General features: G+C 57.8%; 31 protein-coding genes. 24 read left to right on the forward strand and 7 right to left on the reverse strand.

Going from position 1 to position 43,034, the window contains the following annotated elements:
* Positions 1 to 376: 376 nt before the first annotated feature.
* The gene (locus U9R25_19940; GenBank protein MEA3338165.1) at positions 377 to 907 is read left to right on the forward strand and encodes a hypothetical protein; all 531 of its coding nucleotides are present in this window, start codon (positions 377 to 379) and stop codon (positions 905 to 907) included.
* Between the two features lie 345 nt (positions 908 to 1,252).
* Here U9R25_19940 and U9R25_19945 read toward each other — a convergent pair whose 3' ends face one another.
* The 6 genes from U9R25_19945 to U9R25_19970 form a co-directional block, all read right to left on the reverse strand.
* Positions 1,253 to 2,089: a carbohydrate ABC transporter permease gene (locus U9R25_19945; GenBank protein MEA3338166.1), complete on the reverse strand. Its 837-nt coding sequence runs from the start codon at positions 2,087 to 2,089 to the stop codon at positions 1,253 to 1,255.
* Positions 2,086 to 3,024, reverse strand: a complete 939-nt coding sequence (locus tag U9R25_19950; GenBank protein ID MEA3338167.1) for a sugar ABC transporter permease — start codon at positions 3,022 to 3,024, stop codon at positions 2,086 to 2,088. Before U9R25_19950 ends, U9R25_19945 begins: the two co-directional genes overlap by 4 nt.
* 28 nt (positions 3,025 to 3,052) lie before the next feature.
* A complete protein-coding gene (locus U9R25_19955) occupies positions 3,053 to 4,222 on the reverse strand; it encodes a uroporphyrinogen decarboxylase family protein (GenBank protein MEA3338168.1) in 1,170 nt (389 codons plus the stop codon).
* Positions 4,223 to 4,367: 145 nt separating this feature from the next.
* Complete coding sequence (locus U9R25_19960; protein ID MEA3338169.1) at positions 4,368 to 6,857, reverse strand: sugar ABC transporter substrate-binding protein; 2,490 nt, start codon at positions 6,855 to 6,857, stop codon at positions 4,368 to 4,370.
* A 59-nt stretch (positions 6,858 to 6,916) separates the two neighbouring features.
* On the reverse strand, positions 6,917 to 8,644 hold the full coding sequence (locus U9R25_19965; protein ID MEA3338170.1) for a substrate-binding domain-containing protein: 1,728 nt from the start codon (positions 8,642 to 8,644) through the stop codon (positions 6,917 to 6,919).
* Between the two features lie 320 nt (positions 8,645 to 8,964).
* The gene (locus U9R25_19970) at positions 8,965 to 9,612 is read right to left on the reverse strand and encodes a cytidylate kinase-like family protein (GenBank protein ID MEA3338171.1); all 648 of its coding nucleotides are present in this window, start codon (positions 9,610 to 9,612) and stop codon (positions 8,965 to 8,967) included.
* A 236-nt stretch (positions 9,613 to 9,848) separates the two neighbouring features.
* Between U9R25_19970 and U9R25_19975 the strand changes: the two genes are divergently transcribed.
* Both U9R25_19975 and U9R25_19980 read left to right on the forward strand, forming a co-directional pair.
* Positions 9,849 to 11,594 (forward strand): universal stress protein, encoded by a 1,746-nt coding sequence (locus tag U9R25_19975; protein MEA3338172.1) that lies wholly within the window; start codon positions 9,849 to 9,851, stop codon positions 11,592 to 11,594.
* A gap of 73 nt (positions 11,595 to 11,667) precedes the next feature.
* Positions 11,668 to 13,101 (forward strand): PQQ-dependent sugar dehydrogenase, encoded by a 1,434-nt coding sequence (locus U9R25_19980; protein MEA3338173.1) that lies wholly within the window; start codon positions 11,668 to 11,670, stop codon positions 13,099 to 13,101.
* 184 nt (positions 13,102 to 13,285) lie between these two features.
* On the opposite strand, the gene U9R25_19985 is transcribed toward U9R25_19980, so the two are convergent.
* A complete protein-coding gene (locus U9R25_19985; protein ID MEA3338174.1) occupies positions 13,286 to 14,491 on the reverse strand; it encodes a site-2 protease family protein in 1,206 nt (401 codons plus the stop codon).
* Between the two features lie 274 nt (positions 14,492 to 14,765).
* On the opposite strand from U9R25_19985, the gene sucC reads away from it, so the two are divergent.
* The 21 genes from sucC to U9R25_20090 form a co-directional block, all read left to right on the forward strand.
* Positions 14,766 to 15,902 carry an ADP-forming succinate--CoA ligase subunit beta gene (gene sucC / locus U9R25_19990; GenBank protein ID MEA3338175.1) on the forward strand — a complete coding sequence of 379 codons (1,137 nt, stop codon included), beginning with the start codon at positions 14,766 to 14,768 and terminating at the stop codon, positions 15,900 to 15,902.
* Positions 15,903 to 15,996: 94 nt separating this feature from the next.
* The gene (gene sucD, locus U9R25_19995) at positions 15,997 to 16,863 is read left to right on the forward strand and encodes a succinate--CoA ligase subunit alpha (GenBank protein MEA3338176.1); all 867 of its coding nucleotides are present in this window, start codon (positions 15,997 to 15,999) and stop codon (positions 16,861 to 16,863) included.
* An 8-nt stretch (positions 16,864 to 16,871) separates the two neighbouring features.
* A complete protein-coding gene (locus U9R25_20000) occupies positions 16,872 to 18,446 on the forward strand; it encodes an HD domain-containing protein (protein MEA3338177.1) in 1,575 nt (524 codons plus the stop codon).
* Complete coding sequence (locus U9R25_20005) at positions 18,406 to 20,016, forward strand: hypothetical protein (protein MEA3338178.1); 1,611 nt, start codon at positions 18,406 to 18,408, stop codon at positions 20,014 to 20,016. Before U9R25_20000 ends, U9R25_20005 begins: the two co-directional genes overlap by 41 nt.
* Positions 20,017 to 20,035: 19 nt before the next feature.
* Complete coding sequence (locus tag U9R25_20010; protein ID MEA3338179.1) at positions 20,036 to 20,785, forward strand: SpoIIE family protein phosphatase; 750 nt, start codon at positions 20,036 to 20,038, stop codon at positions 20,783 to 20,785.
* 15 nt (positions 20,786 to 20,800) lie between these two features.
* Entirely contained in the window at positions 20,801 to 21,184 is a 384-nt protein-coding gene (locus tag U9R25_20015; GenBank protein ID MEA3338180.1) for a hypothetical protein, read from the forward strand.
* Between the two features lie 319 nt (positions 21,185 to 21,503).
* Positions 21,504 to 22,901, forward strand: coding sequence for a protein translocase subunit SecD (gene secD / locus U9R25_20020; protein ID MEA3338181.1), 1,398 nt, complete (start codon positions 21,504 to 21,506; stop codon positions 22,899 to 22,901).
* Between the two features lie 2 nt (positions 22,902 to 22,903).
* A complete protein-coding gene (gene secF / locus U9R25_20025; GenBank protein MEA3338182.1) occupies positions 22,904 to 23,848 on the forward strand; it encodes a protein translocase subunit SecF in 945 nt (314 codons plus the stop codon).
* A gap of 115 nt (positions 23,849 to 23,963) precedes the next feature.
* Complete coding sequence (locus tag U9R25_20030; protein MEA3338183.1) at positions 23,964 to 24,272, forward strand: hypothetical protein; 309 nt, start codon at positions 23,964 to 23,966, stop codon at positions 24,270 to 24,272.
* A gap of 101 nt (positions 24,273 to 24,373) precedes the next feature.
* Positions 24,374 to 25,525: a D-alanyl-D-alanine carboxypeptidase family protein gene (locus tag U9R25_20035; protein MEA3338184.1), complete on the forward strand. Its 1,152-nt coding sequence runs from the start codon at positions 24,374 to 24,376 to the stop codon at positions 25,523 to 25,525.
* 8 nt (positions 25,526 to 25,533) lie between these two features.
* Positions 25,534 to 26,370, forward strand: coding sequence for a pseudouridine synthase (locus U9R25_20040; GenBank protein ID MEA3338185.1), 837 nt, complete (start codon positions 25,534 to 25,536; stop codon positions 26,368 to 26,370).
* Positions 26,371 to 26,403: 33 nt separating this feature from the next.
* Entirely contained in the window at positions 26,404 to 27,132 is a 729-nt protein-coding gene (gene cmk, locus U9R25_20045) for a (d)CMP kinase (protein MEA3338186.1), read from the forward strand.
* Positions 27,133 to 27,138: 6 nt separating this feature from the next.
* Positions 27,139 to 28,368: a zinc-binding dehydrogenase gene (locus tag U9R25_20050; GenBank protein MEA3338187.1), complete on the forward strand. Its 1,230-nt coding sequence runs from the start codon at positions 27,139 to 27,141 to the stop codon at positions 28,366 to 28,368.
* Between the two features lie 70 nt (positions 28,369 to 28,438).
* Entirely contained in the window at positions 28,439 to 29,941 is a 1,503-nt protein-coding gene (locus U9R25_20055; GenBank protein MEA3338188.1) for a hypothetical protein, read from the forward strand.
* 205 nt (positions 29,942 to 30,146) lie between these two features.
* Positions 30,147 to 38,225: a pullulanase-type alpha-1,6-glucosidase gene (pulA, locus tag U9R25_20060; GenBank protein ID MEA3338189.1), complete on the forward strand. Its 8,079-nt coding sequence runs from the start codon at positions 30,147 to 30,149 to the stop codon at positions 38,223 to 38,225.
* Positions 38,226 to 38,451: 226 nt separating this feature from the next.
* Positions 38,452 to 39,675 carry a glutamine--fructose-6-phosphate transaminase (isomerizing) gene (gene glmS, locus U9R25_20065; GenBank protein MEA3338190.1) on the forward strand — a complete coding sequence of 408 codons (1,224 nt, stop codon included), beginning with the start codon at positions 38,452 to 38,454 and terminating at the stop codon, positions 39,673 to 39,675.
* Complete coding sequence (locus U9R25_20070; protein ID MEA3338191.1) at positions 39,630 to 39,872, forward strand: SIS domain-containing protein; 243 nt, start codon at positions 39,630 to 39,632, stop codon at positions 39,870 to 39,872. The genes glmS and U9R25_20070 overlap by 46 nt, the downstream gene beginning before the upstream one ends.
* 24 nt (positions 39,873 to 39,896) lie before the next feature.
* The gene (locus tag U9R25_20075; GenBank protein ID MEA3338192.1) at positions 39,897 to 41,036 is read left to right on the forward strand and encodes an ABC transporter ATP-binding protein; all 1,140 of its coding nucleotides are present in this window, start codon (positions 39,897 to 39,899) and stop codon (positions 41,034 to 41,036) included.
* A 21-nt stretch (positions 41,037 to 41,057) separates the two neighbouring features.
* Positions 41,058 to 42,269 (forward strand): glycosyltransferase family 4 protein, encoded by a 1,212-nt coding sequence (locus U9R25_20080; protein ID MEA3338193.1) that lies wholly within the window; start codon positions 41,058 to 41,060, stop codon positions 42,267 to 42,269.
* 44 nt (positions 42,270 to 42,313) lie between these two features.
* Positions 42,314 to 42,775 (forward strand): VanZ family protein, encoded by a 462-nt coding sequence (locus U9R25_20085; GenBank protein ID MEA3338194.1) that lies wholly within the window; start codon positions 42,314 to 42,316, stop codon positions 42,773 to 42,775.
* Positions 42,776 to 42,925: 150 nt separating this feature from the next.
* A partial coding sequence (locus U9R25_20090) for a hypothetical protein (GenBank protein ID MEA3338195.1) occupies positions 42,926 to 43,034 on the forward strand: 109 nt, incomplete at its 3' end.

Raw genomic sequence — 43,034 nt, forward strand, 5'->3', positions numbered from 1 at the left:
ATCACGGTTTTTGCGTCGGTACGCAGTCGGTAGAACAGGGTGTCCTTGGTGGCACTGAAAGTGCGATCGCATTCATGACAAAGGATTGCCCGGAGAATCGGGATTACAATTTTGGAGTGAATACCATATGTCGTCTTTCCCTCTGCCAATGGAACCAGATGGCTTTACTTTCAACTTGATTTGTCCTAACCGATGATGCCTCCATTTGTCATGACGCATCTCGCAAGTCCTTGCATCACGTAACGGCATGAAACCGGACTCTTCCGGGAACTTTTGGCGCCAGATATGTTATAGACTTCGAAACACCTGACAGCAGATCGAAACAGTTGTAGCGCAGAAATGGACTGGCTTGTTTTCGGACCTCGACCAGCGCGCTTTGACCTGTATCAACGACGGTACCTATGGTTTCGACTATGCGAGCGGGGAGTTGCGACTCTCACTCCTACGCTCAGCGGCATACTCCGGCCTTCCCGTTTTCGATAGGCCAATCCTGCCCCAGGACCGCTTCTCGCCCAGGATCGACCAGGGAGAACGCCTGTTCACCTTCTGGATCAACGGCGGTTCCAGCACTGAGCGCCGGGAGCGTATCGACAGAGAAGCGCTTTCGCACAACGAAAAACCCTTCACACTGTCATTTTTTCCTTCTGGTAGAGGTACGCCCCACCCACCTGCCGTAAACCTTTCCGACGCGGTCGTGCTGATGTCCGCTTTCAAGAAGGCGGAGCAGTCTGACGACTACATCATTCGCTTGTTCGAGCCCACCGGTCTGGCCCGCAGCACGGTGCTGGAGTTTCCTTCCCTTGGTATGAGCCAAACGATCGATCTGGCAGGATTCGAAATAAGAACCTTACGGATCGATCCCCACAACAGGACTATCCAGGCGTACGATTTGCTGGAACAGAATTGAGTTGTCCAGCAAGTGCAAGTAGACCAAATCTCCGGGTCGATTGTTAGCTGAAACCCTCGTGTCCAGTCTCTTGTCTGTGAGTGCTATAACAGAACTCAACCATGATATTGAAACTTGTTGTGAGGTAATGGAAAGATTGCTGGAAGGCCATCACTGCGATAATCCCGAGCAGCACCAATACACCGCCCGAAACCGATATCGGCAGCAGGCGCGCACCGTGTTAAAACTCTGTCAGTGACTTCGTTGTTGAACCAACCCGTAGGTATAAATTGACCATTCAATAAACTGCAATCCTGGCGGGTGACAGAAGTAGCCAGGACGGGCCCGATAGATGGGACCGCAGGTTTAGCCCTTCGTCGCGCCTGCGGTCAGCCCTGCCACAAACTGGCGTTGCAGGATGAAGAACACGACGACGATGGGAATCGAGAACATGACCGAGCTGGCCATGAGTTCCCCATAGCGAATGCCATATTGACCAATATAATCATTCATGCCCACAGACACAGTCCGCATCTCCCTGGTTTGGGTGAACGCCAGGGCAAACATGAATTCCTGCCAGGTCACGACGACGATCCACACTGCCGTGGCCACGATGCCGGGACGGGCCAGTGGCACGACCACTTTCCAGAATGCCTGGAACCTACTGGCGCCGTCGATCATGGCCGATTCTTCAAGATCAGGGGGAATATTGCCGATGAATCCGAGCAGCATCCAGATGGAAACGGGTAATGTGATGGTAATGTAGGCGATTATCAGGCCAAAGTAGGTGTTGAGCAATCCTGCCTCTCGTACCATCTTGAAGATAGGGATGATGATTGTCGCGACCGGGAACATTTGAGCGAGGATGATGGCGACAAGCAAGAAGCCAAAACCCCTGATTTGAAACCGGCTGAAGCTATAGGCAGCCAACAGCCCGACGCTGATCGAGATAACAATGGTCGCCAAAGAAATGATGGCGCTGTTCAGGAAGTAGCGCCGGAACTCTGGCTGAAAAGCAGTCTTGTAGTTCTCGATGGTCGGGTTATCGGGCCAAAGGCGGGCCGGGATAGCGAACGGTTCGTTGGCAGGCTTGAGCGACACACTGAACATCCAGAAGAAGGGGATGAGAACGATGATCAGGACCAACATCTGCAGCGCTATCAGCACAACCCGTCGCAGGCGCTGCCGGGACCTGGGCTTCATATCCGATCATCTCCGGTCCGCAGCTGGAGAATATAAAGCACGGCAAGACCCGCCAAAAGCAAGACAGCCACGACGCCATAGGCTGCTGCCTCACCAAAACGAAATTCTCCGAATCCGATCTGGAAAATGGTAGTTGGGAAGATATGGGTGCGGTTTATGGGCCCACCCTTGGTTGTCACCCAGATCATGTCAAAATAATTGAAGGTGAAAATGGTCGTTAGCAGCAAATTCAGGAAGATGATATGTACCATGGCCGGAATCGACACGTACCTGAAACGCTGCACGGCATTGGCCCCGTCGATCTGGGCGGCCTCCAACTGCTCTTCATCCACGATCTGAAGGGCGGCGAGATAGATAACGGTCGAGAATGGAAAGCCTTTCCAGACGGCGGCGATGATCACTGCCAACATCGCGGTCGAAGGCTGCGCTAGCCACGGGATGCTCTTATCAACCAAACCCAGACTAATCAGTATGGAGTTGATCAGGCCCAGTTGAGGATCGTACATAAATCGCCATAGAATCGCAGCGACGATGCCGGGGAGCACCCACGGTAAGAGCACCAGGGTCCGCGACAGACCTCGAAACGGCAGATCCTGATTGAACAGAATGGCCACGGCCATACCGATCACGTTCTGGAACAGAACGACTCCGATGGTCCAGAAAAGGGAATTCCTCACGACCTGCCAGAAGCCGCCGTCCTGGAGCATATCCCGGTAATTCTGCAGGCCGATGAATTCAGGCTCCGGGTTGAGAAAAGAGGTCTCATACAGGCTCTCGACGAACGCGAGGATCATTGGGTAATACATGAGCAGGCCGACAAGAATGACCGCCGGCACCAGAAAGGCCAATGCCAGCAGGGCCTCCCGGCCTGAGTATGCGCCGCGGCCCCAATGCCTTCTATCAGATCGTGTGGATTTCGCAGGTTGTGCAGTCATCGTGCTTCGCTATTGAACAGGTCAAACACTATACGTGCACTTGATACGTGCACTTGCGTGCCTCATCGGCAAAAGCGGCAATCAACTTGGGATCGGCGCTGAAGAAATGATCGGAAGGACTGAGTATGAACCCGCCGCCTTCGCCGGCAGCCTCAAAGTTTCGACGAACAGCAGCACGGGTCGCTTCTTCCGAGCAATCCTCGAAATAGTGGTACTGATCGAAACTGCCGATCATACAGACTTTGTCACCGATACGAACTTTCGCCTCCGCCAGACGGACATCACCGCCTATCTCAGGCGGTGTCAGGGTCTCCATAGCGTTGGGATTCATAGCCGCAATGGTTTCGAGAATTGGCATCATGCCGCCACACGTATGGTAGGCTATGCGCTGCCCTGCCTCGTGAGCGGCTTCGATCAGGTCAGCATCGTAGGGAGCGACGAAGTCCTCGAAGATACTGGGAGAGATGACTGTGGTAGAGGCATCGCCACCGCCCAGTTCGAGGATATCGTATCTTGCGCCTTTGAGTGACTCGACAAACGTTCTTTTGCGGCGATGCAATATTTTCAACAAGTCCTGAACCCAGCCAGGATCGTCGAAGGTCTCCATGATCATCTGCTGCGTGCCGACCAGACAGCATGCGTCCTGCCACGTGCCCGGCTGCCCGAAGAGATCGAAGCAGCAGATATGGCCTCTCACCAGCCCCCGTTCACCGAAAGCCTTCGCGGTCGCATTAACGGCATCAACGTCGCATTTCGGTGCCGTCACATACTCGCCGATAAGGTCGATATCACTTTTCTCTTTGATCAGGTGTTCAGTCACCCATGTAGTATGCTCGTTGGATTGCAGAACGGTGGTGAGTTCTCCTTTTGGGGTGACGATACGAAATCTTGTGGTGGCGTAACGGGGATGGGGCAACCCTTCAGATTCGATCCGCCAGTCATCAGTGGCTATACGCCTGCTTTCCAGGAAACCCGGTTCTCCCTGCGAGGGGTCGTAGTATTCGCCAGCATCGGGATCAGGGCGGTGGGGCACCGTCCAGACGATGGCGTCCATTTCAAAGTAGTCGAAAAACTCCTGATTGGATATCCCTCCCATAATGTTGTCGAGAAAATCGGTCATCAGGTGATGCGTTGTCACGGGAAGGCGGTCAGGGATACCTCGATCCAACGCGGTGAGCATTCTTTGTTTTGATGTCATACCCATTGGGCATACTCCTCGGCAATGGTGGCAGAGACCACAACATGGCTCCGATAGATCGAATCCGTGTTTTGAAACAGCGCCGGACTATCAAGAGATGGTCGTCATGACGATCCGGCGCCGCACGATAGGTTGCCTGTCTTCGTTACTTCAAACCGTCGATCTCGGCACAAGCGAGGTCCACAGCATCCTGCACGGGCGTGCCACTGAATATCGCTTGCATCATTTCTTGCTCGATAGTCGCGACCTGCAGGTAGTTCGGTGAGAGCGGTCGGGGCCGGGCGTTATCGAGGTGCTCCATAATGCGATCGGGGCCCTTGCGATTCGCCTCCAGGAAGTTCTGAGCCGCCACTTTGTTGGCCGGGATCAGGTCAACGACACGGCCGTTAACCTCAGGGTCGGTCATGAATTCGATGAACTTCCAGGCCGCTTCCTGGTTGGGCGAATTCGCGTACACGACCAGGTTCCAGCCGCCATAGGTGCCGACCGGGGTCTTACCTTCAGGCGCCGTACCATTTACGAATTCCCAGTTCAGATCGCTACCCTGCAAGGTGGGCTGCTCCAAGGCTGGCCACCATTCAGTGGCCAGGGTACCATTGAGGAACAATTCGCGCATGTCACCACTGGACGCGTTTAGAATGCCCTCGGGGGCATAAGCTTGCAATCCAAGCAGATACTCCAGGGCTTCGATGGCTTCAGGGTCACCTAACGCGCAACTGCCATCCCCGTTCAAGACGGAGCCACCGTTGGAGTAGATGAAACTGTTCATTACGACGACCGTATCCTCGCCCATTTGGCTGAACAGGCCCACGCCGTACTGGCCGTCGGTTGTCAACGCCTCGCCCGCAGCTTGGAGACCTTCCCAGGTGGCCAGGCTCTCAGGATCAACGCCGGCTGCACTCAGCATATCGGCGTTGTAAAACGTGAATTGCCAGACATCGACGTTGAAGGGAATACCCCAAACCTGTCCATCCCAGGTGGCGGAATCCCAGGCGCCGGGGAAGAAGTTCTCCTGGACGATGCTGTCCGAGTCGGCGACGAAATCATCCAAGGGAATGATCGCATTGGCCACCGCAAAGCCGGAGTTCCAGATCTGATCGACGGTCGAGACATCGGGCGGGTTACCGCTCTGTACTGCCAGCAACAGCTTCTGCTGGTATTCGGTATAGGGCACGGTCACGACTTCCACCTCGATGTTGGGATTGGCAGCCTCGAATTCGTCTACAGCGATCTGCTGGAACTGGCTCAATCCCGATTCAGTCTGCTGATTATCCCAGAAGACCAATTTGATCGGTTCACCGGCCGGCTCTTCCTCCTTGGCTAGCTCCATCGCCACCTCACCCACGCCAAGCGCATTGATCTCGTCACAGGCAGCCGCAGTGGCATCAGCCACCGGCGTTCCGCTGAATATCGCCTGCATCATTTCTTGCTCGATAGTCGCGACCTGCAGGTAGTTCGGTGAGAGCGGTCGGGGCCGGGCGTTATCGAGGTGCTCCATAATGCGATCGGGGCCCTTGCGATTCGCCTCCAGGAAGTTCTGAGCCGCCACTTTGTTGGCCGGGATCAGGTCAACGACACGGCCGTTAACCTCGGGGTCGGTCATGAATTCGATGAATTTCCAGACCGCTTCCTGGTTGGGGGAGTCCTTGTACATGACCAGGTTCCAGCCGCCGTAGGTGCCGACAGGGGTCTTGCCCTCGGGTGCCGTGCCGTTCACAAAGTCCCAGTTCAAGTCACTACCTTGAAGGGTGGGCTGCTCCAAGGCTGGCCACCATTCAGTGGCCAGGGTACCATTGAGGAACAATTCGCGCATGTCACCACTGGACGCGTTTAGAATGCCCTCGGGAGCATAAGCCTGCAATCCAAGCAGATACTCCAATGCTTCGACCGCCTCGGGGTCAGTCAGTGCGCAGGAACCATCTTCGTTGAGCACGGAGCCATCGTTGGAGTAGATGAAACTGTTCATGACGACAACCGTATCCTCGCCCATTTGGCTGAACAGGCCCACGCCGTACTGGCCGTCGGTTGTCAACGCCTCGCCCGCGGCTTGGAGACCTTCCCAGGTGGCCAGGCTCTCAGGATCGACGCCGGCTGCACTCAGCATATCGGCGTTGTAAAACGTGAATTGCCAGACATCCACATTGAAGGGCACACCCCAGACGCCCCCATCCCAGGTCGCTGATTCCCAGGCGCCGGGGAAGAAGTTTTCCTGAGCGATGCTATCGGATGCAGCAACATAGGAGTCGAGCGGTTCAATGGCTCCCGCAACGGCAAAGCCGGAATTCCAGATCTGATCGACGGTGGAGACATCCGGGGGATCGTCGCTTTGCACAGCAAGCAGGAGTTTTTGCTGATATTCCGTATATGGCACGGTTACAACTTCGACCTTGATATTGGGGTTTGCTGCCTCGAACTCATCCACGGCAATTTGTTGGAACTCACTGAGACCTGATTCTGTCTGCTGGTTGTCCCAAAAAGTGATGGTGACGACCTCATCCTCTGCCGGCTCAGACGCTTCCGGTGCTGTGGTTTCTGGTTCAGATGGTGCAGGGGCTGCGGGTTGGCTGCATGCTGCCAACACCATCAGGGTTATCAGAAGCAAGCCCAAAATCATGAAAGAACGTTTGTGGTTCACCTTTTCCTCCTTTGCTGGAAATGGTCTTGGTTACAATAGGCGAGCAACAGGAATTTGGGTCAGATCTCGGCGATCACGACATCGACACCTCCTTGAGTAAATGTCTTGCGATCATGGGCGCTTATTGCAGCATCTGTAACTAACGTGTGAATACTGCTCAGTGGTGCGATGTTCACCAGCGATTCCACGCCGATCTTCGTGTGATCTGCCAACATGATTACTTGCCGTGCGGCCTTGATCATTGCCTGCTTCACAGCTGCCTCGGTGATGTTTGAATTGGAGACCCCAAAGTCGAGACTGACTCCGGCACCGCTGATAAATGCTTTGTCTACCCGCAGTTCAGCCAATACGGACTGCGTGCCTGGCCCAACCATCGAATGGCTTTCATGCCTGTACATGCCTCCTGCCACAAACAACTCAATGCCAGACTCCCCATCAAGTTCAGTCAGCACGGGGAGTGAGTTGGTCATCACCTGTATCTGTTGCCTGCCCCGCAATGCCAGAGCGAGGTACGCCGTTGTGGTCCCGGCATCAAGGATGATTCTATCACCTGTATTCACAAAACGAGCGGCGGTAAAACCTATCGCCTTCTTGAGATCGTCCACCTCGGATGCCATATCCTGGCTGGCATCCACGACCTCCAATGTGATACCCAACTCACGTGCCCGTGATAGCATGGCGTGTTCGATGTGCCGGTACCATGCATGGGAACTGAAAATCTGTACATAGCCAATGCGAGCGGGCATCGTCGTCAAGGCACAGCGACTGATCGTCGAAAGGGACGGGCTGGCGCTCAACATCTGGTCTGAGCGCGCCATGTTGATATGCCAAGTCCCGTTCTCTTCGGCACTGCGCGTGTAATACTGGTCAAGGTTTTCATCAGTAATCAGTACATGAGGCGTGTAGACACGATCGGGCAAGATATTGCCCTGATAGGCGCAGATCGACGTGTCCACGCAGAAACGTCCCACCAATTCTGGAAACATGGCGATACCGGCCTTGTAGGGACCCCCGGAGACCATCAGGTCCTTGACGGTGCTGCCCTCAAAGCCAATGGAAACGACGATGACGCGACTCTCATCGAGACCGGCAGATCGATAAGCTTCCAGTGCGCCGAGTGCTGTGTCGTCATTGATGCCAAAGATGACGTTGATATCTGGGTGAACAGAGAATGCGTCCTGAGCAATCCGGAAAGAAGTATCCCGTAACCCTTCGCCGTTCACTCGATGGATGATGTGATCACCTGCCGGAAGATGACGCAGGCTATCGGCAAATCCTCTGCTGCGAGCGCGGGTATTGGCAAAGGGAGCCGATACATCCAGGACCCGCACGTTGCCGTTCAAATTGGCGCGTGCATAATTGGCAACCCAATGCCCTAACTCAACACCGGCACTGTAATCGTCAATCGTAATGACCGTTGTGGCCCCATGATAATTGTGAGATTCGGCGACAACAGGCACACTCATTCGAAGCGCCCGATCTACCAACAAACGGGTTGTTGCTGTTTCTGCCGGCGTTACGATCAGAACATCGGCGCGGTCCACCAGCGCAGTCCTCGCCTCTATCAACCCAAGGTTTACCGAGCGCAGAGAGGTGTCGTGTCGACTGGAAACCCGCAACGCACCGCCATAGGTGCGATCGAGCAGCCCCTTCTCCTCTAGTCGCCTCAAATCGCGACGAGCAGTTTCGGCTGAACAGTTGCAACGCGCGCAGATCTCTGCAACCGTTACCATACTCTGCTGCTGCAGTAGATTGAGTATCACAACCTGGCGCTGGCCTGGAAGCATCTGGGGCACACCATACCCTGACTGAGCGTGACCATTCCTGGGGTATTCTTGTAGCTGCCACTATTATAACAGCTAAAACCATCGATTTCAACCCAGAAAACGCCCACTATTGACCGATCATTCACGTACCGGTCAATAGTGGGCGGCGCCAGGCGTGCTGAGCGGACTGCTTCACTCGCGCGTCCTCTCCTTCCTTACGTACAAAAACCTGCATCCACCCTCGTTTGCGAAGATTTCGGATGATACTACCGGCAACCAGGCAAGCTCAGTACGTTCTCGGCAGTCAATTGGCGTGAGATGAGGTTTTTACACGGTACGGGCTATTGCCTTTCGACAGCACACACAATGATCTGGGCTGCCTCGTCCAGGTCAAGCTTTTCGGTGTTGATCACCAGGTGATACAATAAGGGGTCATCCCAGTCGATTTCGAAGACTTCCTCCAGGTAGTTTCCTGTCCGCCGGTCGTGTCGCTGGGCCTTGCGATAGGCGCTTTCCAGGTCAAGGTGGTCCTGTTCCTGGATAGTCAGCAACCGGGCAGGAAGCGGTGCGATGATGCGCACGTGAAATACTCCTGGCATGTCCTGAAGAACCCCCTGCCCCCCTCGTCCAAGAATGACGGTATTGCCCTCACTGTACACGGCATGGATCGCGCCTCGTATAAGCGCCTGGCACTCCGTTTTGTCCAACTCCTCGACGGTAATCGTCGTTCGCCCCTCTTCATCTTTCCCGTGAACTGCTACCTGAGCCACCGTGGGCGGTCCCGGAAAGAGCAACCGCTCCAAAAAACTGCGGACATCGGAGCCCTGCTCCCGGAACTCGACCTCACCCTCGATGCAGAGCCCCGATTCTGTTGCAGCGGCGGCGATGATCTCTTTGTCGACAAAACGATAGCCCAGCAGTTCACTCACTCTTATCGCGATCTCAGTGCCGCCACTTCCGTATTGGCGGGATATGGTGATGACTGTCATTGTCTACCTCCCGTGGAATGTGACCCAGCGACCGGTATTGCGAGCGCGGCGGTTGGGCGCCGTCGATGCTCCATCTGATTCCAGTATACCAAGAATCTCTCAGATTTTCAACCACTTCAACTTGACCTGTTGCTTCAGGTCTGGGATAATGGCGGTTGTAGCTCGAAAAGCGCAGCGGCAATCCTGCATGCATTTGTTCTCAGTGGTATGGACATCCGACGATCACTGGTGATGACATGACCCAACAGGCGAACGGGTTGATCTACACGGCGGCCATCCGGGACTTCCGCGAGGCCCGCCGTCAGGCTGTTCTGGAGGATTTGAAGGCGCGGGTAACCGGAAAGTCGGACGACCTTCTCTCGTATGAGGAGATCCGCCAGTTGCTGAGAGCTGAACCGGCGGCTCAGCGGAACCTGGAAGATATTCCCATCGATTCCATAGTCGGCAGCGTTGGGCGCTATTCCGATTTTACCCGGCGATTCATGCCCCGTCGCGACAGTGACGAGGAGCGATGGGCACGGGTAAAGCTAAAAATGCTCTACGGAGGTGGTTTGCCGCCGATCGAGGTCTTCAAGGTGGGCGATGTCTACTTTGTCCTGGACGGCAATCACCGGGTCTCGGTGGCTCGCCAACAGGGCGCAACCACCATCGAGGCCTATGTCACCGAGGTGGATGTTCGCGTTCCCCTGGCCCCCAACGACAAGCCCGACAACCTGATAATTAAAGCCTCCTACGCCCATTTTCTGGAGACCACAGGTCTGGACGAGACTCGGCCTGCCGCGCAGCTCACAGTTACTGCGGCCGGTCAGTACCGGGTACTGATAGGACAGATCAACCTGTACCGCCAACTGCTGTCATTGCAGGCAGGGCATGATGTGGATGGCAAGCGAGCGTCCGCCGAATGGTACGATAACGTCTACTTTCCTGTGATCGGGATCATCCGTGAGTTGGGCATACTCGACGACTTTCCAGGACGAACCGAAACCGATCTTTATGTCTGGGTCTCGGAACGGCAGCAGAGGTTGGAGGATACTCTTGGATGGCAGGTGGGTGCGGAGGCGGCCGCTGTTGACCTGGCAAGTGGCCACAGTCCCCGCTTGACGCGGATCATCCATCGCCTTGGTGAGCGATTGGCGGAGGCTGTTACTCCCACCGAACTGGATGCCGGTCCAGTCACCGGGCAGTGGCGTAAAACCCAGGTTGCGGTGCGGCGCGAGAACCGTCTGTTTCCAAGAATCCTGGTGTCTGTGAGCGGAACGGAACGGGGGTGGCAAGCCCTGGATCAGGCGCTGGTCGTCGCAGCAAAGGAAGGTTCGGCGCTCCAGGGGCTGCACGTGATTCGCTCATCATCCCAGACCAGTGCCCGTGACGAGGAACATGTACTGAAGACATTTCAAGACCGTTGCCATGCCGCCGGTGTGCCAGGGAACCTGCGGATAGAGACAGGGCAACGGATCGCTCGCAATATCTGTAGCCGGGCTCGCTGGACCGATCTGGTGGTAGCAAACCTGGCCTTTCCACCTGGACAAGGTCCGGTAGGCAAGCTTGGCTCCGGCTTTCATACCTTGATTGGCAGCTGTCCCCGTCCCGTCCTGGCGGTGCCGCAGGTCTCGAGGCTTTCCCGGGCGGTGCTTGCCTATGATGGCAGCCCCAAGTCGCGGGAAGCGCTGTATGTTGCCGCTTATCTTTCAGGCCATTGGCAGATGCCCTTGATCGTGTTGACCGTGATCGAGAAAGACCGGACCTCCCGCGCCACGCTTCGGGAAGCTCAGGCATACCTGGAATCCCGTGGTGTCCAGGCGACTCCGGTGGCAGCCGAGGGACCGGTTGGCGATTCCATTTTGCAAACGGTCGAGGCGCAGGCTGCTGACCTGGTCATCATCGGCGGGTACGGGCACTCGCCACTGTTGGAGGTTGTTCTCGGCAGCGCCGTCGACCAGCTATTGCAGCGTTGCCGGCAGCCGATGTTGGTCTGCCGCTGATCCCCGATTCTATCGTGCTTCTGAAACGACGCGTGAATCCGTGAGTTTTGAGTTTAACGAAGGAGATTGTGACATGACGAGGAAGAATGCCTGGCCTGGAATCGCAACCCTGGTTCCGCTTCTGTTTCTTTTTGCTGTTATCGGGCTGGCTCTTGTACTGCCGGCGCCTGTGTTGGCCCAGGGTGAGCCGGGGAAACTCCAGCTCGGACCCACCGACACCATTTCCTTGACCCTGGTGGCAGACAACCTCAGCCGGCCCGTGGACATCACAGCCGCTCCGGGAGACCGCTCGCGGCTCTTTGTCGTAGAAAAACCTGGGCGGGTTCGTATCGTCACCATCCAGGGCGGCACCTACACCCTATTGCCTGCCCCATTTCTCGATATCACCAGCATTGTGAACGCCTCGGGCAATGAGCAGGGACTCCTGGGCATTGCTTTTCACCCCGACTACGACAGTAACGGCTATTTCTTTGTCAACTATACGGCTGTATCCCCCAGCGGAGACACAGTTGTGGCACGTTACTCGGTCTCGCAGGAAAACGCCAACCTGGCGGATCCCAACAGCGCCACCATCCTGATGACCATCGACCAGCCCTACTCGAACCACAACGGTGGTCAACTCAAGTTCGGGCCAGACGGCTATCTCTACATCGGCACGGGCGACGGCGGATCTGGCGGCGATCCCCTGGACAACGCCCAGGATCCTGCCGAATTACTCGGCAAGATGTTGCGCATCGACGTCGACAGCGGCACGCCCTACGGCATTCCACCGGACAATCCCTTTATCGGGGTTGCCGGGGCTCAGGAAGAGATATGGGCCCTCGGCCTGCGCAATCCCTGGCGTTTCAGCTTCGACCGGTTGACGGGTGACCAGTGGATCGGCGATGTGGGACAGGGGCAATGGGAGGAGATCGACCTGGAACCCGCGGGAAGTTCAGGCGGCTACAATTGGGGCTGGCGCTGCTATGAGGGCAATCATGTCTACAATTCCGCAGGCTGTGGCGAAGAAAGTGACTACGACTTCCCTGTCTACGAGTATTCTCACAGCGAGGGTCTGGCCATCACCGGTGGGTTCGTCTTTCGCGGCTCACCCAATAGCGCCTATTTCGGCGACTACTTCTTCTGCGACTACTATTTCGACTTTTTTGAAAGCCAGCTGCGAACATTGCAGCATAACGGGCTTGGCTGGGTACGCGTCAATCACACCGTGCAGGCGCCCGCAGGCCGATCGTTGACCAGGCCTACCTCCTTTGGCGAGGACGCCATGGGCGACCTGTACATCGCCGACGATTCCGGAGGTGAAATCTTCAAGCTTGAGCTGCGACCCGCCACTTGCGTCAGCGGCAACTACGATGTGAACGGGGATGGTGGGCAGGACGTCATCGACATTCAGCTGGTGGCAGAGGACTGGCTGCGCAGCGATTTTGTCCCCGATTTCGATGTGGACTGTAGCGGCGCGGTCGATGTCATCGACATTCAACTGGTAGCCGGCGCCTGGACCTCCTGATGCGGCGATATTGAGCCTCGACTGGAATGTGCGTTAATCAGCGGTGAAATCAGAAAAAAACATGATCGCAGATAACGCTGATAGACGCAGATGAACGCAGATCAGACAAAAAAAGATCAGCGTGAATCTGCGCCGAAGGCCTGCGTTAATCAGCGGTGAAATCAGAAAAAATAACAACCGCAGATCAATCGCGGTCGGGGAGGAAGGGGTTGTTTTCTTCCTTGGCAGGAGCCGTCGTCGGATCCTCTTGGGGCGCCCGGGCTTTGGCGGAGGCGTTTCTTAGCTTGTAAGCCTGGTGGATATCACCTGCGCTGATCAGGCCCAGGAAGATGGGGCCGTCAAACACCGCCGCCACATTGCGTCGCTGCTGTACCATTTTGGTGCGAACCAAATAAAGGCTGTCGCTCTGTTCGACGCGCAGATAGTCGCGATCCATGATTGTTCCAACCGTTGCCTCGCTCTGGTCACGGCGAAGTGCCTTGATGACCTGAACGGTGGTGATAACCCCTGCTAATTGGCTACCAACCAGGACAGCGAAGTTGGTCTGGTGTGAAGTCAGGATTGTATTCACAACCGCAGACAGCGGCTGGGCTGCGCCCAGGACAAGGCCGTGGCGATCGTAGACGTCACCGGCCTGCATGTCTTCCAGGGCATCCCTTACGCGGGTCTCGGCGTTTTCATCGCTGGCGCCCATGTAGATGAAGATGGCGATCATGGTAAGGAAAATGTCGCGGTTGACCACGGCCCAGATTCCCATCATGACAGCCAGGGCCCGCCCGATGTTGGCCGCAAGTCTTGTGGCTGTGGTGAAGGGCAGAGCCAGCGAAAGCAGGCTGCGCAGTATGCGTCCGCCGTCCATGGGGAAAGCCGGCAGCAGGTTGAAAACGCCGAGGATCAGGTTGGTCAATACGAGAAATGTGACCAGTCCAAGCAGGCTGATGCTGGTGTAAGTGGAGAGCACCTGGCTCGCCGAATTCACATCCTGTACGGCCATCACGGCGAACAACAGGGGCAACAGGATTAGCATCAGGGCGAAATTGACTGCCGGCCCGGCGATGGCAACCAGCAGTTCCTGCCAGGGGGTATCTGGTTGTCGTTCCAGCCGGGCCACGCCGCCGAGCGGCAGCAAGGTGATATCGCGCACCGGGATATTGAAGTATTGGGCCGTGATGCCATGTCCTAACTCGTGAAAGACAACGATCACGAAGAGCAGCAAGACCAGCAACACGCCATAGATAGCGCCGGTTACCAGAGAGGTCGTTTCCCCTGCGGCATCCTGGGAAGCAATCCTTCCCCAGGTGAACGCGCCATAGGCGAGAATCAGCACAAACGACCAGTGGACCTTGATCTCGATTCCCCGGACTGTGGCTATTGTAAGGGAGCGACCCATGTTCTCTCCTTAGACGGGCGGGTTGACTCCTTCCATACCATATCTCAGCATACGTCATGCCGTGCCCCGTGTCAAGGCATTTCGATTCCAAACAGCAATTCTCAATTCCCATCTGCGAATCCAGTCGAAACTTTGCTGGTGTTTCGACTGCGTGGTATAATTCGCAAGCATTTTTTGCATTTCTCGGCATGAAGCGCAACGGGGCGCCCCTGCCGTTTCAGATCGCTTTTCCCCGTCTCCCCGAACAGGGGAGCTTCCCATTGAGGAGGGCAAATTGAATCTCCATGAATATCAGTCGAAACGGGAGTTCGCCCGTTTTGGCGTACCTATTCCTGCCGGTGACGTGGCCGAGACACCGGCCGAGGCCCGTGAAATTGCCGAAAAACTGGGCAGCAAGGTTGTCGTCAAATCCCAGGTGCTGGTGGGCGGTCGCGGTAAAGCGGGTGGCATCAAACTGGCAGAGACTGCGCAGGAGGCTGAGGTAGCCGCAGAGGCGATCCTTGGCATGGACATCAAAGGTTTGACCGTAAACAAGGTCCTGGTGGACGAGGCTGCTGAGATAGCGGACGAGATCTATCTGGGCCTGGTGATCGACCGCGCCGCGCGGCGGGTCGTAATGATGGGTTCCAGTGAGGGCGGTGTCGACATCGAAGAGGTGGCCGCCTCGACGCCGGAAAAGATCGTCAAGGTATTGATCGATCCCTTCATCGGTTTTCGATCCTATCAGGCCACCGAAATGGCGATCGCCCTGGGCATTCCCAGGGAACAGTGGCGCGCCTTTGCCAGGATCGCGGGTGGACTCTATCAGGTCTTCATTGCAAGCGATGCCTCGCTCGCGGAGATCAACCCCCTGGTGGTCACCGAAGATGGACAGCTGCTGGCTGTGGATGGCAAGATGTCTATCGACGACAACGCGTTGTATCGCCATCCGGCCCTGGCCGAACGACGGGATCTTACTGAAGAGGATCGCTATGAGGCGGAGGCCAGGCAGCACGATTTGAGCTACGTCAAGCTGGATGGTCACATCGGCTGCATGGTCAATGGCGCCGGATTGGCCATGGCGACCATGGATATGACCAAGTTGTTCGGCGGCGCCCCAGCCAACTTCCTGGACATCGGTGGCGGCGCCACGTCGGAACGGGTGGCCGCGGCCCTGCGGATCATCCTGTCTGATGAGAATGTGCGCGCTGTGCTGATCAACATCTTCGGTGGCATTACCCGCTGCGACGAAGTGGCCCGAGGCATTCTGGAAGCGCTGGAGGTGGTACCTACCGATGTGCCGATGGTCGTGCGACTGGTTGGCACCAATGAAGCCGAGGGCAGGGCAATCCTGGCGGATGCCGAAATGGAAACCGCAGCCACTTTGTCGGAAGCTGCCCGGAAGGCGGTCGCGGCGGCGGCCAACGGCTAGCGGCAGAATTGAGATGGACCTTTTTCTTTCCCGGCTCCCTTGGCGGATATCCGGGAGGAACTGATAGTTAATTTGACATAAAGGAATCGTTTCCATGAGTATTCTCGTCAATAAGAACACGCGTCTCATCGTGCAGGGGATCACCGGCCGAGAAGGCATGTTCCATACCGAGCAAATGGTTGCTTACGGCACCAACGTGGTTGGCGGCGTCACGCCAGGCAAAGGTGGACAGTGGTCTGCCGGTGTGCCGGTGTTCGATACGGTCAAGGAAGCGGTGCGCGCCACCGAGGCCAATGCCTCTATCATCTACGTGCCGGCCCGCTTTGCCCAGGATGCCATTCTGGAGGCTGTCGATGCCGCGGTTGAGCTGGTCGTCTGCATCACTGAGGGGATTCCAACCCTGGACATGGTGCAGGTGCGGGCCTGTATCGACCAAACCGGCTCCCGGCTCATTGGCCCCAACTGCCCAGGCGTAATCACGCCCGGCGAGGCCAAGGTCGGTATCATGCCCGGACACATTCATATTCCGGGCAATGTGGGCATTGTTAGCCGCAGTGGCACCCTGACCTATGAGGTGGTTGCAGCCCTGAGCGCTCGGGGCATCGGCCAGTCGACCGCCGTAGGTATCGGTGGTGACCCGATCATCGGGTCCACCTTTATCGACATCCTGCAGCTGTTCGAAGAGGACCAGGATACCCACCAGGTTGTATTGATCGGCGAAATTGGCGGCACCGATGAGGAGGCAGCCGCCGAGTTTATTCGCCAGTCCATGTCAAAGCCGGTGACCGCCTTCATTGCCGGTCAGACCGCACCTCCAGGGAAGCGGATGGGACATGCCGGCGCCATCATTTCCGGCGGAACTGGCACGGCTGCCGAAAAGATGAAGGCGCTCCAGGCTGTTGGCGTACAGGTGGCCAGGCAGCCCGATGAGATCGCCGAAATCGTTGCCGGACGAGCGTAATAAGTGCCATGTCCAGCCCGCCCGAACCTGAATCAATCCTTGATCCAGGCGGTTTCGACGGCACGCCAATCGGGCCTGCCTTGTTATGGCTTCGCCGCCAGCCCGAAGAAAGCCATCTTGTTGGCGGTTCGGTGCGGGATCTTTTGCTGGGCCGACCCATCGGGGATCTGGACGTTGTAGTGGAGACAGGTGGGCAGGAACTCGCCCGGCGTCTGGCTGACGTCATGGGCGGCGCCTACGTTGGCCTGGACACGGAACGGGATATTGGGCGGGCGATTCTGAGGCAGCCTGCGCAGGGCCTTGTTCAGGTTGATGTCGCAGCATGGCGGGCCGACACCCTGGTGGAAGATCTTTTGCTCAGGGATTTCACCGTCAACGCGATGGCGGTGTCGCTTGCCCATGGCCCCTCGGGGATCATTGATCCCTCCGGTGGGCTCGCTGACACGGCGCAGCGGTTTCTTCGACTGGTATCGGACACGGCCCTTGCCGATGATCCTCTCCGAAGTCTGCGGGCGATCAGGCTTGTTGCGGAACTCTCTTCCCTGGGATTCCGTCTAGAGAGCGAAACAGCCCGAAGGGTCCAGCGGGCGTCGCCCGCGCTCGCAACCTGTGCTGACGAACGAGTCCGGGATGAACTGGTGAAAATCCTGTCGGTGGATAGGCCGGGGCAGTGGGTTGCAGAGATGGGTGACTATGAGCAACTCGACGTGCTTTTGCCAGAGCTCGAACGTACCCATGGTGTCCTTCAGTCGCCACCGCATCATCTGGACGTCTTTGACCACAGCTTGCTCGTGGTTGACATGGTTTCCTGGCACCAGGCATTGATCGATGGGTGTGAAGAACCCCGTGACGAATGGGATCTTGTCCTGATGGATGTGCTTGCAGAGCAGCTCGAACTGGTCCAGGAGCATTTCAGTCACGGCGAAGGTGCCGGTCTGCGTTCCAGAGGACACATGCTGCGGTGGGCCGCTCTGGGCCATGATCTTGGCAAGCCTACGACAGCTGCGGTCAAGGCAAGTTCATCCGGTGAAACACGGATCCGCTTCTTGGGCCACGAACGGGTGGGTGCAGACCTGATTTCCGACGTATTGCGCCGGCTGCGTTTCAATGACGCGGAGGTACGCCGCGTAGCATCTGTCGTAGCACATCACCTGCGCCCATTGCAACTGGCTTCCGCTTCCGGGCCACCCAGCCGCAAGGCGGTTCACCGTTATTTCCGCGATCTTGGAGATGCGGGAATCGATGTGGCGATGTTAAGCCTGGCGGATTTTCGGGCCAAGAGGGATTCTGGCGCAACATTGGACGACTGGCTATCCCTGCTGGGTGTAGTAGAGGGTCTGTTGGATGATTTTTGGCAGCGACCGGAGCAGGTCGTTTCGCCGCCCGCCCTGGTCGATGGTAGAGATCTCATGGAGACTCTCAATCTGCCACCAGGCCCGCTGATCGGCCAACTTCTGGAGAAGATCGCCGAGCAACAGGCCGTGGGCACGATCCAGACAGGGCGGCAGGCGCTGGATTACGCACTGAGACAACAAGAGGAACATGGAATCACAGGTTTGCCCCCTGTTGGGGCTGGTGGATGAGCAAGGCGCTTATCTGACCTATCCCAGCTACGAAAACCGATGTTACGCATCAAGCCCGCACCAGTCGATTCCCCTGAATGAGCAGACATTTTTCTGCCTTGGGGGTAATCGGGATCGTTGCCCGCGGCTGATGGCGCGCGATGCTGCGGCCAGTGGCGAGTCCGCGGCTGTCGATGACGAAGCAGCCTTTGCCGGCGCAACCGCGGCAGCGTTCGCTGTAACATCCGAGCTGGATGAGGATTTTTCGTCCGCGTCCGGTATTGGGGACAACTACGATTGGGAGGAGAGCTCGCAGGATATTGGCGAGCAGTTCGAAGCTGATTACGCCGTTCCGCCACCGCCACCGCCGGTCTACCCGCCGCAATCTGGCGGTCCCTCCAGGCGACCTGTGTGGCCCCTCTTGCTGGCAGCCGGCACCCTGGTGACTGTGCTCATGTTGTGTGCATTTGCCAGTGCCAGTTGGGTCGGATGGCAATCTTTGTCGAATCGATTGGCGCTTAATCCCTCAGTCACCGCAATTGTCGAGGGGGGCGGTCCCCAGGGGGTGGTACCAATCACCAAAACGACCGAGTCGGGGACCATCGTTCTCATTGTTACCCCGACCCCTTTGCCCGGCACAGGCGAAACGCCGGTCGAGCCGACGCCGGCGGAATCGACGACCATGGTCGTCATCCCGACGCTGCCTCCAACCTTGACGCCCTTTCGGCCGACGCCTACTTTTACCTGGACGCCGATAGTGCCTCCTACGCAGCGGCCTTCGGCCACGCCATTCCCGACCAATACGCGTGTTCCCCCGGCAACGGCCACACCCATACCGCCGCCAACGGCGACCTGGCAAGCGACCCACGAGGCCTTCTCCATGTCCTTCACGGCCAACCCCACCACCATCAATCAGGGGCAGGAATCGACCCTTTCCTGGAACGTTCGCGGCGTACAGGCGATTTATCTGGATGGCGAAGGTGTATCCGGTCCTACCGGTTCCAAGCGGGTGAAGCCCAGCTCGACAAAGACCTACACGTTGAGGGTCATCAAGCACAATGGATCGGTGCAGGAAGAATCGCAGACGGTTACTGTCAACCGGCCAACACCTACCCTGACGCCGACCACGACACCCACTTTCACCCCCACGCCCTTCTACGAGATTAGCTTTGCCGAGGATCTCGACATCACGGTGATCGACGGCACCGAAAATTCTTGCCGCACCGGCAACGGCTGCCCGCTGTTCTTGATCCAGGTTCGCAACCATGGCAATCGAACCCTCGATTACCAGCTCACCAAGTCAAGTCCCGACTTGCCGGCGGGGTGGGGAGTTTTCTTCTGCTGGGCCAGCGACTGCGAATTCGGCGATGAATCGCCCATCAAAAACCTGGATGTGGGCGCCAGGGATACGGTTTCATTGAACTACCGCGTCCCTGCCAATCTGGTGGATGGCAATTATCTGACAACCGTACTTGGCACGTGTATTCAGTGCTCCCAGCCCGATTTCCAACAGACGTTCAATGTTCAGGTGCGGCTTCCCACACCCACACCCACTCGCACGGCCACGCCAACACCGACCCCCAACCCCTGACGCCGGCAGGACAGTACCCTTGAAGGCACTTGACCTTGACCTCGAAATCTATCTGGCGATTGCCAAGATAGGGAAATACGCGACCAGCGAAAGCGGCGATACCGTCGAGGTGATTGAGCGACCCCACGGCGGCATTTCAGCGGTGATTGCCGATGGCCAGCGCAGCGGAAAAGCAGCCAAGACTATCAGCAATATCGTCGTAAGAAAGGCAGTGTCCCTGTTGGCAGATGGCGTTCGCGATGGTGCCGCGGCCCGGGCTTCCCATGACTACCTTCGTACCCATCGCCGGGGACAGGTATCGGCGACGTTGAATATCGTCTCCGTGGACCTTGCCAGCAAAACCCTCTTGATCTCCCGCAATTCCCATTGCCCGGTTCTTGTTTACAATCCAGCCTGGGCTGGCAAGCGGTCTCCTGATGGCTGGCTCTTTCTCAACGATCCCAGTGATGCGATTGGAATCGCAACGCTGGTCAAGCCGGTGATTTCTGAAATGGCTCTGGAAGTGGGCACGACTGTCCTGGTTTTCACCGATGGTCTCTGGACAGCTGGCGAGCGCTCGGGTGATCGCATCGCCATCGCTGCGCTGGTGCAATCCTTGATCCAGAAGGGTGTGGATGACCCTGAGGACCTGGCCGAGGTCGTTCTTGAGGAAGCCATCAGGCTTGATCAGGGTCGTCCCAGGGACGACATGAGCTTGCTGGTTTTGGGCGTGAGGCGGAGGGAGAGAGAAGACCGGGTGCGACGTCTGTCGGTTAGCTTGCCAGTTTAGCACAGGCTCGGGATCATGTCGATTACTGCTGCCGGGGGCAATCGCGGCGAGGTAGGCCCCATCAAGGTTGTTGGTCCCTGCAAGTCGGGAAAGACAAGCCTTGTTGCGGCCCTGCTTGGGTTGGGATTTCAGGCTCGTGGCTGTTCGCAGGAACACTCGCAGGTACCTGACATGTGGCGCAGGATTGCGCCTCCACGGTGGCTTATTTTCCTCGACGTTTCGACCCAGGTAATGCGGGAACGTTCGGCACGCGATGACTGGACCGATGATATCCTCGCTGTTCAGCAGGCGCGGTTGAGAAATGCCCGCGGTCACGCACATCTGTACATCCATACCGATGGGTTAAACGCCAGCCAGGTGCTTGAACAGGTCCTGGCGTTTTTTGCCAGTCGTGAGTAATCGTTATTGAAGCCGAATTCGCCCCCCGATATTTGACAGTGTAGTGGGGCTGCGCTATAATCCGCAAAGCGACCGGTGGAAGTCCGTTTCACCGGTTTTCTTACGTAACGATTAAATGTCGTTGCCGGGTGCTTTGCCTGACCAGTTCGATCCGCATAACCGCAAGCAACCAGTCGCCGCGGCTGGTTGCTCTTCTGCAGGCAGGTGGTCACAGGCAAGAGTCTCAAGAGTCTATTGTGCCGGTTACTTCTGGTTGACAGATGAAACTGTCTGTTCCAGAACGCCGACGTTAGCACCGGGCGATGGCCAGGAGCATGAGATGAAAGATCGCAGTTTCGGGGCCCTCCTTCTCGTCATCATTGTGGCTTCTCTGGCACTGCTCATTGCATTGCCAGTTGACCATCCGGACTGGGCGTCCAACCTTCTTTTTTGGCAACCTGAAGGGTTTCGAGACCTGGAACTGAAGCAGGGCCTTGATCTACAGGGTGGCCTGCAGGTGTTGCTGCAAGCAGACAGCGTGGGAGAAGTCAACCCCGATGCCCTTGAATCAGCAATGCTGGTTGTAGAAAACCGCGTCAATGGCCTGGGTGTCAGCGAGCCGCTGGTCCAGCGCCAGGGTGAGAATCGTATCATCGTCGAATTGCCTGGTGTTGACGATCCAGACCAGGCCATCAGCACCTTGAAGGGTACCGGGCTGCTCGAATTTGTTGCAGCCGGCCGGCAGGCGCCACCCGCCGGGATGATTCTCGAAACCGACCATGTCGGAGGCAGCGTAGCTGTCGGCACGGGGGGAGTTGAAACCGGGGCTGCCACTCTCAATCCGGAAACCGGTGAGCCATGGCACACGATAATGACCGGCGCGGATCTGAAATCGGCTCAGGTGGGTTTTGACAACCTGACCTCAGCTCCCATTATCCTCTTTGAACTCGGCGACAGCGGCACTGAGATCTTCCGGGATTTCACCCGGCAACATATTGGCGAGGTCGTTTCCATTGTCATGGATAAGCAGGTGCTGTCCTCTCCGGTGATCCAGAACGTGATCGATGGTGGTGGACAGATTTCCGGGCAGTTCACGCAGGAGGAGGCAAAAGGATTGGCCGTCCAGATGCAATATGGTGCCTTGCCGGTGCCACTTGCGGTGATCGACACCCGCGCCGTGGGTGCGACGTTGGGTGCTGACTCGGTGCGAAGCAGTATTACCGCGGGTGTCATTGGCCTGTTTGTCGTACTACTCTTCATGGCCGTCTACTACCGGGTGCCCGGCCTCATGGCTGATGTGGCGCTGATCATCTTTGTGTTGATCAACCTGTCGATCTTTAAGTTGATACCAATCACATTGACATTGCCAGGTATTGCAGGATTTCTCCTGGCTACCGGTACAGCTGTCGACGCCAACATCCTCATTTTTGAGCGTATGAAGGAGGAGTTGCGAGCGGGCAAACCACTGCGCGTGGCCGTGGATGCCGGTTTCGATCGTGCATGGACCTCGATTCTCGACTCGAATCTGTCGACGCTGATCACGGCAGGGATTCTCTTCTACTTTGGAGGCACTTTTGGCGCCAGCAGTGTTCGCGGTTTCGCTGTGACCCTCATTATCGGTATCCTCGTCAGTATGTTCACCGCAGTGTTCGTCACCAGGGTACTCATGAAGCTGGTTTTCGGTAGGCGCAAGTCGGAAGAACAGTTTGCCGGTAAAGCCTGGCTGCTGGGAGTCTAAGCATGTACAACATCGTCCAACACCGCAAATGGTACTATCTGTTCTCCGGTATTCTGATTCTGATCAGCCTACTCGCGATGGGCTACTCCTGGGTGACCACCTCGTCGCCTCTTCAACTCAGTATTGACTTCACCGGCGGCGCCTACTGGGAGTTCGATCTCGCCGATGCTGCTGCTCCCGGGGATATCCGTGATGTCTTCGTGGAATTTGGGTTGAGCGATACATCGCTGACTACATTGGGCTCAGAAGGCAACCGATATCAAGCGCGTTTGAAGAGCATTGACGATGAGACCAAGGCGTCCATCGAGGACGAACTGGGTGCACGTTTTGGCGGCATCGACACTCGTCAATTCAGGAATGTCGGACCATCGGTAGGCGAAGAGGTAACCCGGGCTGCGTTCATGGCGGTCCTGGTGGCTTCCCTGGCTATTCTGGCCTTTATCGCATTCGCATTTCGCAATGTTCCCCACCCGGCCCGTTACGGCTTCGCCGCGATTGCGGCAATGGTTCATGACATCCTGATCACCCTGGGTTTCGTGTCCATCATGGGCCTGGTGGCAGGTTGGGAGGTGGATGCTCTCTTCCTGACAGCGCTGTTGACCGTCATTGGATACAGTGTGCAGGACTCTATCGTTGTGTTCGACCGCATTCGGGAGAATACCTCGCGTTATCGGGGTGAGGATTTCGAGACCATCGCCAACCGCAGTCTGCTGGAGACGGTCCACCGGTCGGTGGCTACCCAGCTTAACGCCTTCTTTATCATGATTGCGATCCTGATGTTTGGCGGCGATACGATAAAGCCCTTCATCGCCACCATGCTTGTGGGCTTGCTGAGCGGTACCTACTCGTCGATCTTTATTGCCGTTCCTTTGCTGGTTTCCTGGGAGATGGGGGATCTGCGAAGGTTGTTTGGCGGTGAAAAACGAAGTCAGCCGGCAACGGCCTGAACTTACGTGATGGAAGATGGATGTCGTTTGATGTGGCGGTACCAGGCCCTTTAGGCAAGACGCGGGGTGAGCGCAGGCTCGCCCCGCTTTTCGATTCAACTGGCATGACAGGGTGATGCGCGCATTAATCTCGTCTCCGCAAGGCTTGTTACCCGACGATCAGTTGGTTCGGCCTGCAGGAACGGTGGTGCTCAAGAGCACCTACGGGCAGCCTGTAGAAGCGGACTTGAGCCAGGTGGTGGTGGACGAAATCTGCCTGGTCGGTTCTCGATGCGGTCCCTTTCCCCCGGCGCTGCGGATGCTTGCCGGAGGACTGGTTGATCCTGCTGCCCTTTTGGACGCTGTCTATTCGCTGGAGCAGGCCGAGGCTGCGTTCGAACTGGCAGCACGCCCTGGCATTCTTAAGGTTTTGTTGAAACCATAACTGATTTTGTTAGAAGGATGTGGCCAGGGAAAAATTGCCTGGTTTCCTTCGGAGACGATCCCCGGTGGTCTGATTTGTCTCGTTTGGTGATGTGTTCCGGTATGATGAGCTGCGCAATATCGGGTGGGATTCAACAGAGAGAACCATCTCGTCCAAAACGGTTGGTTGTGTTGGTATTGTCGGCGGTGCTGGCTCTCGTTTCGATGGGTGCAGGTCCGCCGGTTCTGACGGGCAGTAGACCTGGCTCGTTGCCTCTGTATGCCAGGCAGATTGACGCCTACCAGGCCGGCCAGCGGGCACCTGTGCTCTCTGCACCTTCAGCCACGCTGGTTGATGTGGACACCGGCAATGTGCTGCTTTCCATTAACCCCGACCTTTCCAGACCGATGGCCAGCACGACCAAGATCATGACGGCTTTGCTGGCTCTTGAACGCGCCGATCTGGCCGACAGGGTTGTAGTGCCTGCCAGCGCGTTGATTGGCGAAGCTTCCATGGGGCTTTTTGCTGGCGAGATCCTGACGGTCGAGGATCTGCTTTGGGGTCTGTTGCTCAATTCAGGGAACGATGCTGCCATGGTCCTGGCAGAGCATGTGGCTGGATCCGAAGAAGCCTTTGTTGTACTTATGAACGAACGGGCGGCCAGCCTTGGAATGTTCAACACCAGGTTTGCCAATCCCCATGGTCTCGACGAGCCGGGACATTTCAGCAGTGCAGAGGATCTCTGGCGCATGACCCAGGCGGCTCTTAGGTATCCCAAGTTTCGCGAGATCGTCGCTACCCAATTCCACACGGTTGCGGGACACTCCCTTTGGAGTCGCAATGAAATGCTGGGCAATGTCGAGGGTGCGGACGGCGTGAAAACAGGCACGACCGATCTGGCCGGACAGTGTCTGGTCGGTTCCGTCACGGGTCCAGGCGGACATCAGGCCGTCTCTGTCGTACTGGGAAGCGGCGATCGTTACGCCGATGCCCAGGCTCTGTTCAGTCACTACGATCGGTTTTACCGTTGGGCACCCCTGCCGCAGATTCAGGGCCAGGCCGCCTGGCAGCGCGGTGCCGATGACCGGCCTTACCGGTTGGTCGCCACTGAAACGCCCGAGTTGTTCCTGCCCGATTGGCAGTGGGATCGCGTCAGGGCACAGGCGGTGATCGATGGCAACGAACCTGCCGGGCAGCAATCGGCCGGCGCCGTGCGCTGGTATCTTGGCGCGCAGCTCCTTGCCGAAGCGCCTGCCATCTGGTCGGCATATTGAGGTGATGGATGACAACTGAACGGTTACAGAAAGTTATGGCCCGGGCAGGCATTGCCTCCAGACGGGCCTGTGAAGAAATCATCGCCGCCGGGCGGGTTAGCGTCAACGGGCGGCAGGTGACTGAAATGGGTGTTAAGGTCGATCCCCGGCAGGATCAGATCATGGTCGATGGTGAGTTGTTGAATGCCCATGGCCGGCCGAAACTGCAACATCTGATGCTTTATAAGCCGCGGGGATATCTTTCCGTCTTCAACGATGATCGCGGGCGTGCGGGATTGGAAGCCCTGGTGGACTCCGACGATCGGCTCTTTCCGGTCGGGAGGTTGGATCAGGATAGCGAGGGGTTAATACTGCTGACCAACGACGGAGAATTGTCACAGCGTTTAAGTCACCCTCGCTATGAGCACCGCAAGTCCTATCTTGTCAAGGTGCATCGGCTGCCGAGTACCGCATCAATGGCACGGTTGCGCAAGGGAATCCAACTCCCTGACGGGTTGACCGCGCCATCACGCTGGCGCCTCCTGGAGGAAGCTCCTTCCTCCTATGAAGATGATGACGAGGACGATGACAGTGTCTGGCTGCACGTTGTCCTCGGGGAAGGTCGCAAACGGCAGATACGGCGCATGGCAAGGGAAGAGAACTTGAGAGTCCTGCGGCTCGTCCGGGTTGGCCTGGGACCCCTGAGGCTGGACCGGGGTCTGGAACCGGGTGATAGCCGCCCTCTTAACGCGACGGAAAAAAAGATCCTGAGAACGACAGTTTTCACGGAACGCCGGCGCCCGCGTTCGCGAGCCAGCGGGTCCTATCCCCATCATCGCAGAGGACGGCCGCGATCCAGGCGCTGAAGCAGCCGTTTTCTGACACGAATCGAGCATGGCATGAGACCGGATGACAAAAAAGAGGTCGCACCCGAGGCGATTCCATCCACCATCGCAATCGATGGACCGGCCGGGTCCGGCAAGAGCACCGTGGGCCAAAGGTTGGCTCAGGCGCTCGGTTATCTTTACTTCGATACGGGCGTGATGTATCGTGCCGTGACCTGGCTTGCCCTCAATCGGGGGGTGTCGGTGGGCGACGAGCGGGTGGTTTCGGAATTGGCAGAACGGATTCCAATCGACGTCGAGCCGCTCACAGAGGATGACGGCCGGCAATTCACCGTCAAGGCTGACGGTGAAGACATCACGTGGTCGATCCGAGAGCCTGATGTTGAAGCCAATGTGTCCCGGGTATCGGCCTATCCTGCGGTGCGGGCGGCGCTGTCGGCCCAGCAACGGCGGATTGCCGGCCGGGGTCGAATTGTCATGGTCGGGCGCGACATCGGCACTGTTGTCATCCCTGGCGCAGACATGAAGATATTCCTGGATGCCTCGGTGGAGGTGAGGGCGCGACGCCGCTGGTCGGAGGAGCAGGCACGCGGCACCCAGCGTCCGTTCCAGGAGGTGCTGGAAGATATACGTTATCGTGACAGAATCGATTCGACCAGGGAGGTGGCTCCCTTGCGTCCTGCTGCTGACGCCTGGGTAATCGATAGTACGGGCCTTTCCGTCGACGAGGTGCTTCGAATAGTGCTCGACGGATTGACAGAAGCACAACCAGACTCAAACTAAGGTACTATGAAGGCTGTACGGTTTAACGGCACGATTCCTCGCTATCTCCTGGGCAAAACCCTCGGCAAGGCTGCGCCGTCAACATTGTGGGGCGGCGCCTCTTGCACCTATTTGGCTGACCTGCCGGAGGAGACACTGCCGGGACCCGAGTGGGTTCGTGTCCGAACAGGATACGGCGGCATTTGTGGCTCCGATCTTGGCGCTATTACCCTGAGTAGCAGTCTCTATTTTGTGTCCTTCACCTCGTTTCCTTTTACACTGGGCCATGAAAATGCAGGCGCACTGGTCGAACTTGGCCCAAACGTGAAAGGTTGGCGAACCGGTGAGCGGGTGATTGTTGAACCGATCTTGTGGTGCCGGCCCCGTGGCTTCGGGGACCTGTGTCCTTTCTGCGAACGAGGCGAAATCAATCTCTGTCAACGCACCGGCGATGGACAACTGGCTGCCGGCGTGCTGATCGGCAATTGCCGCGATACGGGCGGTAGCTGGGGCGAGACCTTTGTGGCTCACGAGTCCCAGCTTTATCGTGTGCCGCCGTCGGTGAGCGACGAAAATGCCCTGATGGTAGAACCTTTCAGTTGTGCCTTGCACGCGGCGCTTTCAGCGCCTCCGGACGACAACGAGACGGTATTGATCGTTGGAGCCGGCACCATTGGGCTGTGTTTGGTAGCCGCGCTCCGGGCCATCGGTTCCAGAGCCCGGATACTGGTACTGGCACGGTATCAATACCAGGCTGACAGCGCGCTGCGCCTGGGCGCCAGTGAAGTCGTCACTTCCGTGCAGGATCAGGACTATCGCTCCACGCTGGCGCAAAAAACCGGCGCCAGGGAGGTAAAACCGTTCATTGGAAAAAACGTCTATATTGGCGGCGCGGATCTTACGTTCGAGTGCGTTGGAAGCGATCAGGCTCTGGACGACGCAATGCGCCTGACAAGGACCGGTGGCCGGGTCATCCTGGTGGGCGCGCCGGGGATCACGAAAGGTGTGGACTGGGCCGTTATCTTTGCCAATGAGCTCAAGGTAAGTTCGGCATTTACCTACAACCATGCGGAAGCATTTGCGGGACGCCAGTGGACGACCTTCGGGCTATCCCTCGATCTGATGGTGCGGGGCATGGTTGATCTTGGCTGGATGATTACCCACCGATTTCAGGTGGATGATTATCGCAGCGCTTTGAAAACATTGAGCGAGCGGTCTCGTAACCAGGTGATCAAAGCTGTGTTTGACTTTAGATAGGGGTATTGAAAAAAAGAACGTTGTTCGATTACTTCACCTTGAACTGTCGAAAACTGTTATGGAGGAAATCATGAATTCAGACTCGTCGTTTGCATTATTGAGCGGGAAACCGGTACACCCATGGCTGCGGCAGTTGCAGGTTGCTTATGTACCCGGTTCCGGTGATGAACTGTCGATCGCAGCGGTGGAGGGAATGCTCAATGAGTTTCAGGCGCAGGGCCACAAGCTACAGTCTAAACCGGATAGGAATACCAGTCTACTCCTGACAACTGTGCCGTTCGGCAAGGTCGTCAATTGGCGACGTTGTCTCACGGTTACCGCTCGAGTCAAATATAGGTTGACGCAGAATCCCACCATAATTACCGTGATTCATGCCACGGAGGACCAGTTTTCAACGCTCCTGGCCCAGTTGGACGAGGCGATTGCCAAACAGCCAGTTGATCCAGCCGATTTTCAATTTCCCGGCCTGGCGTCAACGGCCTGGCAGGTGCTTCTCGAGCAAGGCCAGCGCGGCGGGCCAATTCTGGCTCTGGAACGGGTTGTGCAGGCACAGGCAAAAGGCATTCGAGTGATACTTGTTGTTGGTGATGAGCGACCCCGGACCGCCTACCATTTTGATCTGGTCGGCGCTCATCCGCAGAGTATGGCCGACGATCCGGATCGCTTTTACGAGGATATTGTACTGCGCGTAGTGACCTCTCTCAGTTCCCTTGCGATCAACAAGCATCAGGTGGTTGGCGAACCGCTGTCGCAGAAAACCTGGCTTGAACTGGATACACCAGCGGCGATGATTGCGGCCTCCAGCGAGCTGGGAAAACGTAACTTTTTTACCGACACGGTACACATTTCCGACCTCGTGGACGTGCCCGCGATCGGGGATACCCTGGCAAGCCAGTACAGCGAGGGTTGTTTCGCCACCTGGGATCCCAGGGTTAATGCGCTGGTGGCTACTGTCACGGGCAGCGCACGCCCCGTGGCGAAGGGCGGTATCGGCGATGATGACCTGATCCTTATTGTCGGCGTACGCGAGGACGGCCAGGGCGCATTGGTCAGGAACGTGAAGGGCAAACGCAACGACCCACCCTCAACCGAGGCAGTCGAATTGTATGACCTGGATAATTCATTACCGAGAATAGCGCTCGACGAGTCCTTCGTTTCAGAAGCAGATGTTCCGGTGGTACGTTCGAAGCTCCACGGTCATCGCGGGGTGGCTTCCTTCGATCCCCGTGTGGTCGAGTATGTACCGGTATCTCCCACCTATCAGAACTATCTGGTGACCTGTGGTACAGATACCCAGGCCTGGGCAGTGCGAGATGCTTTTGCAGAATCACAAGCTTTGCTCAATCCGGACGATCCCCGGGATGTGGTGTTTACTATTCTGCCCGGCCACGGCGTTATCTTTGCCGAGAAATGGGTGCCAGGATTCAATCCATTCGAGAGAATTCTCGATTATATGGACGGTGGTCAAATCGCAATCGAGAGTTTGGTTCCGCAGGGCCCGGTTCACTACGAAGCGGACGCCGATGGTCGGATGGTTCTCCAGGACGAATCGCTGATGGTACCGGTAGTTTGATACATCTTCTTTTTGAGTTGATAAGGGTTTGATACTGCCACGGAGATCGTCGGGAAGACGAGAGTTGCATTTTTTGGTGATTTGCGGCACACTAGCCGGGAAATATTTCTTTTCCCCTTCGTTTTCTTCTTCCAGACTCTATACTGCAAACTGCTTGATTCTACGCTTGATGACCTGTAAACGATCAACAAGGAGGTTGGTAACAGTGAAACAGCATCGAACTATCACGATTTTTCTGGCGTTGATGATGATTCTGTCCGGAGTCGTGCCGGTAGTGGCTCTTGCTGCGCCTGCATCAGCGATTTCGCCACAAGCTCAGGTTGAATCGATCCAGATCGATGGCAACAAGGAGGCGGAATGGGGAGAGCCTCTGGCGGAAGATCCCCTTGGTGATATCAGCGAACCTAACCTGGATATGGTGGGGCTCTATGTGGTCGAAGACGCCGACAACCTCTTCGTCGGCCTGGATGCCCTGGCATCGAGCTGGGGCATGGCCTACGGCATCTATCTCGATACCGACAACGCACTGGCGAGCGGTGGCACATCGGATCCGTGGGGACGTGACGTATCGGCGGTGGAGGAGAACCTGCCCGAATTTGCCCTGTATGTCTGGCATCGGGAGGATGATACCATCGAGGATGCCCAGCTTACCACATGGAACGGGTCCGGTTGGGATTATCCCACCTTGACCAGCCTGGGAGGCGAACAGGCCTATGGCGCGGAAAACGACTGGCTGGAGTACAGGATTCCCAAGGCGGCCCTTGGCATTGCTCCTGGCGAGTCCAGCCCTGAGCTCTTTATCGAGGCCTTTAGCACCGGTGGCGGCGGACACGCCCAGGATTCCGTGCCAAGCGATGCCAATGTAAACTTTCCCGACCCCGATTGGGGCCCCGACGTTACTCAGCTTTCAGCCTTCGTTGGTTTTCCTGCAGCTGACGGCGACCTGATGGTCACCTTCCCGGGCAGCTGGCCGTCGGCGGCCGGATTGGGCAACGACTGGGATCCTGCCAATCCCAATATCGTGGGCAGCGACGACAACGGCGATGGTGTCTGGAAATTTGTGACAGACGCCATTCCAGCGGGAGACTATGCTTTCAAGGCCACGATCGGTGGGTCGTGGGACGAAAACTACGGGCTCAACGGCGAACCCAGTGGACCTGATGTGCCCTTCACCGTGGAAGCTGGCGATACGGTTCACTTCTATTACGATCGCAGCGACAACTACGTGGCAAGCCGGCCAGACTACATCATCCCGGCGGTGGCCGGCAACTTCGCCTCGGAAATCGGCGGCCAGGATTGGTCGCCCGATCATCTGATGACCTGGATGAAAGACCCGGACGGCGATGGTGTCTACACGTACACAGCAGAGGATGTTCCCGAAGGCACCTGGAACTACAAGGTGGCTCTCAACGAATCATGGGACGTGTCTTACCCTGCCGGCGACCAGGCTTTCACGGTTCCGGCGGGCGGTGCCGACGTGGTCTTCAGCTATGACAGTGCCACGAACGAAGTAAGTGAGGTTGTGCTGGGCGATGTGCCGGATGGGGACCTGGTCCGGCCGGCGGTCCAGGCACCCATCCAGGACGAAGTGTTCTATTTCACTCTCCCCGACCGTTTCGACAATGGCGATTCCAGTAACGATGAGGGAGATATGCCGGGTGGTACGCTGGCGCAAACGGGCTTCAAGGTGGATGACAAGGCCTTTTTCCATGGCGGCGATCTGGCCGGCCTGAGCGGAAAACTTGACTATATTGCCGGCCTGGGCGCGACTGCTATCTGGATCACACCCGTTTTCCGCAACCAGGCGACTCAGCCCGATAGCACGAGCGCTTTCGGGATTAGCGCGGGCTACCATGGCTATTGGATCCTTGACCAGGAGAACAGCGATCCCCATCTGGGGACCAATGCTGAGCTGCAGGCCTTCATCGATGATGCCCACAGTCGAGGGATCGACGTCTTTTTCGATATCGTCGTCAATCACACGGCCGATGTCATCGATTACGCTGAGGGAGAGAACAGTTATCGCAACAAGACCGACTATCCCTACATGGATGCCGACGGCAATGAATTCGATGATCGCGATTACGCAGGCGGCGATACCTTCCCACCCCTGGATCCAGCCACCAGTTTTCCCTATACGCCGGTCTTTCCCGACCCGGGCGACGACTCGGCCAAAAACCCTGACTGGCTGAACAACCCAATCTACTACCATAACCGCGGCAACTCAACCTTTGCCGGTGAAAGCTCCGAATACGGCGATTTCTTCGGTCTGGATGATCTCTTTACCGAACACCACGACGTAGTGAACGGCTTTCTCGACGTTTTCAAGATGTGGATCGCCGACTATGATGTCGATGGGTTCCGTCTTGATACCGCCAAACATGTCAATATCGAGTTCTGGCAACAGTTTGCGCCGGAGATTCTGGCCTATGCCGAGTCGCTTGGCAAAAGTGATTTCACCATGTTCGGCGAGGTCTTTGATGGCAACGCTGAGAAGATGAGCCGCTATACCACGGAGGGCCAACTGCCGGCCGTGGTGGATTTCGGGCTGCATGGCGCGTCGAATAACTTCGCTGTGCACAGCGGTCCCACCGATAACCTGCGCAACCTCTTTGCCAACGACGACTACTTCACAGATGCCGACAGCAATGCCTATCAACTGGGCAATTTCATCAGCAATCACGACCTGGGTCGTGTGGGCAACGGGCTGCGTTCGGCCCATCCTGGCGCATCCGACGAGGAACTGGTGGATCGGGCTGCGCTCGGATATGGCTTGCTCTACTTCGCCCGGGGATTCCCCATTGTCTATTACGGCGACGAGCAGGGATTTGTGGGCGGCAACGACAAGCTTGGCCGCGAGGACATGATGCCCAGCCAGGTGCCTGAGTACAATGCGTACGACCTGATCGGCACCGATGCCACTACCGCCGATGCCAACTTCGATCCCGGGCATCCAGTTCACCAGGCTTTGGTCGACTACGCTGCGCTGCTCGAGGATAACCTGGCCCTGCGCCGCGGCGCCCAGATCCATCGGTACAGCACCGACAGCGATGGAATCTACGCCTTCTCCCGCATCGAGCGCGGGGAGAAGGTCGAATACATCCTCGCCTTCAACAACGCTGCAGCTGACAGGCAGGCTACCTTTGCCACCTTCACCCCCGACGGTGAGTTCGCTTCCGTCTTCCCCGGCGGCGCTCCGCCGATCAGCAGTAACGGGGCTGGTGAGGTTACGGTGGATGTTCCCGGTCTCTCGTTCGTGATCTACCGGGCTGGACAGGCAGTGCCCGCCAGCGCTGTCGCTCCCGATCCGACCTTCACATCGCCTGAGGCGGGCGCTGAGATCTACGGGCGCAGCGAGATTGCTGTCGATCTTGATGAGGAGAAGTTCGTTGAGGTCACCTTCGCCGTCAAGCAGGGTGATAACGACTGGCAGATCATTGGCACCGATACCAATGCACCCTTCAGGGTCTTTTTTGACGTGAGCGGAATCCCAACGGGCACCGGATTGACTTTCCGGGCGATAAGTAACGACCTGTCGGGGAACCTGAGTTCAATCAGCCTGAACGCTGTGGTCGGGGAAGAGCCGCCAGGCCCCACCGAAGGTGCCGGGTATGCCATCATGCACTACTACCGGTCGGATGGCGATTACGGTGACCATACCACTGGCGACTACAACGATTACTGGGGCTTGCATCTGTGGGGCGATGCCATCGATCCTTCGGAGGCGACCGAGTGGACTTCCCCCAAACCTTTCCTGGGTGAGGATGCCTATGGTCGCTTCGCCTGGATCAAGCTGACTGATCCGACGCAGCCGATCAACTTCATCATCCACCGGGGCGATGTCAAGGACGGCACCGACCAGGACCGCAGCTTCCATCCGATTCAGGATGGTCCGGAGATCTGGTTGCAGCAGGATGATGGCAGTTTCTACACCCTTCAGGCGGATGCCCAGGGATTTGCCACGATTCATTACCACCGGCCCGGTGGCGACTACGGTGACTATGGAAGCAACGACTACAACGACTTCTGGGGCCTGCACCTGTGGGGCGATGCCATCGATCCCTCGGAAGCCACGGGTTGGACCAGCCCGCGCAAGCCCGACTCGACCGATGATTACGGCGTGCGTTTCGATATCCTGCTGCAGGACAGCTCCCAATCGCTGAACTTCATCATCCACAAAGGGGATGTCAAGGACCCGGCAGACAGCCCGGACCGCTCGTTTGTGCCGGCAGAGCTGGCCACGGTCTGGCTGCAACAGGATGAACTGGAAAATTACCCGCAACGAGGCGCTGCTGAGGGTTTCGCCCTCCTGCACTATCGCCGCGATGCAGGCGACTACGGCGATTACACCAGTAACGACTACAACGATTTCTGGGGCATGCACACCTGGGGCGATACCAATGACCCAGGCTGGACCACGCCGCGGAAACCGGTGGCCCAGGATCTCTTTGGCGTGATCTTCCAGGTCGAACTCTTTGAGGATGCCCAGCAGATCGGCTACATCCTGCACCGGGGCGACGAAAAGGATCCGGGCCCTGACCAAACCTGGGTTTTCGCCGACAGCGGATACGAGGCCTGGCAGCTGCAAGGTGCTGATCCCGAGAATCCCTATATCCTACCCGTGCCCGACGTGGGTGGTGCCAGCCCGGGTAATATCGACGAACAGCAGGCCTATTGGGTAAACGAGGAGACGATTGCCTGGTCTGCCGGCGATCAGACCGCCAATACCTTCACCCTGCATTATGCGCCCGAGGGTGGCCTTGAGGCGACAGACCAGGGCATCACGGGTGGCATGTTTGTCACCCTGATCCCCGACCCGGCGGGTCTGCCCACCGAGGTTCGGGAGAAATTCCCGCATCTGGCCGGGCTTCCGGCTCTCAAGATCGCACCTGAGGACCTGCCAATGGTGCCGGATATCCTGAAGGGACAGATCGCCGTATCGGCAGTCAATGCCGATGGTCTTTCCCAGAACGCCACCGGGCTGCAGATACCGGGCGTCCTGGACGATCTGTACACCTATGATGGTGAGCTGGGAGTCAGTTGGGATGCGGGCGTGCCCACCGTGGGTCTCTGGGCGCCTACCGCCAGGTCGGTGACGCTGCACCTCTATGGCGATTCCGATCCGGCAACGGTCGGCACCGCCTACCCGATGACATGGGATGGCGCCAACGGTGTCTGGACGGTGGCTGGCGATCCCGGTTGGATGGGCCAGTTCTACCTGTTCGAGGTTGAGGTATATGTCCACAGCACCCAGCAGGTGGAACACAACATGGTGAGCGATCCCTACTCGCTGAACCTGTCGATGAACAGTGCGCGCAGTCAACTGGTGGATCTTTCCGATCCGGCGCTGGCGCCCGAGGGTTGGGACAGCCATGAAAAGCCGCCGCTGGCAGCGCCCGAGGATATCAGTATCTACGAGATCCACATGCGGGATTTCAGTGTCAACGATCAAACGGTGCCGGAAGAACTCCGTGGCACCTTCAAGGCGTTCACCCTGGCGGATACCAACGGCATCAATCATCTGAAAGCCCTGGAGCGCGCGGGCTTGACCCATCTCCACTTGTTGCCGGTCTTTGATATCGCAACGATCAATGAAAACAAGGCCGAGTGGCAGGAACCGGACTGGGACGAACTGGCTACCTACCCACCCGACTCCGAACAACAGCAGGCACTGGTAACTGCCACTGAGAACGACGATGGCTTCAACTGGGGCTACGATCCGTGGCATTACACCACACCCGAAGGCAGCTATGCGACCGATCCGGAAGGTGTGACGCGCATCATCGAGTACCGGGAGATGGTCAAGGCGCTCAATGACATGGGCCTGCGGGTGGTGATGGATGTGGTCTATAACCATACCAATTCTGCCGGTCAGGCGGAAAAATCAGTCCTCGACCGCATCGTGCCCGGCTACTATCATCGCCTGAACGATAAAGGCCAGGTGGAGACCAGCACCTGCTGCCCGAACACGGCCACCGAGTACAACATGATGGAAAAACTCATGATCGACTCGCTGGTCATCTGGGCCGCCGAATATCAGATCGACGCCTTCCGCTTCGATCTGATGGGCCATCATATGAAACGCAATATGCTCAACGTCCGGGATGCCCTGGATAGTCTGACCATAGCAGATGATGGCGTCGACGGTCAGTCAATCTACATCTACGGCGAGGGCTGGAACTTCGGCGAAGTGGCAGACGACGCCCGCGGTGAGAATGCAACCCAACTCAACATGGCAGGAACGGGCATCGGTACCTTCAGTGATCGTTTGCGCGATGCCGTGCGCGGCGGCGGTCCCTTCGATGGCGGCGACGACCTGGTCCGCCGGCAGGGCTTCGCCAATGGTCTTTTCTACGATCCGAATGCCATGAACAGTGGATCGCAGGAGGAATTGGATACGCTCTTGCTGAATTCTGACCAGATTCGAGTTGGCATGGCGGGCAATCTGGCGGGATACGAGTTCGTCGACCGCTATGGTAATCTGGTCACCGGTGCCGATGTCGATTACAACGGTTCCCCGGCCGGCTACACGGAAGATCCCCAGGAGGACATTACCTACATCAGCAAACACGACAACCAGACCCTGTACGACATCAACACCTACAAGGTTCCGATCGGTGTGTCGATGGCCGACCGTGTACGTGTTCAGAATGTGGGCCTGGCAACAGTCTTGCTGGGCCAGGGTGTACCCTTCATGCATGCCGGCAGTGACCTGCTGCGTTCCAAGTCGCTGGACCGGGATAGCTACAACTCAGGCGACTGGTTCAACAAACTGGACTTCACTTACGCCGATAACAACTTTGGTGTGGGCCTGCCGGTGGCTGGCAAGAACCAGGACAACTGGCCTCTCATGCAGCCGCTACTGGCCGATCCGGCCCTGAAGCCCGCCATGGGTAATATCGAGTTTGGCGCGGCGCTTTACCAGGAACTGTTGAAGATTCGCTACAGCTCGCCCCTGTTCCGCCTGCAGACAGCGCAGGACATCCAGGAGCGGGTCCTCTTCCACAACACCGGACCTGACCAGCAGCCAGGCCTGATTGTCGCGACGCTCTCTGATGCGCCCGAGCCAGATGTGGACCCAGGACGAGAGCTGATCGTTGTGCTGATCAATGCCAACGATGAACCTCAGACATTCAGTGCTGACTCGCTGATCGGTCAGGAACTGCGTCTGCATCCTGTGCAGCAAAACTCGGTGGACGAGGTAGTGAAATCCACGACCTTTGACGGCACTGCTGGCATGTTTGCGGTGCCAGGTCGTACGGCCGCCGTTTTCACCGACGGTGATCTGATAGCAGGTGAGATCATCCAGACGTCCAGCACGAGTCCTGTGGTTCAGGGCACGTTTATCGATATCGACGTGACACTGACCAATAATACCGGCGAGGACATCGACGATATGTTCGCCATTGTACCGATCGATCCTGCTACCGAGTATGTCATGGGCAGCGCCTACGGTGGCGCCACGCCGCTGACCTCCGCCGCTGCCATGCAGATGGGCATGGAGCGAGGCCTGCAAAGCCTGATCGACCTGGCTGGCGACGGCGATCCCGACGAGGTGGTTGCCGTAGCTTTCATGGGCGATGTCGGGTCCGGCGAAACGGTCGACTTCGGCTTCACCGTCCAGGTCGTCAGCGAAACCGGCAGCGTGCAGCACTCGGTCGCCATCTTCGACGGCGCCACCTTCCTCCAGGAGTTCACCAGCGACGAGATCGAGATCGTCGACAACGGCGACTACACCATCAACCGCTCCAGGCGCTTCGACATCGTGCGGGACACCTTCATCGATGGCGATCGCCCCACCACCTGGTTCGGCACCAGCGTCACCATGTGGGTCGGCTTTTACGACGAGATGCGGCCGATCATGCACGCCCCCATCAGTGGCATCCCGGGCGATGCAGCCATCGACGTCGGCTATCTCTACACCTACATTACCGAGGGACGGGGCTTCTACATGTGGCCCGGCTCGGTGATCAACGCCAGTGTCCATGCCCTCAGCACCGAGTGGCTACCCTACCCGGCCAACTGGGTCATGCCCTGGTCGGCGCCCGGCGGCGACTTCGGTCCCGTCGTCGATACCAACCACATCGGCTCGGGCAAGATCGGCACCTGGCTACGTCTTGACATCACCGAGATCGCCGAGGACATCGTGCGCGGCGCTCCTAACTACGGCTTCATCCTGACGTCCGACGACGACCATGGCGTGCGCTATGGTCTGGCAACTCAGGACTACTGGGACCCGAGCAAGGTTGGTTACGTCCGGGTTTTGTATCGCACCGCGGACTGAGAGATCTGAAGCGCGTGAAGTGAGGGGCCATCCGCGAATATTAGAAGTCCGACTTCTCCAGGAAGTCGGACTTCTTCTGATGACGGATGCGCGGCGACATGGAGACAGAGGATCAGATTATCAGAGTGGCAGAGACTCAGGCTGATTACTGAAACTCCGAGACTCTGAGACTCCGACTCCGGCCCTCCGAAACACGCCAACCAACTCAACTAAGGAGCATCCAACCATGTGTGGAATCGTGGGGTACGTCGGACCGCGCGCGGCGACGCCGATTGTGATCAACGGCCTTCAGCGCCTGGAGTATCGCGGCTACGACTCGGCCGGCATCGCGGTCTACCAGGACGGTGTAATTGAGGTGCGCAAGGACGTCGGGAAACTCTCCAACCTGATCGCATTACTGGCAGAACGGCCGACCAACGGACATCTGGCGGTGGGGCATACACGCTGGGCAACCCACGGCAAACCAAATGAGCAGAACGCCCATCCGCACAGTGATGACTCTGGCGAGATCGTCGTTGTTCAAAACGGCATTGTGGAAAACTTCCGGGAGTTGAGGGACGGGCTGGAGGCAGAGGGGGTGATCTTCCAATCCGACACGGACACCGAGGTAATCGTTCATCTGATTTCGCTGCATTACTCCCGGGATGGCGGTCTCGCCGAAGCTGTGGGCAAGGCGTTGGGCTACCTGAAGGGTCCCAGCGCCATTGTCGTCATGAGCAGTCGAGAACCCGACCGGCTGGTGGCGGCGCGGCTGGGAAACGCTGGTGGGATCGCGATTGGTCTCGGCCAGGGGGAAAACTTCGTGGCGTCTGACATCCCGGCCATCCTGGAGCATACCAGGCGAATGGTCTTCCTTGAAAGCCGTCAGATGGCCACTGTCACCGGCGACGCTGTCGGGATCCAGACACTGGAAGGCGCTGCGGTCGACCCGGAGATTCATGACATTCCCTGGGACCCTGTGTCGGCTGCCAAGGGCGAATACCGCCATTTCATGCAGAAGGAGATATTTGAGCAGGCGCGATCTGTAACCGACACGATTCGAGGTCGAGTCGACTTTGCATCTGGTGAGGTTGTTCTGGAAGACCTGAATCTGAGTGCGGAACAGGCCTGCCGTTTCGATCGTATCGTGATTGTCGCCTGCGGCACCTCGGCCTATTCCGGGCTGGTTGGCAAGTTTCTCTTTGAAACGATCGCTGGATTGCCCACCGAAGTGGATTACGCGTCGGAATTCCGCTACCGCGATTCTATCATCGACGATCGGACCATGGTCCTTGCCATCACCCAATCGGGCGAGACGGTGGATACTCTGGCGGCCATGGAGGAGGGGCAGGAAAAGGGTGCCTGGCTCTGCAGCATTGTTAACGCGATCGGCAGCCAGGCGGCCAGGATGGCGTCTACGACAAGATGGTCAGCCAGATCGAGCAGGTCAAGGCTCGCAGCGGCATCGTGATAGCCATCGCCAGCGAAGGGGACGATTTCATCGCAAGCAAGGCCGATCATGTCGTCTATATTCCAAAGGCATCGCCGTTGCTAACCCCTGTCCTGTCGGTTGTGCCGCTCCAGCGCCTGGCGTATGAGATCGCCGTCTGGCGCGGGGCTGATGTCGACCAGCCGCGCAATCTGGCAAAAAGCGTCACTGTGGAGTAAGATTGGTACTGGAGTGTACCGATAGTGACTCACCTACAACTGCAGGCGATTGATGTAACCCTGCGCAGCCGGCACGGCACTCGTCTGGTCGAAGTCAGGGCGCTCGACGATGCATGGTTGACTGTGCGGGCCGGCGAAACCATGGGCGTGATTGGTCCCACGGGCTGCGGAAAGTCGACCCTGCTTCGAGTCATTGCCGGTTTGATACAGCCGGATGCCGGAAAAGTTATCATCGATGGGCAAGACCAGCGTGGCGTGCCGACTCGAGAGCGCGGAATCGGCATGGTGTTCCAGGATTACGCGCTCTACTCCCACTGGAATGTATGGAACAACCTGGCCTTCTATTTCAGGTTGCGCCGCCGGGTCGACGAGGTGCCCGCCAGAGTTCACGAGGCGGCAGACATCCTCGGGGTCAACTTCGAGTACCTTCTCTGGCGAAAGCCAGGTCACCTCTCGGTAGGACAACGCCAGCAGGTTGCTATCGCACGCTGCCTGGTCCGCGATCCACGCCTGTTTCTAATGGACGAGCCCTTTGCCAACCTGGACGCGGCGCAGCGCCAGCGCGCCCGGTTGATGCTGAAGCGGATGCTGCTGCGTTTCAAGATTACGACGGTGCATGTGACCCACGATCAACAGGAGGCCGCAGCCCTCTGTGACCGGGTGGCCTTCATGGAAGCGGGTCACATCAGGCAGGTTGACACCTTCCGTAATCTGCTGAACTGGCCTATCGCTCTTGACACTGCCCAGTTTGTCACCGAACCTGGGTCCACATTCATCGAAGGCGCTTGTCTTGAGGGGCATTTTGCCTGCCCCGCCTTCAGCGTTCCATTGCCCTCGCACGTGCTTGTGAGAACGAGCCGGGGACAAGGCATGACCCTTCGAGTCCGTCCCGGTGCCGTGAGCCCTGCACCATATTCTGATGCCGCAGCACAGCCATTTATCCCGGTGCGGGCTGAGGTGACCTGGATCGAACCACTGCCCATGCACCGTCTCCAGCGGGTTAGCTGCCAGGCGGGAAAGGTACCGCTGACGGTGGAACTGTCACAGGAGGTCCCAGTGCGGAATGGGGAAAAGATTCAGCTCGTCATAGACCCGGGCAAGGTCGATTTCTTCGACACGACAAGCGGCGCAAACCTGGCCTTGCGAGCCGCAGATGCCGCGTAGCCCGAGCTCATTCCCGTTTCCATGGTAAATCGAGATTCTCGTCGCCCGTTGCGCATAGCCATCGCTGCACCTTTCGCAATTCATCCCAAGGGCACAACGCTGTGGCGGGTTTTACCTCTGGCTCGAGCCCTGGCAGAGGCAGGACATGCCGTCAGGGTTGTGATTCCGCCCTACGATTGGCCCTGCCACGGGGGCACGAGGTGGTGGATGGATGGCGTCGATGTCTTCAATGTGCCGGTGCCAGGTCGCCTCGATCCATCGGGTATTCAGCAGGTAACGCGACAGATCACCCGATCGGTGATGCAGTGGCAACCTGATCTGGTTCACCTCTTCAAACCAAAGGGATTTGGGGGGATTACAGCCGCGTTACTGGCTGTCCGGACATCCGTGCCCTGGGTAATGGACGCCGATGACTGGGAGGCAGGCTGGAACCAAAGGATGTCTTATCCTGCCATCTGGCGGCGCTTTTTCGCCTGGCAGGAGCGTTGGGGTCTGCGATCAGCTGGGGCGGTGACGGCAGCCAGCCATTGGCTCGTCGGGTTTGCCAGGGGGTTGCGAGGCGGCTCCGACGGGGTGTTGTACCTGCCGAATCGGGTCAGTCCGCAAATAGCCAGCAATTCGCATAGTCATAATGCTATGGCTCGGCAGCATGCACCCGCGATGACGGCCGGCGGACGTCCTCCACGGGTGCTTCTTTTCACGCGCTTCGTGGAGCACACGCCTGATCTGGTCTGGCGTGTCTGGCGACGAGTTCTGGCAGAGCAACCTGCTGCGGAACTGTTGGTGGGTGGTGCCGGAAGCAGTGGGGAGCAGCAGCAGCTTCTGGCGTTGGCCCGTAAGCACGGGGCGGAAAGCTCAATTCGATTGCTGGGCTGGGTGCCGGCCTCTTCGCTCCCCGGGCTGTTTGGTGCGGTCGACGCAGGGCTATTGCCCGTGATCGATCAGCCTCTCAATCGCGCCAAGAGTCCCATGCGGCTGCTCGATCTGCTGGCTGCAGGCGTGCCGGTGGCAACGAATGGGGTCGGGGAATACGGTCGTTTCGTCAACGAGTCGGACGGTGGGCTGGTGGTGGCGCCGGCGGATTGGCAGGGCCTGGCAAATGGCGTTCTGCGGCTGCTAGGGGAGGTGGATCTGCGGCGGAGATTACGATCACAAGGCATTCAGTGGTCGCAGAGGAACGGATGGCCCAAGGCAGTTCCGGAGCTGGAGGAACTGTATTGGCAATTGTGTTGAATTCAGGAATTGCCTGCGGCATGGGTCGTCGGTATAATCGTGCAATGTCTCAGAAAAGCAGTGCATCTGCCACAAATGCCGTCGATGGGTCAGCCAGGACAGAGGGTAGCGGCGCCGGCTGGCGCTGGTGGTTTCTCCTCATCGGCTGGATGCTGGTGATTTTCTTCCTTTCGGCCCAGCCCGATTTCACTTTTTCGCCCGTGGCGCTGGAAGGCGAGATTCTCTCGCTGATGGCCCACGGTATCGAGTTCGGCGTGCTGGCCGGGCTGACATGGCTCGCCGTCCAAAAAACGCCACGGCTGGCGGCCTACGCCGTCACCATTGCGATCGCCGCGGCGATTCTCTATGGCATGTCCGACGAACTGCATCAGGCTTTCGTGCCCGGCCGGGTGCCCGATGTCCGTGATCTGATCGCTGATGCAATGGGTGCCGGTCTGGCCGTGTTGTTGGTGACCTGGTACTCCCACCGCAGAGACTCCAGGACAGGGGGGTTGCCGCGCAAATGAGCGTCTGGCTCACCTGGTCAAACGCCAATGGCCAGCAAGGCCCCTTTGCGATAACTGGGCGGAACTGGTAGAATAACCGTAACCGAAGGCTCCCACCCACAGGAATGATATGTCATGGCTTCAACACTCGATTCAAAGACCCTGCGCGCTCTGGTTGATCTGGAAAACGATCAATCGACTTCCGGAATCGTCGCCCCCCAGCTCTACATCAACCGCGAGTTGAGTTGGCTGGAGTTCAACCGTCGCGTGTTGGAGGAAG

Source organism: Chloroflexota bacterium, from assembly GCA_034717495.1.
GTDB lineage: Bacteria > Chloroflexota > Anaerolineae > JAAEKA01 > JAAEKA01 > JAYELL01.

What these genes read in the sequence shown, in the direction of transcription:
- U9R25_20050 (MEA3338187.1), top strand. Translation starts at nt 27,139, where the DNA reads ATGAAGGCTGTACGGTTTAACGGCACGATTCCTCGCTATCTCCTGGGC.
- U9R25_20005 (MEA3338178.1), top strand. Translation starts at nt 18,406, where the DNA reads ATGGAATCACAGGTTTGCCCCCTGTTGGGGCTGGTGGATGAGCAAGGC.
- U9R25_19975 (MEA3338172.1), top strand. Translation starts at nt 9,849, where the DNA reads ATGACCCAACAGGCGAACGGGTTGATCTACACGGCGGCCATCCGGGAC.
- U9R25_19970 (MEA3338171.1), bottom strand. Translation starts at nt 9,612, where the DNA reads ATGACAGTCATCACCATATCCCGCCAATACGGAAGTGGCGGCACTGAG.
- secD (MEA3338181.1), top strand. Translation starts at nt 21,504, where the DNA reads ATGAAAGATCGCAGTTTCGGGGCCCTCCTTCTCGTCATCATTGTGGCT.
- U9R25_19945 (MEA3338166.1), bottom strand. Translation starts at nt 2,089, where the DNA reads ATGAAGCCCAGGTCCCGGCAGCGCCTGCGACGGGTTGTGCTGATAGCG.
- U9R25_20035 (MEA3338184.1), top strand. Translation starts at nt 24,374, where the DNA reads ATGATGAGCTGCGCAATATCGGGTGGGATTCAACAGAGAGAACCATCT.
- U9R25_19955 (MEA3338168.1), bottom strand. Translation starts at nt 4,222, where the DNA reads ATGACATCAAAACAAAGAATGCTCACCGCGTTGGATCGAGGTATCCCT.
- cmk (MEA3338186.1), top strand. Translation starts at nt 26,404, where the DNA reads ATGAGACCGGATGACAAAAAAGAGGTCGCACCCGAGGCGATTCCATCC.
- U9R25_19980 (MEA3338173.1), top strand. Translation starts at nt 11,668, where the DNA reads ATGACGAGGAAGAATGCCTGGCCTGGAATCGCAACCCTGGTTCCGCTT.
- U9R25_19950 (MEA3338167.1), bottom strand. Translation starts at nt 3,024, where the DNA reads ATGACTGCACAACCTGCGAAATCCACACGATCTGATAGAAGGCATTGG.
- secF (MEA3338182.1), top strand. Translation starts at nt 22,904, where the DNA reads ATGTACAACATCGTCCAACACCGCAAATGGTACTATCTGTTCTCCGGT.
- U9R25_20080 (MEA3338193.1), top strand. Translation starts at nt 41,058, where the DNA reads ATGGTAAATCGAGATTCTCGTCGCCCGTTGCGCATAGCCATCGCTGCA.
- U9R25_20015 (MEA3338180.1), top strand. Translation starts at nt 20,801, where the DNA reads ATGTCGATTACTGCTGCCGGGGGCAATCGCGGCGAGGTAGGCCCCATC.
- sucD (MEA3338176.1), top strand. Translation starts at nt 15,997, where the DNA reads ATGAGTATTCTCGTCAATAAGAACACGCGTCTCATCGTGCAGGGGATC.
- glmS (MEA3338190.1), top strand. Translation starts at nt 38,452, where the DNA reads ATGTGTGGAATCGTGGGGTACGTCGGACCGCGCGCGGCGACGCCGATT.
- U9R25_19985 (MEA3338174.1), bottom strand. Translation starts at nt 14,491, where the DNA reads ATGGGTCGCTCCCTTACAATAGCCACAGTCCGGGGAATCGAGATCAAG.
- U9R25_20030 (MEA3338183.1), top strand. Translation starts at nt 23,964, where the DNA reads ATGCGCGCATTAATCTCGTCTCCGCAAGGCTTGTTACCCGACGATCAG.
- U9R25_19965 (MEA3338170.1), bottom strand. Translation starts at nt 8,644, where the DNA reads ATGCTTCCAGGCCAGCGCCAGGTTGTGATACTCAATCTACTGCAGCAG.
- U9R25_20000 (MEA3338177.1), top strand. Translation starts at nt 16,872, where the DNA reads ATGTCCAGCCCGCCCGAACCTGAATCAATCCTTGATCCAGGCGGTTTC.
- U9R25_20070 (MEA3338191.1), top strand. Translation starts at nt 39,630, where the DNA reads ATGGTCAGCCAGATCGAGCAGGTCAAGGCTCGCAGCGGCATCGTGATA.
- U9R25_20040 (MEA3338185.1), top strand. Translation starts at nt 25,534, where the DNA reads ATGACAACTGAACGGTTACAGAAAGTTATGGCCCGGGCAGGCATTGCC.
- U9R25_20085 (MEA3338194.1), top strand. Translation starts at nt 42,314, where the DNA reads ATGTCTCAGAAAAGCAGTGCATCTGCCACAAATGCCGTCGATGGGTCA.
- U9R25_20055 (MEA3338188.1), top strand. Translation starts at nt 28,439, where the DNA reads ATGAATTCAGACTCGTCGTTTGCATTATTGAGCGGGAAACCGGTACAC.